General features: G+C 42.2%; 50 protein-coding genes and 1 pseudogene (1 of these 51 cut by a window edge). 16 read left to right on the top strand and 35 right to left on the bottom strand.

The annotated features are described in order from the left end of the window. On the bottom strand, window positions 1–1,532 hold a 1,532-nt coding region (locus C0J08_RS08385; RefSeq protein WP_212655695.1), incomplete at its 3' end, for a retention module-containing protein. Window positions 1,533–1,975: 443 nt separating this feature from the next. On the opposite strand from C0J08_RS08385, the gene C0J08_RS08380 reads away from it, so the two are divergent. From C0J08_RS08380 to arsJ, 5 genes are all read left to right on the top strand, one after another. Next, window positions 1,976–3,466 (top strand): SulP family inorganic anion transporter, encoded by a 1,491-nt coding sequence (locus C0J08_RS08380; RefSeq protein WP_212655694.1) that lies wholly within the window; start codon window positions 1,976–1,978, stop codon window positions 3,464–3,466. A gap of 168 nt (window positions 3,467–3,634) precedes the next feature. After that, a complete protein-coding gene (locus C0J08_RS08375; RefSeq protein WP_212655693.1) occupies window positions 3,635–4,486 on the top strand; it encodes a universal stress protein in 852 nt (283 codons plus the stop codon). A 210-nt stretch (window positions 4,487–4,696) separates the two neighbouring features. Next, window positions 4,697–5,041, top strand: coding sequence for a metalloregulator ArsR/SmtB family transcription factor (locus C0J08_RS08370; RefSeq protein ID WP_212655692.1), 345 nt, complete (start codon window positions 4,697–4,699; stop codon window positions 5,039–5,041). A 35-nt stretch (window positions 5,042–5,076) separates the two neighbouring features. Continuing rightward, window positions 5,077–6,084: an ArsJ-associated glyceraldehyde-3-phosphate dehydrogenase gene (locus C0J08_RS08365; protein WP_212655691.1), complete on the top strand. Its 1,008-nt coding sequence runs from the start codon at window positions 5,077–5,079 to the stop codon at window positions 6,082–6,084. Window positions 6,085–6,124: 40 nt separating this feature from the next. Then, window positions 6,125–7,348, top strand: coding sequence for an organoarsenical effux MFS transporter ArsJ (arsJ, locus tag C0J08_RS08360; protein ID WP_212655690.1), 1,224 nt, complete (start codon window positions 6,125–6,127; stop codon window positions 7,346–7,348). 79 nt (window positions 7,349–7,427) lie between these two features. Here the strand turns inward: arsJ and C0J08_RS08355 are convergent, their stop codons facing one another. Both C0J08_RS08355 and C0J08_RS08350 read right to left on the bottom strand, forming a co-directional pair. Further along, window positions 7,428–7,889, bottom strand: coding sequence for an NfeD family protein (locus C0J08_RS08355; protein ID WP_212655689.1), 462 nt, complete (start codon window positions 7,887–7,889; stop codon window positions 7,428–7,430). A gap of 2 nt (window positions 7,890–7,891) precedes the next feature. After that, window positions 7,892–8,830, bottom strand: a complete 939-nt coding sequence (locus tag C0J08_RS08350) for an SPFH domain-containing protein (protein WP_212655688.1) — start codon at window positions 8,828–8,830, stop codon at window positions 7,892–7,894. A 184-nt stretch (window positions 8,831–9,014) separates the two neighbouring features. On the opposite strand from C0J08_RS08350, the gene C0J08_RS08345 reads away from it, so the two are divergent. Then, on the top strand, window positions 9,015–9,836 hold the full coding sequence (locus tag C0J08_RS08345; RefSeq protein ID WP_212655687.1) for a helix-turn-helix transcriptional regulator: 822 nt from the start codon (window positions 9,015–9,017) through the stop codon (window positions 9,834–9,836). On the opposite strand, the gene C0J08_RS08340 is transcribed toward C0J08_RS08345, so the two are convergent. The 3 genes from C0J08_RS08340 to C0J08_RS08330 all read right to left on the bottom strand — a co-directional run bounded on the left by C0J08_RS08340 (window position 9,837) and on the right by C0J08_RS08330 (window position 12,912). Continuing rightward, window positions 9,837–10,913 (bottom strand): threonine aldolase family protein, encoded by a 1,077-nt coding sequence (locus C0J08_RS08340; protein ID WP_212655686.1) that lies wholly within the window; start codon window positions 10,911–10,913, stop codon window positions 9,837–9,839. A gap of 115 nt (window positions 10,914–11,028) precedes the next feature. Further along, the gene (locus C0J08_RS08335; RefSeq protein WP_212655685.1) at window positions 11,029–11,637 is read right to left on the bottom strand and encodes a GNAT family N-acetyltransferase; all 609 of its coding nucleotides are present in this window, start codon (window positions 11,635–11,637) and stop codon (window positions 11,029–11,031) included. A gap of 126 nt (window positions 11,638–11,763) precedes the next feature. Continuing rightward, window positions 11,764–12,912, bottom strand: coding sequence for a GNAT family N-acetyltransferase/peptidase C39 family protein (locus C0J08_RS08330; RefSeq protein ID WP_212655684.1), 1,149 nt, complete (start codon window positions 12,910–12,912; stop codon window positions 11,764–11,766). Between the two features lie 383 nt (window positions 12,913–13,295). On the opposite strand from C0J08_RS08330, the gene C0J08_RS08325 reads away from it, so the two are divergent. After that, window positions 13,296–14,777 carry a RimK family ATP-grasp domain-containing protein gene (locus C0J08_RS08325; RefSeq protein ID WP_212655683.1) on the top strand — a complete coding sequence of 494 codons (1,482 nt, stop codon included), beginning with the start codon at window positions 13,296–13,298 and terminating at the stop codon, window positions 14,775–14,777. 481 nt (window positions 14,778–15,258) lie between these two features. Here C0J08_RS08325 and C0J08_RS08320 read toward each other — a convergent pair whose 3' ends face one another. The 17 genes and pseudogenes from C0J08_RS08320 to C0J08_RS08240 all read right to left on the bottom strand — a co-directional run bounded on the left by C0J08_RS08320 (window position 15,259) and on the right by C0J08_RS08240 (window position 32,556). After that, the gene (locus C0J08_RS08320) at window positions 15,259–15,534 is read right to left on the bottom strand and encodes a hypothetical protein (protein WP_212655682.1); all 276 of its coding nucleotides are present in this window, start codon (window positions 15,532–15,534) and stop codon (window positions 15,259–15,261) included. 31 nt (window positions 15,535–15,565) lie between these two features. Continuing rightward, window positions 15,566–17,518 (bottom strand): UvrD-helicase domain-containing protein, encoded by a 1,953-nt coding sequence (locus C0J08_RS08315; protein ID WP_212655681.1) that lies wholly within the window; start codon window positions 17,516–17,518, stop codon window positions 15,566–15,568. Between the two features lie 9 nt (window positions 17,519–17,527). After that, window positions 17,528–19,669, bottom strand: coding sequence for an ATP-dependent nuclease (locus tag C0J08_RS08310; protein ID WP_212655680.1), 2,142 nt, complete (start codon window positions 19,667–19,669; stop codon window positions 17,528–17,530). A gap of 312 nt (window positions 19,670–19,981) precedes the next feature. Continuing rightward, entirely contained in the window at window positions 19,982–20,413 is a 432-nt protein-coding gene (locus C0J08_RS08305) for a hypothetical protein (RefSeq protein WP_212655679.1), read from the bottom strand. A 161-nt stretch (window positions 20,414–20,574) separates the two neighbouring features. Further along, window positions 20,575–20,916, bottom strand: coding sequence for a carboxymuconolactone decarboxylase family protein (locus C0J08_RS08300; protein WP_212655678.1), 342 nt, complete (start codon window positions 20,914–20,916; stop codon window positions 20,575–20,577). Between the two features lie 217 nt (window positions 20,917–21,133). Further along, window positions 21,134–21,364, bottom strand: a complete 231-nt coding sequence (locus C0J08_RS08295; RefSeq protein WP_212655677.1) for a thioredoxin family protein — start codon at window positions 21,362–21,364, stop codon at window positions 21,134–21,136. A gap of 27 nt (window positions 21,365–21,391) precedes the next feature. Next, a complete protein-coding gene (locus C0J08_RS08290) occupies window positions 21,392–22,378 on the bottom strand; it encodes a permease (protein ID WP_212655676.1) in 987 nt (328 codons plus the stop codon). Between the two features lie 146 nt (window positions 22,379–22,524). Further along, a pseudogene (locus C0J08_RS08285) lies at window positions 22,525–23,839 on the bottom strand (IS4 family transposase). A gap of 87 nt (window positions 23,840–23,926) precedes the next feature. Beyond that, window positions 23,927–25,321, bottom strand: coding sequence for a Si-specific NAD(P)(+) transhydrogenase (gene sthA, locus C0J08_RS08280; RefSeq protein ID WP_212655675.1), 1,395 nt, complete (start codon window positions 25,319–25,321; stop codon window positions 23,927–23,929). Window positions 25,322–25,341: 20 nt separating this feature from the next. Continuing rightward, the gene (nqrM, locus tag C0J08_RS08275; protein ID WP_212655674.1) at window positions 25,342–25,575 is read right to left on the bottom strand and encodes a (Na+)-NQR maturation NqrM; all 234 of its coding nucleotides are present in this window, start codon (window positions 25,573–25,575) and stop codon (window positions 25,342–25,344) included. Window positions 25,576–25,606: 31 nt separating this feature from the next. Next, window positions 25,607–26,620: an FAD:protein FMN transferase gene (locus tag C0J08_RS08270; protein ID WP_212655673.1), complete on the bottom strand. Its 1,014-nt coding sequence runs from the start codon at window positions 26,618–26,620 to the stop codon at window positions 25,607–25,609. Between the two features lie 64 nt (window positions 26,621–26,684). After that, on the bottom strand, window positions 26,685–27,911 hold the full coding sequence (nqrF, locus tag C0J08_RS08265) for an NADH:ubiquinone reductase (Na(+)-transporting) subunit F (protein WP_212655672.1): 1,227 nt from the start codon (window positions 27,909–27,911) through the stop codon (window positions 26,685–26,687). A 43-nt stretch (window positions 27,912–27,954) separates the two neighbouring features. Then, window positions 27,955–28,563: an NADH:ubiquinone reductase (Na(+)-transporting) subunit E gene (nqrE, locus tag C0J08_RS08260; protein WP_212655671.1), complete on the bottom strand. Its 609-nt coding sequence runs from the start codon at window positions 28,561–28,563 to the stop codon at window positions 27,955–27,957. Further along, complete coding sequence (locus C0J08_RS08255; protein ID WP_212655670.1) at window positions 28,564–29,226, bottom strand: NADH:ubiquinone reductase (Na(+)-transporting) subunit D; 663 nt, start codon at window positions 29,224–29,226, stop codon at window positions 28,564–28,566. It lies immediately after the preceding gene. Continuing rightward, the gene (locus C0J08_RS08250) at window positions 29,226–30,026 is read right to left on the bottom strand and encodes a Na(+)-translocating NADH-quinone reductase subunit C (protein ID WP_212655669.1); all 801 of its coding nucleotides are present in this window, start codon (window positions 30,024–30,026) and stop codon (window positions 29,226–29,228) included. The genes C0J08_RS08255 and C0J08_RS08250 overlap by 1 nt, the downstream gene beginning before the upstream one ends. After that, complete coding sequence (locus C0J08_RS08245; protein WP_212655668.1) at window positions 30,019–31,215, bottom strand: NADH:ubiquinone reductase (Na(+)-transporting) subunit B; 1,197 nt, start codon at window positions 31,213–31,215, stop codon at window positions 30,019–30,021. The genes C0J08_RS08250 and C0J08_RS08245 overlap by 8 nt, the downstream gene beginning before the upstream one ends. 3 nt (window positions 31,216–31,218) lie before the next feature. Beyond that, the gene (locus C0J08_RS08240) at window positions 31,219–32,556 is read right to left on the bottom strand and encodes a Na(+)-translocating NADH-quinone reductase subunit A (protein WP_212655667.1); all 1,338 of its coding nucleotides are present in this window, start codon (window positions 32,554–32,556) and stop codon (window positions 31,219–31,221) included. Between the two features lie 441 nt (window positions 32,557–32,997). Between C0J08_RS08240 and folX the strand changes: the two genes are divergently transcribed. The 3 genes from folX to C0J08_RS08225 are packed head-to-tail and all read left to right on the top strand — an operon-like array spanning window position 32,998 to window position 37,569. Continuing rightward, window positions 32,998–33,366 (top strand): dihydroneopterin triphosphate 2'-epimerase, encoded by a 369-nt coding sequence (gene folX / locus C0J08_RS08235; RefSeq protein ID WP_212655666.1) that lies wholly within the window; start codon window positions 32,998–33,000, stop codon window positions 33,364–33,366. Between the two features lie 7 nt (window positions 33,367–33,373). Next, the gene (gene mfd, locus C0J08_RS08230; protein WP_212655665.1) at window positions 33,374–36,787 is read left to right on the top strand and encodes a transcription-repair coupling factor; all 3,414 of its coding nucleotides are present in this window, start codon (window positions 33,374–33,376) and stop codon (window positions 36,785–36,787) included. A gap of 50 nt (window positions 36,788–36,837) precedes the next feature. Further along, entirely contained in the window at window positions 36,838–37,569 is a 732-nt protein-coding gene (locus C0J08_RS08225; RefSeq protein ID WP_249344590.1) for a hypothetical protein, read from the top strand. A gap of 57 nt (window positions 37,570–37,626) precedes the next feature. On the opposite strand, the gene sohB is transcribed toward C0J08_RS08225, so the two are convergent. After that, window positions 37,627–38,670 carry a protease SohB gene (gene sohB, locus C0J08_RS08220; protein ID WP_502711626.1) on the bottom strand — a complete coding sequence of 348 codons (1,044 nt, stop codon included), beginning with the start codon at window positions 38,668–38,670 and terminating at the stop codon, window positions 37,627–37,629. Between the two features lie 176 nt (window positions 38,671–38,846). Here sohB and nhaB point away from each other — a divergent pair, with 176 nt between their 5' ends. Next, complete coding sequence (gene nhaB, locus C0J08_RS08215) at window positions 38,847–40,349, top strand: sodium/proton antiporter NhaB (protein WP_212655663.1); 1,503 nt, start codon at window positions 38,847–38,849, stop codon at window positions 40,347–40,349. A 73-nt stretch (window positions 40,350–40,422) separates the two neighbouring features. On the opposite strand, the gene dnaQ is transcribed toward nhaB, so the two are convergent. The 3 genes from dnaQ to C0J08_RS08200 are packed head-to-tail and all read right to left on the bottom strand — an operon-like array spanning window position 40,423 to window position 42,313. Next, window positions 40,423–41,136: a DNA polymerase III subunit epsilon gene (dnaQ, locus tag C0J08_RS08210; protein ID WP_212655662.1), complete on the bottom strand. Its 714-nt coding sequence runs from the start codon at window positions 41,134–41,136 to the stop codon at window positions 40,423–40,425. Continuing rightward, window positions 41,133–41,576, bottom strand: coding sequence for a ribonuclease HI (rnhA, locus tag C0J08_RS08205; protein ID WP_249344588.1), 444 nt, complete (start codon window positions 41,574–41,576; stop codon window positions 41,133–41,135). The genes dnaQ and rnhA overlap by 4 nt, the downstream gene beginning before the upstream one ends. After that, window positions 41,573–42,313, bottom strand: a complete 741-nt coding sequence (locus C0J08_RS08200) for a class I SAM-dependent methyltransferase (protein ID WP_212655661.1) — start codon at window positions 42,311–42,313, stop codon at window positions 41,573–41,575. Before C0J08_RS08200 ends, rnhA begins: the two co-directional genes overlap by 4 nt. A gap of 94 nt (window positions 42,314–42,407) precedes the next feature. Between C0J08_RS08200 and gloB the strand changes: the two genes are divergently transcribed. Then, complete coding sequence (gene gloB / locus C0J08_RS08195) at window positions 42,408–43,181, top strand: hydroxyacylglutathione hydrolase (RefSeq protein WP_212655660.1); 774 nt, start codon at window positions 42,408–42,410, stop codon at window positions 43,179–43,181. 54 nt (window positions 43,182–43,235) lie between these two features. After that, window positions 43,236–44,888, top strand: coding sequence for a lytic transglycosylase (locus C0J08_RS08190; protein ID WP_212655659.1), 1,653 nt, complete (start codon window positions 43,236–43,238; stop codon window positions 44,886–44,888). An 84-nt stretch (window positions 44,889–44,972) separates the two neighbouring features. Here C0J08_RS08190 and ppnP read toward each other — a convergent pair whose 3' ends face one another. The 4 genes from ppnP to C0J08_RS08170 form a co-directional block, all read right to left on the bottom strand. Next, on the bottom strand, window positions 44,973–45,263 hold the full coding sequence (gene ppnP, locus C0J08_RS08185; RefSeq protein ID WP_212655658.1) for a pyrimidine/purine nucleoside phosphorylase: 291 nt from the start codon (window positions 45,261–45,263) through the stop codon (window positions 44,973–44,975). 54 nt (window positions 45,264–45,317) lie between these two features. Then, entirely contained in the window at window positions 45,318–46,268 is a 951-nt protein-coding gene (gene gcvA / locus C0J08_RS08180; RefSeq protein ID WP_502711625.1) for a transcriptional regulator GcvA, read from the bottom strand. A gap of 146 nt (window positions 46,269–46,414) precedes the next feature. Continuing rightward, complete coding sequence (locus tag C0J08_RS08175; protein ID WP_212655657.1) at window positions 46,415–47,761, bottom strand: DEAD/DEAH box helicase; 1,347 nt, start codon at window positions 47,759–47,761, stop codon at window positions 46,415–46,417. Between the two features lie 87 nt (window positions 47,762–47,848). Further along, the gene (locus C0J08_RS08170; protein WP_212655656.1) at window positions 47,849–48,394 is read right to left on the bottom strand and encodes a DUF1285 domain-containing protein; all 546 of its coding nucleotides are present in this window, start codon (window positions 48,392–48,394) and stop codon (window positions 47,849–47,851) included. A 167-nt stretch (window positions 48,395–48,561) separates the two neighbouring features. Between C0J08_RS08170 and C0J08_RS08165 the strand changes: the two genes are divergently transcribed. Further along, window positions 48,562–49,521, top strand: a complete 960-nt coding sequence (locus C0J08_RS08165) for a hypothetical protein (RefSeq protein ID WP_212655655.1) — start codon at window positions 48,562–48,564, stop codon at window positions 49,519–49,521. A 5-nt stretch (window positions 49,522–49,526) separates the two neighbouring features. Here C0J08_RS08165 and C0J08_RS08160 read toward each other — a convergent pair whose 3' ends face one another. Then, window positions 49,527–50,534, bottom strand: a complete 1,008-nt coding sequence (locus C0J08_RS08160; RefSeq protein WP_212655654.1) for a glycosyltransferase family 9 protein — start codon at window positions 50,532–50,534, stop codon at window positions 49,527–49,529. 106 nt (window positions 50,535–50,640) lie between these two features. Here C0J08_RS08160 and C0J08_RS08155 point away from each other — a divergent pair, with 106 nt between their 5' ends. Beyond that, complete coding sequence (locus C0J08_RS08155) at window positions 50,641–51,351, top strand: 3-deoxy-D-manno-octulosonic acid kinase (RefSeq protein WP_212655653.1); 711 nt, start codon at window positions 50,641–50,643, stop codon at window positions 51,349–51,351. Continuing rightward, complete coding sequence (locus tag C0J08_RS08150) at window positions 51,344–52,267, top strand: LpxL/LpxP family acyltransferase (protein WP_249344586.1); 924 nt, start codon at window positions 51,344–51,346, stop codon at window positions 52,265–52,267. Before C0J08_RS08155 ends, C0J08_RS08150 begins: the two co-directional genes overlap by 8 nt. Window positions 52,268–52,329: 62 nt before the next feature. Here the strand turns inward: C0J08_RS08150 and C0J08_RS08145 are convergent, their stop codons facing one another. The 3 genes from C0J08_RS08145 to C0J08_RS08135 form a co-directional block, all read right to left on the bottom strand. Continuing rightward, window positions 52,330–53,313 carry an LLM class flavin-dependent oxidoreductase gene (locus tag C0J08_RS08145; RefSeq protein ID WP_212655652.1) on the bottom strand — a complete coding sequence of 328 codons (984 nt, stop codon included), beginning with the start codon at window positions 53,311–53,313 and terminating at the stop codon, window positions 52,330–52,332. A 119-nt stretch (window positions 53,314–53,432) separates the two neighbouring features. Continuing rightward, the gene (locus C0J08_RS08140) at window positions 53,433–55,781 is read right to left on the bottom strand and encodes a fatty acid cis/trans isomerase (RefSeq protein WP_212655651.1); all 2,349 of its coding nucleotides are present in this window, start codon (window positions 55,779–55,781) and stop codon (window positions 53,433–53,435) included. A 219-nt stretch (window positions 55,782–56,000) separates the two neighbouring features. Further along, window positions 56,001–56,350, bottom strand: the 3' portion of a protein-coding gene (locus C0J08_RS08135) for a hypothetical protein (RefSeq protein WP_212655650.1). Its footprint extends 250 nt past the window's final position; 350 of the gene's 600 nt are visible here — the last part of the coding sequence; its start codon lies off the right edge, out of view; its stop codon occupies window positions 56,001–56,003.

Here is a 56,350-nt window from a genome sequence, read left to right as displayed (position 1 = left end):
GCATCGTCTGTACCTGTGATGGTGATCACGATGTCTTGGGTCGTGCCATCATCGGCTGTCAGTGTGATCGTGTCTGTCACTTGGTCCGCTGGCTGGCCATCTTTCGCACCATCCAAGTCTTGAACCTTGCTTTGATCCAAGGTGTACGTCCACGCACCGTCTACCAGAGTCAGGCTACCGTAAGTACCTTGCACTGGGCTTGTGGTGTCGGCGAACGCTGGGCTGTCATCCGCATCCACATCGCTGATGCTGATCGTGCCTGTCGCCGTCACGGCCGCATCACCTTCGTTACCTTCGGTCACCGCACCTGTGAACGTGCCTGCAACCTCTGGCGCATCGTCTGTACCTACAATATTAATTGTAAGCCTTGTGGTGTCGGTTGCTCCTTGATCATCGGTGACCGTTACGGGGATTTTAAGTGTTAGTCGCTCACCCGCAGCCAAATTACTATAGGCTTCATTAGAGGCATCAAATTGGTATGTGCCATTTTCATTAAAAGTTAAGCCTTTCACTTCTTCTGAAAGGGTAAATGTTAGAGAGGCATCAGCAGGAAGGTCTACATCTTCAGCGGTAACTGCACCACTGACAATAGAGCCTTCTCGCACAATTGCGGCGGAGGCCTGGGCAACAGGCGCATCATTTGTTCCAGTAACCGTAATGTTTAATTGACCTGTCCCTTGGCTTCCTTGATCATCAGTTGCAATAACGTTTATTGAGATTTCTTTTTTCTCGCCTACTGATAACTCATCATAGGAAGAAGCATCAAAACTATAGCTACCATCACTATTAAACGTTAACCCAGTTACAGTGGAAGTCGTTGTGAAAGTGAGTGTTTTGTCAGCAGGAAGGTCAAGGTCAGTGGCACTGATCGTTCCACTTATTGTTAAGTCTTCTGTTACAGATGCCTGCTGATTTTCCACTGTAGGAGCTTGGTTAACAGTTGAAGGATTAGGCGTAGATTCTCCTGATGACGTAATACTTGACCTAGTAGACGTAGAAGGAGCTTGATATGTCGATTCATTTTGCTGACCACGACCAAAACTATTTACATCCGTGTCATTGCCAAAAGTTGGTAGTGCATTGAAGGAATCAGCACCAAATGTAGGTTGGGCGCTATTATCGTTTCTATCAATATCGACATCAAAACGATCTTGTTCTGCTTGAGCATCGCCCGCGGCTGGAGCATCTTGAATTTGAGTAGGGTCTTGACCAGAAAGAATTGCTTGCTGTAGTGCATTAGGATCAGTTGAAGAGTCTGCAACCAACTCTTCGTTATCACCAGTGTTGTATACTTCGTTGGTTATTTCAACGACCGACTCTCTTCCAATCTCGACTTCAGTTCCATCCACAAAGGAAATAACCACACTAGCACTTGCACCAGTCAATACCGTCTCACCAAAGAAAACCGGATCGCCCACTTTCACCACTCGTTCCTGACCATCAATGGATTGAATGGTCACTGAACCTGTTATTTTGGAGATAAAACCGATCGCGCTGCCTTGTGTTGCAAATGATACTTGACTGTCGCTCATGATACGTTTCCTAAAAATGAAGACTAAAAGTAAGTCGTATTAGTTCTATAATTACTCTCAAGATAGGGCAGAAAAGCCAAGATGACTATTGTACCTTGGTACAATCATCTTATTTATGTTCTGCTTTTTACTCTTCTCGATGAATCGCAAGGCTCTTGCGTCCTATTAGGATTGCCATGCATAGGCCAACTCTTTATAATTTGCACACTTTCGGGCACAGATCTTAAACACTTAAGAATCCAACGCTGCGCGATGCCTATTTTCGGAGTCTCTTGACTCACTCAATGAGCCTTAATGGAAGCTTTTTATGTAGCTCCAAATCATGGCGTAACATTCCGAGCTTATTTTTTATAAAACAGGTTAACGAGATAAGAAGCCTATAGAGCAAACTGCTAACCAAATAGCACCTGCTTAATTGCTCCACTTTATTCAGAAGGTAATACATGATCGATACGATAAAACAAGACTGGTTCTCAAACATTAAAGGCGATTCTCTCGCCGGTACTGTGGTTGCACTTGCGTTGATACCTGAAGCTATCGCGTTTTCTATCATTGCTGGCGTTGATCCAAAAGTAGGTTTGTATGCCTCTTTTTGTATCGCTGTTGTCATTTCGTTCTTCGGCGGCCGTCCTGGCATGATTTCTGCAGCGACAGGGGCAATGGCTCTACTAATGGTTACTTTAGTCAAAGATCACGGTTTGCAGTATTTACTGGCAGCAACCCTGCTCACAGGTGTTTTCCAAATTATTGCTGGGTATTTAAAACTCGGGGCACTAATGAGATTTGTTTCGCGATCCGTCGTAACGGGGTTTGTAAATGCCTTGGCCATTTTGATTTTTATGGCTCAATTACCCGAACTAACCAATGTTACTTGGCATGTATACGCGATGACGGCGGCAGGCTTAGGAATCATCTATCTATTTCCATTACTTCCTGTTATCGGTAAAGCTTTCCCTTCTCCACTAATTTGTATCGTTGTACTAACTGCCTTTGCAATGGTTTATGGGTTAGACATTCGCACAGTGGGCGACATGGGCGAACTGCCCGATACACTGCCAATTTTCTTATGGCCAGATGTTCCACTTAACCTTGAAACACTATGGATTATTTTGCCTTATTCATTAGGTCTGGCGGTTGTCGGCTTATTAGAGTCTATGATGACGGCGACCATTGTGGATGAGTTTACTGATACCAGCAGTGATAAGAACCGTGAATGTAAAGGCCAGGGGGTAGCCAATATCGCATCGGGGCTTTTAGGTGGTATGGCGGGTTGCGCCATGATTGGCCAGTCCGTCATCAATGTGAAGTCCGGCGGTCGCGGTCGTCTTTCTACCTTTATTGCCGGCTTCTTACTATTGATCATGGTGGTTTTCTTAGACGACTTAATCGGTCAGATTCCGATGGCCGCTTTGGTCGCTGTCATGATTATGGTGTCTATTGGTACTTTCTCTTGGGAGTCCATTATCAACCTGAAAAAACATCCGCTATCAACTAATATTGTTATGTTAGCAACCGTGTCTATCGTCGTTGCCACACACAATTTGGCGATCGGTGTTTTTGTCGGAGTATTACTTGCTTCATTATTCTTTGCTCATAAGATTGGTCGCTTTATGGTCGTAAAAAGTGAACAAGGTGACAAAACAGGACATCGCACTTATAAAGTAGTCGGACAAGTGTTTTTTGCGTCGTCAGATCAATTTAATGCGTCTTTTGATTTTAAAGAAGCGGTTGAAAGCGTTACGATTGATCTTACTGAAGCACATTTTTGGGATATTACCGCCGTATCCGCACTGGATAAGGTTGTCATTAAATTCCGTCGCGAAGGCGCTGATGTTGAACTCGTTGGAATGAACGAAGCCAGCGCAACCGTTGTTGATAAATTTGGGGTGCACAATAACCCTGAAGAAGTTGAGAAAGTAATGGGCGGTCATTAATAGCCGCCGAATAATAATTAAGTTCTTTGCACAAGGTTACGAGCGAAGCCAAGACAATGCAAAAATAAACGAGAAAGCATAGCTGATAAGCTAACATTTTCAGTCTATTTTTTAACAAAGTAATGGCAGGCTCAGTCGTTGTGCAAAGACCTAAACAAGGAGTGCAATATGACTAATGTAATTGCCTGTATCGATGGTTCTTCTCTATCTGAGTGCGTCACCACAGCATCTGTCTGGGCGGCGAAACAATTGGGCTCGCCATTAACCTTAATGCACTCTCTCGAAAAAGAAACGGTAAGAACGGATGAGGACCTTTCTGGTTCAATTGGACTTGGCAGCCGAGAGCATCTATTAGAAGAGCTCGTTGCATTGGATGCAAAACGCGCCAAGCTTGCCTTAGAACACGGCAAACTCGTCTTAGAGAACGCCAAAGAATTTGCTCATAAGGCCGGCGCGAAGCAAATCGAATTACTTCAACGCCACGGTGACTTAGTCGAAAATCTTCTCGAACTCGAAGAAGAATCCCGCCTGATCGTACTTGGCCGTTGCGGCACTGATCACACTGAAAGCGCCCATACAATTGGCTCCCATATTGAGCGGGTAGCACGCACTTTACATCGTCCAATTCTAATTAGCGTTGGTCAGTTTAAGGCACCAACCAATTTTATGATCGCTTACGATGGTCGAGAAGCGGCCGACAATGCGATCGCACGTATTGCGCAAAGTCCATTATTGCTCGGCTTACCTTGCCACCTAGTCATGGCAGGAGAAGCAACGCGAGAAAAGCGTGAAAAACTCGAAGAGGCACACCGAATTCTTGAAGAGGAAGGCTTTGAAGTCACCGCCTCTATCATTCCAGGCAAGATCTACCCAGTACTGACTCAATACCGTGAAGACAATCAAATTGATCTAATGGCAATGGGAGCCTATGCCCATTCTAAAGTACGTCAATTTTTTGTTGGCAGTAACACCAGCAAAATGATAATCGAAAGCGACATTCCACTTTTGGTTCTGCGTTAAAAAAACCAATACCTTTCAAGGGCGATTTCCATGTAATTCGCCCTTTTTATTGCTATTTAATTTCAGACTTCACTCAACCATGTACTAAACTTTCACAACAAAGTGATAAATGAATTTTTTGTTAAATCTTAAACTAAATTCATATATGGTTTTGCATATATATGCATTTTCCGCATACACTTTGATCAACATTAACTGATGGCTTTTTCCATGACCCCGGAACATTTCTATAAAGCGCTTGCCGATGACACCCGTTTGCGAAGCTTATTGTTGATTACCCAATATCAGGAATTATGCGTTTGTGAACTCACCGAAGCTCTGAAGCAAACACAACCTAAGATCTCTCGTCACCTTGCCCAGTTACGCAAGAATGGCGTGCTAAGTGATCGACGACAAGGACAATGGGTGTTTTATCAGTTACATCCTGACTTACCTCATTGGGCTAGAAGTGTTTTACAGATCACATTAGACAATCAAATTTTGTGGTTAAAAGACAATGTAGACCAACTCGAAACCATGAATGGCAGACCCAAACGAACGGGTTCTTGCTGTTAATAAAACAATTTTCATCATTTATTTGAGACAACATAATGACTATTAAAGTAGGAATAAACGGCTTTGGTCGTATGGGACGACTTTCTTTCCGAGCAGCTTTTGACTGGGAAGATGTTGAATTTGTAAAAATAAACGATCTAAAAGGCGACGCAGCTACGCTAGCCCACTTACTTAACTTCGACTCAATTCATGGACGCTGGCACAATGAGGCAAGAGTTGAAGGCAACAATATTATAGTAAATGGCAAAAGCATCGCTTGTACTCAACACAGCGCAATAGCAGAAACAGACTGGTCACAATGCGATGTCGTCATTGAAGCCACTGGCGTAATGAAGTCCAAAGCGGCTTTACAAGCCTATTTAGACCAAGGTGTTAAACGCATTGTCGTCACAGCACCAGTCAAAGAAGACGGTGTCATAAACATTGTTATGGGTGTAAATGACAAGGACTACATTCCCAGCCTACACTCAATCGTCACTGCCGCCTCATGCACCACTAACTCACTTGCACCAGTCGTCAAAGTGCTACAAGAAAACATTGGCATTAAGCATGGTTCTATGACCACCATTCATGACATCACCAATACGCAAACTATCATAGACGCCCCACACAAAGACTTACGTCGCGCTCGCGCTTGTGGCAGTAGTTTGATTCCCACCACCACAGGTTCAGCAACCGCCATTACACATATATTTCCAGAACTGATGGGTAAACTAAATGGCCATGCGGTCCGAGTACCTTTGACCAATGCTTCTTTAACTGACTGCGTATTCGAAATGAAACGCCCAACATCAAAAGAAGAGATCAATCAATTACTACAAACTGCCAGTGAAGGAGAACTAAAGGGGATTCTGGGCTATGAAATACGCCCGCTGGTATCCATTGATTACCGTACAGATCCTCGTTCTTGCATCATTGACGCCCCTAGCACTTTGGTCATTAACGACACCCAAGTCAAACTCTACGTGTGGTATGACAACGAATGGGGCTATGCTAACCGCACAGCAGAGCTGATGTACAAAGTTGGCCAACTCGATAAATAGCCTGTTAGCAAAAACAAAGTAAGAGCGAAGTAAACAATCCATGCTGTCAAAATTACCCACCAATGTTCGTCAGTATCTTATCATCACCGGTAACTACTGGAGTTTCACGTTAACTGACGGCGCTTTGCGCATGCTGGTCGTGCTGTATTTCTACCAGCTCGGTTATGGTGCTTTAGACATAGCTTTGCTCTTCTTGTTTTACGAGTTTTTCGGTGTTATCACCAACCTCTTTGGCGGTTGGCTTGGAGCCAAATGGGGGCTTAATCGCACTATGAATATTGGGCTTGCTCTGCAAATCATCGCTCTTTCTATGCTGCTACTTCCGAACCAATATTTAACAGTACCATGGGTCATGGCCGCGCAAGCCTTGTCCGGCATAGCCAAAGACCTCAACAAAATGAGTGCAAAAAGCGCCATAAAAACCCTCGTGCCTAAAAATGCTAGCGGCACTTTGTACAAATGGGTTGCCCTACTCACTGGATCAAAAAATGCGCTCAAAGGCGTCGGCTTTTTCTTAGGCGGACTGTTATTGAGCACGATAGGTTTTCATCATGGCATTTTAGTGATGGCTCTCACATTAACGCTTGTCTGGCTTAGCAGTCTATACCTACTGCAGGGCGATTTGGGTAAATCTAAAAACAAAGCTAAATTCTCAGAAATACTGTCTAAAAGCCGTGAAATCAACCTACTTTCAGCCGCTCGACTTTTCTTATTTGGTGCTAGGGATGTATGGTTTGTCATTGCTGTACCCGTTTATTTGTCTAGCCAATTTGGTTGGGATCACTGGCGGGTGGGAAGTTTTCTTGCCTTGTGGGTTATCGGCTATGGCCTAGTGCAAAGCCTTGCCCCCCATGTCACAGGCAAAGCAAAACAGCAGAACCCAACTGGCGCACAGGCCAAATTCTGGGCAATACTGCTAACCGCCATTCCCGCCTCTATAGCCATTGGCTTACAGAGCGTCGATGACACTTTAGCGGTTTTGCTCATTGGGCTTATCCTGTTTGGGGTGGTATTTGCGGTTAATTCATCTCTACACAGTTATTTGATCGTGCATTATGCCAGCGAAGATGGCGTGTCTTTGGATGTGGGCTTTTATTATATGGCGAATGCCATGGGTAGACTCATAGGTACGATTTTGTCTGGCTGGATATATCAAGACTTCGGTTTGATTGCTTGCCTCTGGGTATCATGTGGTTTTCTTTTTCTCACCAGTGTTATTTCATTTTGGTTACCACAAAAAGCCTGCCACAAATCTTCGCCTTGATTTAAATAAAAAAAACGCCAAGCCTATTCGGTTATCAACCGATACACTTGACGCTTCTTCCAATAAGAACTAACGGTAACTAATGAGAACCTATCGCTTTGATATGCAGCTTACCCACTTCGGCTTCTGTCACCTCTACTTTCGTCCCAGCCTCAATAAAATCTTCGCTTATTAAAGACCATTCGATACCGGAGTAGTGATATTTAGGCGACAAAGTCGGTGACACAGGCTCTTTGAGAATAAACTGATGATCGGTAAACTCGCTTTTCGCTTTCTTTGTGCTTACTTCCGACTGCAAACGCTTCAACGGCTGCCATAATATTAAAGCGGCAACCGCTGTAATCACGCCGGTGCTTAAAGAAGCACTCAATACACTATTCGGCAACACACCAAAGTACACTAAAGCGCCTGTGGCCATTGCAGCTAAGCCAACGAAAAAAAGCACAAAGGTCGAAAAGCCTAACACGGTGACTTCAATGACCAGCAGAATCAAACCAACAATAAACAAGCTTTGCGCCAGATTATTGGCAATGATATCCATAGCTAGCTCCCTTTTGTCATTTTCTGAATAATGGTCATCGCCTGAGCCACCACAGCAGAGGCTTCTGTTGCGCCATCGGGCAATAGCACCACAGACGACTCTTTGGCAATGGCTTGCTTGGCTTCAATGGCTTTCGTAGCAAGATCAAGCTGAATCGCTTTTTGCCCTTCCTCAGTCGCGGCCGCTTCACCCACTTGACGAAGCGCTTCGGCCTGAGCCGACGCAACCGCCACAATAGCCTTAGCCTCACCTTCAGCACGCAGCACCTGCTCTTCTTTCTCGGCTTCAGCCGCTAGGACGACAGACGCTTTTTCACCTTCAGCACGGTTGATAGCTGCCTGACGATCCCCTTCGGATTCCAAGATCTGCGCTCGCTTCACACGTTCCGCCTTCATTTGGGCTTCCATTGCCTCCATGACAGATTGCGGAGGTACGATGTCTTTTATCTCATAACGCAACACCTGAATTCCCCACGGGCCTGCTGCATCATTAATAGAAGACACAATATTGGTATTTAGCAAGTCACGCTCTTCAAATGTTTTGTCCAGTTCCATTTTACCTAGCTCAGAACGCATCGTTGTTTGCGCCAATTGAGTCACAGCAAAAACATAATTATCAACGCCATAGGTCGCTTTGTAAGGGTCTAATACGCGGAAATACAATACGCCATCGACATGCAAGGATATATTATCCTTGGTAATGGCACTTTGTTCAGGCACATCAACCGCCTGCTCTTTTAACGTACGATCTGCGGAAATACGATCAATAAAAGGAAAGATAAAGTTCAATCCCGCTTCCTTTGTGGATTGATACTTACCAAAACGCTCAATCACATAGGCTTGATTCTGTGGCACAAACTTAATCGAAGTTTTTAGCAACAAAACCACCAGTACAAGTACCAGAGTTTGAACGCTTAATAGATAGCCCAATAACTCTTCCATAACAATGAATCCTTAATTATCAATAACATATACGGCTTATAATTTTCTACGTTGCTCTGAATTACCGCGCACAAAAATACAAGCAGAACGACAAATTTATCGCTACCATAAGTAAGCCCTGTTATGGGGCAAAAGTCATCAACTAAACCAGACTAAATAGAACAATTGACGAGATCTTTGCACTATGACAAGCACCGAGTCCTTCCGCTATCAACATATTCTTGAATATCCAGGTACGGTTATTTGTGAAGCGACGCTAGGTGAATTCCATTTTCAGCCCCATTACCACTTAGACTACCACATTGGTCTCGTTACCCATGGCTCCCAACACCAGACCGTAAACCATAACACCCTAGACCTTTTACCGGGACAAATTTGCTTAATGCCACCAGGTGAAGTACATGATGGATCTGGACGAGACAATACCAAACGCCATTTGAAAACCGTGCGAGTTCCTATTGAACTCATGCAAACGATTCGTCTGGATAGCCAGGATAAGGACTCACCATTCGAACTTGCTCCTGCCGTGATCGACAACCCAAGTCACAATCAAGCCTTTATCCAGCTCATTAGAGCATTTGCCCCGAGTCAGCACGCCAGCCAGCTTCAAAAAGAGAGTTTATGGACCTCAGCTCTTTCAAATCTAATACTGGCATCAGAGAAAAAAGCACAAATCCAAGAGATGCCAGCTCTAACTGAACAACAAATTCGAACCGTTCGAGACTATTGCGAAGCCAATATATCCAGCAAAATTTCACTCAACAATCTTGCTAAACTTTGTGGGTTAACACGGTTTCAATTTATTCGACGCTTTCAAAAGCAAACAGGGCTGGCCCCACATGCTTGGTTAATGCGCTTAAGATTGGAAAAAGCGTGTGCGCAATTAGCCAAACCGAATGCGGTAATCACCGACATCGCTGCCGATGTCGGCTTTTACGATCAAAGCCATTTCAATCGCGCGTTTAAACAAGCTTTTGGCGTTGCACCGTCAAGCTATCGCTCTTAATCATGCTTTTTCTTGGGCTGCAAACGCCTTTGCTGAAGCGATAAAAGCCTCAACACCTTCTTTGGGGGTTCTAAAAGAGGTTACCAGCCTGATCACGCCTTCTTCCCAGCGGCCGCCATAAAAACCAAAACCTTCAGCTTGAAGGTGTTCAATCATGTCGGTAGGCAAGGTACAGAACAGCATATTGGCTTGCGCTGGCGTGTTAATTTTCACCCCAGGAATGGTTTTTAGGCCGTCTTGTAACAAAGCCATCATTTCATTGGCATGTGTGGCATTTTTGCGCCACAACTCATTGGTTAAATAGGCGATCATTTGTGAAGAAAGCAAACGCATTTTCGAATGCAAATGCCCACCACGTTTGCGGCGATAACCCAGCTCTTTTGCCACTGTTTCACTCGAAATGCCTTTCGCTTCCAAAGTCTGTTTGAACACGACAATGGCTTCTGCGGCCATGACGCCATTTTTCGTAGCCCCAAAGGACACAATGTCCACACCTGCCTTCCAAGTCATTTCCGCTGGCGTACAACCTAAAGCCAGCAAAGCATTAGCAAAACGTGCACCATCCATGTGAACAGGCAACCCCGCCTCTTTCGCCACATCGGTAATGGCTTGAATCTCTTCTAACGAGTACACGCTGCCCACTTCGGTCACTTGTGACAAACTGATCACCGATGGCTGACAAGAATGCACATCACCAATTTTTTGACTGACTAATTTCGTAAGCTGAGCAGGATCCATCTTCGCATCAGAACCTCCAACCCCAACAAAGCGCGCCCCATTGGTATAAAACTCTGGAGCCGTACATTCATCGTTTAATAAGTGACTTTCTGTGTGACACAGTACGCTGCCCCATGGTGGCGTTAACGCACTAATACTTAAAACATTCGCGGCGGTTCCCGTAGAAACCAAAAAGACATCCACGTCGCATTCAAAAAGCTCCGACAACATACGGGTAACTTGCGCCGTGCCATCATCATTACCGTAGGGCATGGCATCGCCTTGTGACGCTTCCATCATAGCTTGGAAAACAAACTCTGAAGCACCGGCAATATTGTCACTGGTAAACGCAACCTTCATTGAACCACTCCTTTAATAAGATTATTCCAGATCAGTGAGTAATATCATGACAGCGTTTAAAAATGATCGCTTGGATTTTTGTGCAGAATAGTCATTCGGACGAAATTATTTGAACCTAGTGGTTTCGTTGTAGCCACTCTTTTTTAAGAATGGCATATTGGAAGGTATTCTCATATTTGGGCGTGCCATCAGGATGATTAACAAAGGTCACAAACTCCATAAAGCACCCTTCTTGACGCATCCCGAGCTTCTTACATAAAGCTTGAGAACGAACATTATCATCCTCCACATAGGCATAAATGCGTCGAACACCTTTCTGCATAAATAAGTAATCGAGCAATGCCATTGCACTTTCGCTGGCGTAACCTTTGCCTTCATACTTGGCATTGAAGTTCCAACCGACCGAATAGGTATCGGCAGACCAGGTTTTCTCCTCTAATTTCGATGAGGCTTGAGATTCACCACTTTTAGAAGGGTCGCCATGCATATCATCTTCATGCAGAAATAGGTCGCCAATCACTTCACCCGTTTCTTGCAAACAAACCGCGAGACATGAATCGTCCTGACTGCGCTTTTCAGCCTCAACGATGGCCTGCTCCATCGTTGACACTTTGCCATCGATAAAACAATTCACTCTGGGGTTAGATAAGTAGTCAAATAAATCAGCCGCATCCGACACGGTGAAACGTCTTAGCTGTAAACGAGGGGTAAAAATATCTTGCATCATAAAGCCCAAAATGGATTGACCTAAATGGTCTTTAGGTCAATCACTTAGAAATAAAATCTAGCATAGATCAAGAGTGTAACGTGGGACTGAGCAAAAGCCAATAATGAGAATCGATCTCATAAATCAAACCCTTAACACCACTGTAGCCTGCAAACGGCTTTGCCCAAAGCGTGACATCTTTTCAAACTCATCACGGGCAATGGGCACAAACTGACAATCCAGTGGGCTTGGCGGATCATCAGGCAATTGTTTGTCATCATCTAGATCTGGATCATGCACCAAAATACAATGTTCATCGTAACCAGACATGACAACCCAATGGGGCGATTTTTTACCGTCCATACGAAAAGTGCTGATCAAGATAATTGCTAAGGCGCCCTTATCAAAGGCTTCAATCAATTGTTCCAATGGCATTGCAGCATAATGCAGAGGAACACCAACTTCCTCACATTGCTGAGCAAAGCTTTCATGCACACGAGTGATGACACTTTTCTTTAATTCGTTACGGACACTATCAACAAATAACGGACCAGCCTCACTTAACCAAACATCCGCTGACAAGCCACGTTTCTTCGCGGCCAAAGCCAATCCCATAGGATGACAACCACCATGACCAGATGTCATAAAAATAGTCGTCGCTTCACGCCAAATTTCCAGCTCATCGTGTGGTGTCGCTTGATAATCTGGATGCATTGAAGACAACACCATTTGCAAGGACGCCGGGCCACAGGTGAAAGGTGTGCCCTGAGCTAGCCAAGGAATCGCACGAGTATTTTGCTCACCACCAGCGTAGCGAAGACGTTTCTGCATACGAATCGCATCAGTTTGATCTTCATAGTAAGCATCATAGTGGCCAAATTCTTTGTAGCCCATCTTTTGATACAAGGCGATCGCATTATGATTCACATCACTGACTTCCAAACGCAGCAACATCTTGCCTTTTTTGAGAGCCTTTTCTTCACAGGCTTGCACCAATAACTTCGCAATACCAAGACCACGCGCATTAGGCGATACAGCCAGCGAATATAAACGCGCCAAATGAGTACCCTGTCGCAGGTGTAATAAGGCATAGCCGAGTAAATCACCACTTTCCCCCTTTGCAATAAAGAGCGCAGAGCCATTACTGGTGATCGCGTTACGAAAACTGCGGCGACTCAAACGATCCCCTTTAAAAGCGCTCTCTTCTATCGCTAATAAAGCCTTAAGATCATTTAAATGGGCCAAACCAATATCTATGTTAGACAAAGTTGAAATAGCGGTAGGTGTATTCATGGCATCGCCTCGAAAGGGCAAAAGGTCGCAAGGATCGTCAAATACGCGGTTAGACATCAAAGACGAAAAGCCACCATCAGACGATGTAAATTTTTGCGAATTCTAGGGCTAAATTTCTCTAAAAGATAGTTTATTTATTCATCAAGAAAACAATTTATTTTTTCATACAAAAACGCACTTTTGATGTCACGAAAAAAGTGAAAGAGAGCCCATTTTTAACCAAAAAATATCAAGCGCAATCGTCGTAAAAAGATCTTTTAGCCTATTGTTAAATTCATAAATTAAGCGCAATATCCGCACAAATTGAGGACATTTTTTAAACACCTTTTTAAGGTGCTTTTGCTCATTTCGAGCCCATTTCAATAGAAGGAAAAACAGAACTAATGTCGCAGACATACATTGTTGTTGATCAGGCCAAAGATTGGTCGGCGTTTCTTCCCAGTGATCGAGTGATCACCTTTACTCAATACCTAAACTTGGCTTCAACCAAAAGCCAAGGACGCACTCGGATCATCAACTTATGTAAAAGCAGTAAATATCTGTCTGACGGCTATTATTGCTCCTTGTTGGCAGAAAGTCGTGGTCACCACGTTATGCCTTCTGTGCGTGTGCTCAACGACTTAAGCAAAAAAGACCTATATGAGTTAGAAATTTCTCAATGGCTACCATTATTGGCCAAAAAACTCGCCAAACCAGAAACAACAACAGAGCTAAAGTTTCACTGTGTATTTGGTAAAACGATTCATCCAGAGATGAAGGAATTCGCGCGTAAACTGTTCGAGAGTTTTCCGAGCCCTGTATTGGAAGTTACGCTAAAGTATCGTAAAGAATGGCAAGTTACCGCGTTGCAATCCACCTCCCAAAGTAAACTGAACGATGAGGAAGAAACCTTATTCGCAGAATCCCTTGAAGCATTTAGTAACAAGGTATGGAGCAAGGGTCGTACACAACGTACTGCAAAATTCGATATGGCAATTTTGGTAAACCCTGAAGAAAAGCTACCACCAAGCGATGAACAAGCCATTAAAAAGTTTATTCAAGCCGGCAAGCAATTGGGAATTCACGTGGATACCATTGGACCTAAAGACATCATGCGTCTGCCGGAATACGATGGCTTGTTTATTCGTGAAACAACCAACATCGACCACCACACCTACCGCTTTGCCAAAAAGGCAGAAGGCTTAGGCTTGGTCGTTATGGACGACCCACAATCCATCATGCGCTGTACCAATAAAGTTTATTTAGCCGACTTGTTCAACACTCACAAAGTGCCGTGTCCAAAAACACGCATCGTACACAAGGGTGAAAGCAACGTGGAAGACGCATTGGAAGCCGTGATCAGCTATCCAATGGTGGTAAAAATTCCCGATGGCGCTTTTTCAAAAGGCGTGATCAAAGCGGAAAATCGTGACGCTTTAACCGAAAGCTTAAACACCTTGTTCAAAAAGTCTTCTTTGTTATTAGTACAAGAATACCTTTACACTGAATTCGATTGGCGTATCGGTGTCCTGAATAACAAGCCGATTTTTGCCTGCCGTTACTACATGGTGAAAGATCACTGGCAGATCTACCAACACAGTGACAGTGCCAGCGAAAGTGGTGGTTTCGATACCTTACCAACGTTTGAAGTGCCTCGTCGCGTGTTACAAGCTGCCATTGCTGCAACCAAACCTATTGGCGATGGTCTTTATGGTGTAGACGTAAAAGAAATTAATGGCCGCGGTTACGTGATCGAAGTAAACGACAACCCAAGTATCGACCGAGGTGTGGAAGACAAATATCTGGGCAACGAACTTTACATGCACATCATGTCAGAGTTCTTGCGCCGTATGCAGGTCAAGCGTGGCGACCAACCCGCTTACTAGAAAAACGCTAAAGGCGACTCGAAGTCGCCTTTTTTTGTTTTTCGATTACGCAAGTACGTTTGTTTCCTCTCAGTCGATTTTTACTCATGACCTTTATTCCGCCCTGCTGGGCGTGTAACTTTTGCCAATCGATGCAAAAGTAACCAAAAGATCTTTTTATCGGGCTTTCAGCCCAAACGTCTCATTTACTCTGTTTGAAATTTGGTTTAGCAAGACGAAATAAATTGCAAGGCATAAATTATTTTTGATGTGATTAGAAAGGATATTTTGAACTGACGCTGAAACTCCATAAGGTCGCGCAATCGGGATTGCGTCGAACTGATTTCTTCGGAGTTTCAGAGATAGAAAGACAAAGACAGCAGCCAGCTGAAAAGTACGACCACTTTTCTGTAATTTTAGTGTAAGTCGCGCCTTTAGGTCGACAAGAAACTTAAGATCAATAACAGTGCTTTAAATTCATGATTTTTAAAAAGAATACCTGTCATTTTAAAAGCACAAACATCGTAAAAACAGTCACCAAAATAACAAGCATGCAAAGCGCTCTTAATAAAAAGCGCTTAATCAAAGTTCGTACCTCTTTCAGGAAAAACGTATCTACTAAAAAGAAGCCTAAAGCACTCAAAATGCCGACTGGAATACCAAAATACACCGCAATAACTGGCCAGCCGGTATACCAGTAAGCAATGGCCATTCCTAAAATGATGGCAATCGTTAACCAAGCGATGTGTTGAGCACTGATGGACAAGGTGACTTTCAAAATATTACCTTTTAAAAAAATAGAAGCCCTTCTAGCTCATACGAAACTGTGTTTGAAACTCAATAATCTCATTCTCTCTCGCATACCTTCTTTCTATGAGGTTTTCCTTTACCTTGGCTACATCGGATGTATAAATCACATGAGCAAGACTATTCTTAGCCCGTGTGGATGTGACATAGAACAATCGTCGAGTACGGTCTCGACCTGTTTCAGCACCGGCTTTTACTTTTTGTTGACTCGCTATAGAAGGCTCCTTCACGCCAAAATACTGCTCGTAAGAAAACATGAATCCACCAGCTTCATCGTCATCCATAATAGCCATAACACGTTCGAATTCATTACCTTTTACACCTTGATGAGTTCGATACATTGTATTTTCATCGATGTAGTCTTTATAGTTTCGAATTTGAAAGAAATTAGTCTCTAAGGCTTCCGCCCAAGCAGCAATCTCGCTTCTATCCTTTTCCTCTGACTCTAAGTCTGCGGACTCCGTTTGGGTTGTTTCTGATTGATAAGTTTCTATCTCAGTTTCAACGTCTTCATAAACCGACACAAACGACTTCAACTTATCTGGAATTTTAAGCAGCTTGTACTCAGCAAGCACCTCAAGAACTTCACGAAAGCTAACATTTTCATTTGAAATTACTTGTCTAAATGCATGTTCCGCAGTTCTGGCAGCCTTTAGCGGATCGTCCTTATCAGCTTCTAACTCTTCAGCTTCAAGCAACGGTGAATTACTTTGTCTCAAAATAGACATCAAGTCTGCTCGTCTTTCCTCCAAACTCGCTTCAGCTAAGGGAGACACAATATCTGAGAAAAACATCAGCTCAGTAATACTACCTTCAGTAATCCGATACTTCATTTTTTCTGAGTTTGAGAGTGCATCCCAAAGATTATCAAAGCCAAGCCGTCGACCAGCCATTTTATGCTCCAGAAGTAAGATTGCTGTTTCTTCAGATTTAGTATCTATCCAATTTGCATCATCGGTGATTTCTGCCATAGCCTGTCGTATTTTCGCTTCGACTTGGTCTTTATTTGTAACACCATGAGGTAATAAAAAAAATCGAACATGACCTTCAAAAGCCCCATCTCGGGCGAACTGTTTACGCCCATCATCTTCGCTACGAATATGATTGCCCAAGCCAACAATACGTCTTCTAGAGCGATGATTCATTTCCTTGTTAAAAGCAGTCCAGTCAGTCGGTTTTGACTTACCAAGCTGCGGCTCTCCCCCACCAAAAATACGCTGCATTCTATCTCCAAATAAACCGATGACAACTTCATCAGTTTTAGCCTTTTGAAGATCAAAAAAAGCATTAACTACATCGTTGTTAGTATCTTGACTTTCATCGATAAATATAAAAGGAAACTTGTTTACAATAACTTCGGCCATCATCGGTTTGACCGTCAAAAAGTGAGAGAAAATCTTCAAGACATCCGCATGCGATAATGCTTCGGGAGAAGAATTTACGCCATTTGGATCATAAACAAATGTACGAGGCTCAGCTAACCAAATCATTTTTTCCTTTAAACGGACAATAGTTCTCTTTCGCGCATCCGATGCCTTTCCTGCTCTACCACGCTTTTGCAGGTCTTCGACCTCCGCAAGCTCTGACGGAATCGTATCTAAGTACCACCTACGAATGTCTTCATTAAAACCTGTAATAGCCAACCAACAAAAACTATGAATTGTCGAAACAGAAAAAATTGGATTTTGCTCGATTCGATCAACAATTTCCTCTGCTGCATTGTTAGTAAAGGTTACAACCGCAATTTGCTTTCCCTGACGAGTGAAAGCATCAGAATATTGATCACTCAAAAATTCAAGCGCCTTTTTTAAAGAATAAGTTTTACCTGATCCCGCCCCTGCAAAAGTGATGAAACTTTTTCCTGATCCAATTTGAAGACACCCTTGGATAGCCCTATCAACACTATCATCATGATTTACAGGTCTAACTTCCGCCAAATAAAAGTCTTCTGACATAATGTCCTCCTAAACCTTTGGTGAAAGTTGCGCTTGCAACCACGCCAGCCCATCACTTATATATTCAGGGGGATTAAAATCTTGAGTGTCTTTACCTGAGAGGTGAAAGAGACAATCGAAGGCAAAGTCGCCTTTTTTTAAGCCTTGCACATAGTTATAAAGAGACTCTTCCAAGTATTTATCCTTCGTTTCAAAGCTATCTTTTGCCTCTTTGATTTTGTCTTTTCCCTGAAAATATTCATTTTCAAAATTCGCCAAAATTAACGCATCTTCAAACGTTCGAGATAAAACTTCTTGCTCAGAAATCTTCGTTGGTTTTTGATAAGCAACGTAGACCGATATGCCTTGACCAGTTACTGCACTTTGAGAAGAGTCCAATAACTCATCTATTGAGTCTTTTCTGGGGTGCCATAGCCTCAATGTGTCATTATTAGTCTTCTGACCACTTGCTCTTTTTGGGTAGCAAGACTTTCCTTCATCATTAACTGAATCAAGATCTGTCAAAACTAAAGTCACGATCCCAAGCTTCTCAACCAATTCCCGATATTTATGAGAATGAGCGCCACTCACCTCAAGCATAGAAATATACCTTTTTGTTAGCTCTGGAAATCTTTTAGAAATAAACTCAGGCACTAGCAGGCGCTCTGCTTGACCTTCAACAAAAATAACGCCATCAGCAAAGAAAATATCACAATGAGTTAATTTCAAATGCTTCCTAACAAACAGAAGCTCATTTTTAGCCTTATCAAAAAGCTCCGACATATTAGCAATTAAAGTATGATCCATATTTAAAGAGGCATCAGCATCATTACGACGGAAGTAGCGTAAATCCTTAAAGTCAATATCATCAATGATGTGAGTGGAGTGGGTACTAATCACCATCTGTGTATTGTATGCAGGGTTCTCCTTTCCTCGTAAATCGGGATGATTCCTCAACGTATCATAAGCTTTCGAAACGAATACACGCTGAACCTGCGCATGAAGATTTACTTCTGGCTCTTCTACTAAAACTAAATGAATTGGCTCAATCTGTTCTCTGACATTCTCCCCTGAAGAAACTGATTTCCCGACACGCATCCACTTATCACGGAATTCTAAAAGCCTAAAGGTCAAATATATGAGATTCTGGTAACCAAGCCCAAGATAACTTTCAGGAAGAAACTCTTCTTCATTTTTATCAAAGCGATATTGAACTGATGATGATTTTTGTAAAGCATCCATTCCACTAATTTTGGCAGCAATTTCGACAGTTGGATTACCGCCAATTCCCGGATAACCCATATTTGTTAACTCTCTAAAAGGAGCTTCAAACTGTTCATTCAGTCGATCCGTAAAGCCCTTTTCTAAAGTCTGCTGCTGCCCCAAAAATTCAAGATCTTTTTTCTCAGGAAAATCTTCAGGGTTCAAAATACGGTCATAATAATCGCGAAGTAATTTATTTAATCGCTGCTTCTCTGAATATGGTCCCCTCTGATCAGCGCTGTCTTCTGCACCTAATCCACGCTGTTCGGATATGACGTCTACTCGAATTAACTTTTTTAACGATTCAGGTTTCAGGGGCTGTAAAGCATCGTGAACCGTTGGCTCTGTTTCTTTGCTTAGAATAAAATGTCCTTGAACAAAATACCTCGCTAGATTTTTCCCCTTCTCTAAAAAATCACAAAGGTCTTTAGGCCAAAGGCTTACATGATCATGCTCAGCAACAACGGCCCTTGCGTCCGCAAACTCTCGACACAGTTGAGAAAGATCACGTACTTTGTAAATCATACGAACATGTAGAGCGCCACCACACCATTCCAAATGAGGGAGAATATCTCTAACCTTATACGCCTCACTCGCTTCCGCAGTGATCTCAATGTCTAAACTTGGTAATAAGTTAACTAAAGTTGACGATATTTCGTCCATTCTCTCGGTAGAAGGGAAGCCGTGTTCGAGTTGAATCCCCAGTTCTCGGATTTTCTTCCAATTACATTTAGATATATCTCTGATCTTTAGATTCTCAGGACTTTTCAGAAATGTGTGTAGCGCCCCTATACAAGAGGTTTTACCACTATTATTTGCACCAACTAGAACCGTTTTCTTATCACCCAAAACAAGAGTTACATCAGAGAGTCGACGGTAATTTTTCAAAGCAAAAGAAGTAATTTTCATATTAAAAACCTTAAAAAAGTAAAGTTAATCAGCTTGGAAAGACAACTAAGGTTGTTTAATAAAAATACGTATTCACTTAAATCAATCCCTGACAATAATACGACACTACATTGAAAGCTCATCCAAAACCACAAAATACTTGTGTGTTTTTATTGAACAATTACAGCGAATTAAGATGGCTTCGGCACTTTCGTACAGATTACGCTCGTGACTCTCTCGTGCAGCCTAACGGTGAACATTAGGTGAATGAAGATTAATGAAATATCGATATTGAGTGATCTCAAGCACCGCTCAATTCAACAAGTAATGTGGTTACAACAATGAGAAAGAAAGAACACTACTAGTCAGAGCTAACAAGTGATAACCCCATACAAAACGAGCAAGCGGTTCATGCCGTAATAACTTGCCCTCAACGTACTTTTCTACCTTACCAACCCCTATTAATATCAAAGCCCCAAAACCTAAGCCAAGCGCAAAAGGAGCCAGCTCACTTTCAATTTGTAAATGAGAAAGTATTACAATAGGGGCAGAAAATCCGAATGGAAGCCACACGGCAAAAGACAAAGGGCATTTTGCCCAATCAGATTGAATGAAATACACGTGCGCAATTTTACGCTTTATTTTGTAGAATCGCTTTGACCTAGCTTCGCTCTGCACTTCCGCTCGCTCAGCGTTGCTTTGACTACTCTTATGTCGATACTTTCTAGGTTGCCTAGCCGATGTAGTCGACTCCTCCTCTGACATTCTCTTCATCCTCCATTTGATCCATATTGGTAAAAAGCAATAATTATAAACAACCTCACCTAAGATAGGACAGGCTTGTATTTTCCAATATGAAAAACTGTCTGATGAGAAATAGGAAGGAAATGAAGCCAATATATGGTTACATTTCCTTCAATAAGATCTTACCCGGCCAAAAACTCATCGACCGCAGCGAGTGCTTGTGTACCATAAATAACTGCAGGGCCTCCCCCCATCATAATTGCAACGTTAATGGTTTCAATAAGCTCCTCCCGTGTTGCGCCAGCACGAAGTGCCGCTTTGGCGTGGGAGGCGATGCAGCCATCACAACGTGAAGCAATGCCAATGCTTAGTGCCATCATTTCTTTTACTTTAACTGCCAGTGCTCCCTCTTCCATGGCAGCTTTATGCATCGCCATAAATCCATCCAATATTTCAGGAGAAGATTTACGGTATTCACGTGCGAAGGCATTTTGGTCTTTGTTGATTTCTTTATAACTTTTCATGGTTCACCTTAATAAGACTTAATATTAGATAAAACTAATTTAAAGCGAATAACCAAAAGAAGATAGCACTTTTTTAGCAAAACATGACTCTGGACAAGATATAAGCAGGCACGCTTCCCTCAAACATAGCAATCGCACTTTTTACACGCTGTTCTTCAGGAAGATAAAGGATTGCTGGTGTGATGAAGGAATAATGGTAAATTAAGAAATTCATCGGTTAAAACCAGCTTTGTATTTTTTTCTTATCAGGAATAGAGCCGTAATGCACAACAACCTCGTTTATCACTACGGCAGGCGTACTCATCACACCATAACTCATGATGACTTCGGCGCTGGTTTCTTTCTCTACATTCACTGGCACTTCGTTTTCCGCTGCGACCGCTTTGATAAGTTCAGCCGTTTTCACACATTTACTACACCCACTACCTAACACTTTGACTTGTTTCATTTGATTATTCCTTTTTTGATTAGCTTTTCAGTTAACAAGGTTCAAAATCCACCCCACTAAAGTGAAGGAGAAAAGTAGCATCACCAGAATGATGGCAAGCAGTTTCCACGTCATCACCTGTTTAAGCAAAATAAACTCTGGAAAGCTGGCTGCAACGGTGCTCATGCAAAACGCCATAGTGGTACCAATTGGCAGACCTTTAGTGATCAAACTTTCCATAATAGGAATCACGCCCGTGGCATTTGAATAAAGCGGAATACCAAGCAGCACAGCCAAAGGCACAGACCACCATTGGCCATCACCAAGATTACCTTCCAGCCAAGAGACTGGTACATAACCATGCAAGGCCGCACCTAATCCAACGCCGATAAAAACCCACTTCCATACTCGTGAGAAAATATCCCATAGCTCATTCTTAGCAAAGTTGTGTCGCTCACGAAAAGACAATGTTGGCTTTGCGACAGAAGCACTACCCGAGTCAGCGATAGGTGTCGCCGATTGATAAGCTTTTAAAGCAAAAGGTTGTAGCATTTTTTCAGCGCGAATAAGGTCAAGAAATACACCACCCAAGACACCAACCGCCATACCAACCAAAACGTACATCAAGGTGATTTGCCAGCCAACCAAACTCAGCAGCAACAAAACAGCCACTTCGTTAATCAACGGTGAGGTCAATAAAAACGACATGGTAATGCCAACAGGAATGCCTGCAGAGGTGAAACCAAGAAATACAGGAATGCTTGAGCAGGAACAAAATGGCGTGATGGCGCCGAACACAGATCCGGTTAAATAGCCAACAAAGCGATTTTTCTTGGCAAGATAATCCCGAACTCGTTCAATATTGAGCGACGCTCGCAACAGCGCAATAAAGTAGATCATGATGACCAAGAGGAAAAAAATCTTGGTTGTGTCTTCGATAAAGAAATGTACCGCATCACCCAATTTCGAATTCGGTGACAAGCCAAATAATATGAAAGTGAGCCAATCTGCTAAATCAGTAAAAATAGCCAGCATAGTATTTCTCGTATTTGACCGTTACTTTATAGTGAACTCACAATGGTTACCTTTCACCCTACTCCGATGCTCACGACAAGACTATGAATGCTTTGTCATTAGCTGACCGAAATCAAATAAAAAAGCGACCCGTAGGTTAATGCTGTTCACTTAAGCGGAACAGTATTACGAGATACAGGATATCTCGTCTTTGATTGCTTTATCATGCGAGGTCTACTAAGCCTCGCTTTCTCTCTAAAAACCAATTACACACCCCAGACCTTAACTCCTTAAGCCGCATTCCTGTCTTCGATTCTGGCTTAGCGGCGGCCATTATGATTAAATTCAAAGCAATAAACGTAAATGCCATTTTAAAACGCACATCGCTCGCTCGTTGACCATGTGATACTGCAGCATGACTCGCCTCTCGACGTACGATGTTGTAGGCCAGTAACATCCCCCACACTTCTTGGTAGATTAAATCGATTTTCTTACTGCGTAACGTAATGGCGTTGTTGAGCATCGAGGATTTGATGTCCCGAAACCCTAGTTCAATTTCCCAGCGCTGATGGTACAGCTGAGCAATTTTATCCGCTTGGTAATCACTACGAGGAAGAGAAGTCAGTATTTTCCTTGAACGTCATAAGCAACAACTCGCACATCCCAGTACAGAGGTAACTAAGGGTTCTTTTTACGCGCTTGAGGTGAAACGGTCATACGCCATAAAGCATCACCATCCCCATACTCTTCAACGACGTCATAGACAGCATTACTGCGCTTAGGTATCAACCAATGTCGCTCATTACCTCCACTCATCAATGTATGCATTAGATTGGCACTCCAGAAGTTCCTATCCAGCAAGGTGATGCTGCGATCAGGAATCTTGTCTAACTTGGCTTCTGCCAAAGGTGTTTCCGCTGTTCGATAATCGCCAACTTAAGCATCTAAAATAACATGAGAGTGAGTATTCATCAGCGCGACACAACGTAACAGCGGATAAGCACTTTGCTTTATGGTTGCATTGCTGGCACTACCAAAATGTGTTTGTAAATCAAGGGTGTCAGGCGTACGGAAAATAACCCCATCCATAGCGAACACTTGTAGCCCTTGCCAATCATCTTTAGCAAATCGCTTATTAGCCCAGTGTTAACCGGTACGCTGAAAGAGCCATTGCATAGGATTAGCTCCAAGGCGTTGCCTTACTTGGGATATTCCGCTTTTAGCAATCAATTGCTCAGAAGAGAGTCCTTCAGAACAAATATTTAATCGTCTTGCCACTTTCTCAATCGACTCATCTCGAAAAAGAGCCATACCTAGAACCAGCCAAAGAACTTGATCTTCAGGTAAGCGGCGACGCCTAATAGTCGCTTTTGAAGCGAGTGTTAATGCGGGCTCAATCCATTCGACAGGTATGTTTTGAGTGAAAGTTGAATGATTCGAGAAGGAATGAAATTCATCAATACTGAGTAAGAGCTGTTGAATAGACACAAAAATTTATGGTCCGCCTCGTTATCGAAATATCATTTGCAATAACGAGGCGGACCATACATTTTTATAACAAAATGAAACTTAAAAAACTCGGTTAAAACCATTCAACGCAGCAACGCGGTAAGCTTCTGCCATAGTTGGGTAGTTAAAGGTCGTATTCAAGAAGTATTTCAAGGTATTCTGCTCACCAGGCTGCTTCATGATCGCCTGGCCTATGTGAACAATTTCGGATGCCTGGTCCCCAAAACAATGAATTCCAAGCAATTCCAACGACTCACGGTGGAACAAAATTTTAAGCATACCAACCGCTTCGCCTGTAATTTGTGCACGCGCTGTATTTTTAAAGAAAGCACGGCCTACTTCATAAGGCACTTTTTCTGCGGTTAATTCTGCTTCGGTCTTACCAACAGAACTAATCTCAGGAATGGTATAAATCCCGGTAGGGACTTCACTAATAAATTCACCACCTGGCGCCCCAAACATATTCGCTGCGGCAGCACGACCTTGATCATAAGCTGCACTTGCCAAGCTCGGCCAGCCGATAACATCACCAGCAGCATACACATTTTCAACTGCGGTTTGATATGTATCATTTACCGCTAACTGACCTCGACCATTAACTTCTAAGTTAATTGACTCAAGACCTAAATTATCCGTATTACCTGAGCGACCATTACAGAACAATAACGCATCGGCACGCAACTTCTTACCAGAAGCCATATGCATAACTACACCACGCTCAGTGGTTTCGACAGAATCGTACGTTTCATTATGACGAATCAGTACGCCACCATCACGTAAGTGATAACTCAACGCATCAGTAATTTCGTCATCAAGAAAACTTAATAGCTTCTTAGCAGGGTTGATCAACTCAACACGTACGCCCAATCCACAGAAAATGGACGCATACTCACAGCCGATAACACCAGCACCATAAATGATCAAAGAGCGAGGCGTGTGACTCAAGCTTAAAATAGTATCAGAGCAATAAATACGTGGATGCGAAAAGTCGATATTAGCGGGACGATATGGACGAGAGCCTGTAGCAATTACCACTTTTTTGGCAACTAGAAGCTCAGGTCCTTTCTCATAAGTATTTACTTCTATTGTATTTGCATCTTTGAATTTACCTCGACCGAAGTAGATATCAATACGGTTACGAGCATAATACTCAGTGCGCCCCATAACTTGCTTATCAATAACTCGATTCGCACGATCCAAAACTTTTGGGAATGAAAACCAACGAGGCTCACCAATATCACGGAACATTGGATTAGTGTTAAAAGCAATAATTTCCTTTACAGCGTGACGCAACGCTTTTGATGGGATAGTTCCTAAATGTGTACAGCTACCACCAACCTGTGAACTTGCCTCAATAACAGCCACTCTTTTGCCAGCCTTTGCTGCGCTCATTGCAGCGCCCTCTCCGGCAGGTCCCGTGCCTAATACAACCACATCATAATGTCTCGTTGTCATAATACCCTCTTTACTATCAATTATTTAGATGCGTCATAAAACGTGTCATCAGAAACCGTTGCAGCCATACCTTTTTTTGTTTCTTTTTCGCACTTCCCTTTGTCGCCACCACAAATATCACAAGCCACTTCCATGCCCAAAGCACTCATACCACCACAAGATCCAGAAATAGGTTTTCTACCCATTAACACACCAACAGCCATAGCGGCAACCAACATCAGCATTAGGCCAAATGCCAAAACAATCGTTAACATATGATTTCTCCTAAAAATATATTTTGAGAATCTAATTCAAGTAAGCTTTAAAGGCATCAGACGGATGTTCTTCAAAACCAAAATCTGTTTTCACCAATAGATAAGCCGCGATACCATTTTTTTGCGCGAACTCAAAACCTTTATCTGGACCAAGCACTGTAATTGCAGTCGCAAGCCCATCAGCCATTGTTGTTGTTTTCTCTACTACAGTAACAGAAACTAATTTGTGCGTAATTGGTCGACCTGTAATTGGATTAATCGTATGAGAGTAACGTACACCATTTTTTTCAAAGTAATTTCGATAATCTCCAGAAGTCGCAACCGCCACATCTGTCACAGATATAACACGCTCAGCCATAGAATGCCCACCAGCTGGGCTCTCTATGGCGATTCTCCAAGGCGTTCCATCAGACTTCACCCCTTTGGAGATAATTTCTCCCCCAACCTCTATCAGGTAGCTATCTATACCTTTATCTTGTAGAACTTTTGCCACCACATCAACGCCATACCCTTTAGCGATAGAGGACAAATCCACATAAATATCTTTTTCTTTCGTCAAACGACGGCCATCAAGATTTAAATACTGATAGCCAACTCGTGCTTTTGCCTTATCAATTAAGTCCTGACTTGGCACCTTATCTTCACGCTTACCAGGACCAAATCCCCATAAATTTACCAAAGGACCAACAGTCACATCGTATTCACCGCCACTCATTTGACTGATGAGCAAAGCCTTATCGATTACATAGGCAAGATCTTCACTAACACCAACCGACTGACCAGCAGACAACTTATTAAATTTAGAAAGCTCTGAATTGGGATCATAAGTCGACATAAGCGCATTCACACGAACCAATGCGGCATCTACGTCCCCCTTCAAGTCCCAAGAACCATCAACCTCTTTCGTTGTATAAAACTTCACCGTATAAGTTGTGCCCATAGTCGGGCCTGAGAAGCTTACTAATTCAGGGGTAAAAACAGAAAGGCGATAAACAACCGCAATAGCGATAAGCAGGAAAACTGGAAATAATATTTTTTTACGCATATAAAATCTTTTTTAACCGCTAATAAAATAAAGACCCACCAAAAGGTGGGTCTTTATTCAGGCGCTAGCCACCGAAATCATCAAGTAAGATGTTTTCTTTTTCTACACCTAGATCTTCCAGCATCTTAATAACAGATGCGTTCATCATTGGAGGCCCACACATGTAGAACTCACAATCTTCTGGTGCCGGATGGTCTTTCAAGTAGCTCTCATAAAGAACATTATGAATGAAACCAGTTTTACCTTCCCAGTTATCCTCTGGCTGAGGATCAGAAAGCGCCAAATGCCATTCGAAGTTTTCGTTTTCTTCTTGAAGCTTATCGTATTCTTCAGTATAGAAAGCTTCGCGGACACTACGTGCACCGTACCAGAAAGAAATCTTACGCTTAGAATTCAAACGCTTAAGCTGATCAAAGATATGTGAACGCATTGGCGCCATACCTGCACCACCACCAACAAATACCATTTCAGCATCTGTATCTTTAGCAAAGAACTCACCAAATGGGCCGTACACTTTAATCTTATCGCCTGGCTTAAGGCTAAACACGTAAGAAGACATCTGACCTGGAGGTAAATCATCTTTACCTGGAGGTGGAGAAGCAATACGAATATTGAACTTCACAATGCCTTTCTCTTCTGGGTAGTTCGCCATTGAGTATGCACGGATAACGGTTTCATCTACTTTAGAAACAAATTTCCAAAGATTAAATTTATCCCAATCACCGCGATATTCTTCTTCAATATCAAAATCTTTGTAGTGAACTGTATGAGCAGGTGCCTCAAGCTGAACATAACCACCAGCACGGAAATCAACGTTTTCACCTTCAGGTAATTTCAACGTTAATTCTTTAATGAAGGTCGCCACATTAGGGTTGGAATCAACCGTACAATCCCACGCTTTAACACCAAACACCTCTTCAGGCACTTCTACATCCATATCTTGCTTCACGGAAACTTGGCAAGATAAGCGATAGCCCTCTTTTTCTTCACGGCGAGTAAAGTGAGACTGCTCAGTAGATAGCATAGAGCCGCCACCACTAGTCACCTTACACTTACACTGGGCACAAGTACCACCGCCACCACAAGCAGACGATAGAAAGATACCACTGTTCGCCAAAGTTTGAAGCAACTTACCGCCAGCTGGCGCAGTTACTTCTTTTTCACCGTTGATGCGAATTGTAACGTCCCCAGAACTTACCAAGCGAGCACGAGCAGCAAGTATAATTGCCACCAATGCAAGCACGATCGCTGTGAACATCACCACACCTAGAATAATCTCTAAGTTGACCATGTTAGTTAAACCTTATTCTTGGTTGCCTGATATGTGCAGCCAATTAAAGCTGCACACCAGAAAATGACATAAAACCTAAGCTCATTAGACCAACAGTAATAAACGTGATACCAAGACCACGAAGACCTGCAGGAACATCTGAATACTTTAGTTTCTCCCGAATACCAGCTAGCGCAGCAATAGCTAACGCCCAACCAACACCAGCACCCACACCATAAACAACACTCTCACCGAAATCATAGTCACGCTCAACCATGAACAAAGAGGCACCCATGATGGCACAGTTTACTGTGATAAGCGGCAAGAACACACCAAGCGCGTTGTATAACGCTGGCATATATTTGTCCAAAGTCATTTCCAGTATTTGAACGACAGCAGCAATAACACCAATGTAGCTCAACAGACCCAAGAAGCTAAGATCAACTCCAGGCAAACCCGCCCATTCAAGAGCACCATCTGCTAAAAGGTTTTTATACAATAAATTGTTAAGAGGAACCGTGATTGCCAAAACAACAACAACCGCTATCCCTAGACCTATTGCAGTTTCAACCTTTTTAGATAAGGCCAAGAAGGTACACATACCTAGGAAGAAAGCTAACGCCATATTTTCAACAAATACAGCCTTAACAAATAGACTTATTAAATGTTCCATTTATAGCGCCTCCTGAGAACGAGAATTTGCTGCAATCTTAAATTCAGGCTCTTCAACTTGCTCTTTCTTATATGCGCGCAACGCCCAAATAACCAAGCCAATAACAAAGAATGCACTCGGCGGAAGCAGCATCAAGCCATTAGGCTGGTACCAACCACCGTTCTGAACAGTCGCAAAAATCTCGACACCAAACAACTTACCAGCACCAAGCAACTCACGGAAAAAGGCAACAACAATCAGCATTGCGCTGTAACCAAGACCGTTACCGATACCATCAACAAAACTCATTGCTGGACCGTTTTTCATAGCAAAGGCTTCTGCACGTCCCATTACAATACAGTTTGTAATGATAAGACCAACGAAAACAGAAAGCTGCTTACTGATCTCATAAGCAAAGGCTTTTAAGACCTGATCCACCACAATTACCAAAGAAGCAATGATAATCATCTGAACAATGATACGAATGCTATTCGGAATATGGTTACGGATAATCGCAATAAAAAAGTTTGAGAAAGCCGTTACCATGGTCAAGGCTATCGCCATAACCAAACTTACTTTCAGACTACTTGTAACAGCCAAGGCAGAACAAATACCCAAAATTTGCAAAGCAATCGGGTTATTAGCAAGAATTGGCCCAAAGAGGACTTTTTTTACATCAGACATTATTTAACTCCTTCGCTACGTAGTCGCGACAAGAATGGCCCAAAGCCTTCCTGACCCAACCAGTATTGAACAAGATGAGTAACACCACGACTTGTCAGTGTAGCACCAGATAAACCATCTACTTTATAAGCTGCTTTTGGATCAGAGCTATCTACACCACCTTTAACAAGATGGATAACAGCCTCACCTTGGTCATTGTAAATCTCTTTACCTTTCCATAGCGCTTTCCAGTTAGGGTTATCAACTTCACCACCCAATCCAGGTGTTTCAGCTTGGTCATAAAAACCAAAACCAATCACCGTATTAAAGTCATCCTCTAGAGCCATAAAACCATACATGGTTGACCATAAGCCATAACCATGAACCGGCAGGATAATTCGCTCAATTTTATCACCATTCATCACAAGATAAACGGCAGAGAAATTGGAACGGCGTTTAATACCAGCTGGATCGTTTTCGCCTTTAAGAGCAATCGACAACTTAGGGTCTTTAGAAGCGGCTTTCTGATCAAACGTTTCAGGTTTGATACCCGCTTCTTTTAACTCTTCTTGCGTAGCAAACTTACCAGTTTGCAAATTCACAATACGAGTTTCAACTGACTCAAAAATTTCATCAACAGACTTACCTTTCTCAAGCATGCCAGCAGCCGATAAAATATTGCGTTTACGGTCTAAATCTTTGTTAGTGTTCTGAATAGGCTTGAGGCCAACAGCTGCTGCCGCAACAAAAATAGAACACACTAAACACAAAGATAAAGCGACTATAATGGTCTTTTTAATACTATCGTTACCGCTAGCCATTGCGTGCAATCCTCCGTTTAATGTTCGCCTGAACAACAAAATGGTCAATAAATGGCGCAAACAAGTTCGCAAACAGAATTGCCAACATCATACCTTCTGGGTAGGCAGGGTTAACAACACGAATCAATACAACCATCAAACCAATCAGGGCACCATAAAAGAACTTACCACGATTTGTCATTGAAGCAGATACTGGGTCAGTCGCCATGTACATCATACCGAATGCAAAGCCACCTAAAACAAGGTGCCAGTACCAAGGCGTAGCGAACATTGGGTTAGAGTCTGAACCAATTGCATTAAACAAGGCTGACGTCAATATCATACCCAGCAAGACACCAGCAACGATTCGCCAAGAAGCAATACGCATAATCAGCAGCGCACCACCACCTATTAAAATCGCCAACGTAGATGTTTCACCCATTGAACCTTGAATGAAGCCAAAGAAGGCATCAGACCAAGCAACGGATAAACCAGCAACACCGTCAGCAGCAAGTTGACTCAGAGCTGTCGCACCAGAAAAACCGTCTACCGCCGTCCAGACAGCATCACCAGACATTGACGCTGGATAAGCGAAAAATAGGAATGCACGACCAGCCAAAGCAGGGTTAAGGAAGTTTTTACCTGTACCACCAAACACCTCTTTCGCCAAGACAACACCAAAGGTGATACCTAACGCTACTTGCCATAAAGGCACAGTGGCGGGTAAAGAAAGAGAAAAAAGAATAGAGGTAACAAAGAAGCCTTCATTTACTTCGTGCTTACGTACAGAAGCAAATAGCACTTCCCAGAAGCCACCAACTACAAAAGTGACAAGATATACAGGCAAAAAGTACATTGCACCGTAAATCATGTTATCCCAAATGCTTGCGGCATTATAATTAGTTAAGCCACCAATAATGGCATGACGCCAAGTGTCAGCAGGAGCAACACCCATTGCGTCCATTGCCGTATTGGCTTGAAGACCAATATTGTACATACCAAAAAACATAGCTGGGAATGTACACATCCATACCAAAATCATGATGCGTTTCATATCGACTGCATCACGAACGTGAGAGCCATTTTTGGTCACAGAACTTGGGCGATAAAAAATAGTATCCACTGCTTCATATAGCGCATACCACTTTTCGTATTTACCACCTGAGTGAAACTCAGGTTCCATTTTGTCGAGTACTTTTCTAAGCCCCATGAATTAACCCTCTTTCTCTATTAGAGTTAGACAATCCCGAAGGATCGGGCCATATTCGAACTTACCTGAGCAACTGTAAGTACACAAAGCCAAATCTTCTTCATCCAACTCAAGCGCACCCAATTTTTGAGCCTGCTCGGTATCATTCACAACCAACGCACGCAGCAATTGTGTTGGTAAAATATCAAGCGGCATAATGCGCTCAAAATTACCAAGCGGCAGCATGGTACGATCACTACCATTAGTCGTTGTTGTCATATCGAATGATGTTTTACCAGTAAGCTTAGATAAAAATACATTCATAATAGAATGTTTCTCAACACCGGCACGAAGGTAATGCATCATTTGACGCTCACGGCCTTCAAGTAAAACAGATACTTGATTATGGTAACGACCCAAGTAGGCAAAAGGCCCAAAAGCATTACGACCAGAAAGAACAGAACCGGAGACGATACGATTGTCACCTTCGCTCAATTCACCCGTCAACAAGCCATCTAAGCTTGCACCGAGTTGAGTACGAACTAAGCGTGGTTTCTTGACTTGAGGGCCAGCGATAGAAATAACACGCTCAACACTCAACTCACCAGTTACAAAAAGCTTTCCAACAGCTACAACATCTTGGTAATTAATAGACCAAACCGTCTTCTTATCGCTTACTGGATCCAAAAAATGAATATGCGTTCCAGCTAACCCAGCAGGATGAACACCTGAGAACTCTTCAACAGTCACATCAGATGTTGTCGGAATTTTTGTGCCAGCGGCTTTACACAAGAACACCTTACCTTCTGTCAAACGGCTTATTACCGTAAGACCGTCAGCAAAGGCCTCAGCTTGATCAGCAAGAACAATTTCTGGAGACGCAGCAAGAGGATTCGTATCGATTGCCGTTACAAAAATAGAATTCGGCACTGAATCAATTTCAGGAACTTTTGAGAATGGGCGCGTACGAAATGCTGTCCATAGACCGGAATCGACAAGATTATCAACAACCTTACTACGTTCTAAAGACTTTAATTCAGAGCCAGAATAAGCTGAAAATGTTTCAGATTCGTCACCTTCAACATCAATTACGACGGATTGAAGAACTCTTTTTTCACCGCGATTAATCGCTGATATAGTACCTGAGGCGGGCGCGGTATACTTAACACCTTCCGTTTTCTTATCTGTAAAGATAACCTGCCCTTTTTTGACCTTGTCCCCTTCCTTTACCAGCATGGTAGGTTTCATGCCATGGTAATCAGGACCAATAACAGCAACCGCCTTAGCAGCAATTGTCGCATCAATCACTTGATTGGGAGCACCAGAGATCGGTAGATCTAGGCCTTTTGAGATTTTAAACATATGTTCTGCCCAACAATAAATTGAACACAAAAAGCGTAATGCGAAATGTCCACACCCCCCTCCGGGAAAACATGCATGAACAAACAATTAATCTTAAGATAATTGTAAAACGCAAACTCACTTCACCAAAAAACCGACGTATTATAAAGCTCATTCCCCCCCTTGACCAGCATATGAGACGGTCTTTAAGCATCAACTTTTACCTAAAACTACGACTTTATCCTTAATTTTGGACTTGCAAATTATAAAAGACCCTTTTTTTGTGCTTTTATAACCACATTGCATTTAACTTATCTAACAAAACACCGCATACAAATTAAAAAACTGGCAATGTAATCCAAAACAATGCATTGCCGCGTATTTTAGTGAGTTGCCATACCCGAATGAAAACGACACAATATCGCCCATTAAATGAATAAGCTCAAAACACGGAAGCACGCCATGATAAAGCCAGAAGCTCAAATTCATATAAAAAACTTACGTTTACGAACCTATATTGGATTCAATGAATCGGAGAAACAAAATAAACAAGATGTTGTCATTAATGCTTGGATTCACTATCCAGCCTCGCAGGCTTATGACACTGATGATGTTGAAAACGCAGTGAACTATCGAACCATTTGCAAAAAAATGATAGCTCACACAGAAAATAATCGTTTTCTTTTATTAGAAAAACTCACTGCGGACTTACTTGAACTTTGTATGACTCCTAACAACGTCACTTTTGCAAAAGTTGAAGTAGCAAAACCCCATGCCCTTCGTTTTGCTGACTCTGTATCACTAACACTGTCTGCCACTAGAGAACACTGATCCCAACATGCCAGAAACTGTATCGCTCACTATAAAGCCCGGCTTCAAAAACTTAATCTCAGGATTAGATGGTAGCCGCAAAGCCCTACAACTGCTTTCCTTAGCCTCTCAACACCCACACCCCATCATATATATGGCCAACACGGTTGGAGAGCTAAACGAACTTGAGGATGAAATACAGTTCTTAAACCACAGTAAACGGGAAATACTGAGATTCAGCGATTGGGAAACCCTACCATATGATGCATTCTCTCCACACCAAGACATCATTTCTCAACGCCTAGAAACTTTAGCAAAGCTTACCGAAACCAAGACCCCTATCGTCTTGACAACAGTAGCCTCCTGCATAACTCGTCTGTGCCCAAAACAACACTTAGAAGCTCAACGCTTTCATTTAAAAGAAGGGCAGGAACTTCCTCTCGAAGACTTGTCTCGCAAACTAACAAATGCAGGCTATTTAAATGTGGAGAATGTTCATGAACATGGTGAATATGCGATTCGCGGCGCTCTAATGGATGTTTACCCTATGGGGGCCGAAAACCCAATTAGAATTGATTGGTTTGATAATGAAATTGATTCGATTCGCTGGTTTGACTCTGAAACTCAGCGCAGCATTAATAAAGTGCCAGAAATAAAAATGCTGCCAGCAAAAGAATTCCCCACCACAGCACAAGGCATTCAACAATTCCGCCAAGCCTTTCGAGAGCGCTTTGAGACTAACCCACTTTCCAGTCCTATCTACCAAGATATTTCTAGCGGAATCATCCCAGCTGGCATTGAATATTATCTACCTTTATTTTTCGAACAAACAGCCAGTGTATTTGACTACCTGCCAGACAATACACTAATCATCAGATCCGATAATTTTAATGAGCAATTTGCGAGCATTCAACTAGATTTCCGCAGCCGCCACGAATCGCTGAGTTACAACATTGAAAGACCAATACTTAAACCAGACGAAATCTGCTTAAGAGAAGACGAAATTTTTGCCAAGCTCAATCATTATACAAACATAATTTTTTCTTCCGCTGGAGAGCATCTTAATTATCAAGCGCCCAAAAATGTCAAAATCGATTCAAAAGCCGCTCAACCACTTGAAAAACTACAAACATTTCTAGCAGACACAACGACTAGAGTATTAATTGTGGCGGAATCCGCAGGACGGCGAGAAGCATTACTTGAACTACTCAAAAAACACAATATAAAACCCAAGCAAGTAGATAGCTGGGAAGCCTTTACCAAATCAACAAAATCACTCGCTATTACAGAGGGCAACATTAGTCGCGGCTTCATTATTAATGATGAATTAGCTCTTATTCCTGAGAGTGAAATATTAGGCGAACGGGTTTCTCAGCACCGCCGTCGAAACAAACAAAACAACATTAATGAAGATGCCATTATTCGTAACCTCACTGAGTTACGCTTAAACGCCCCCGTTGTTCACATAGATCATGGAGTGGGTCGGTACTTGGGACTTACCAATTTAGAGATAGATGGACAAGAAACAGAACTACTAACTCTTGGCTACGCCAATGACGCCAAACTGTATGTTCCAGTTTCATCATTACAATTAATTTCTCGCTATACAGGCGCCGACGAGGACACAGCCCCTCTTCATAAACTGGGCACTGACAAATGGAGCACCGCAAAACAAAAAGCCGCAGAAAAAGCCCGTGACACAGCCGCAGAACTGCTTGAAATCTATGCTCAACGCGAAGCTCGCGTTGGTTATGCCTTTGCTAAACCCGATGATCAATACGAGCTATTTGCGGCAGGCTTTCCGTTTGAAGAAACACCAGACCAGCAAATGGCCATTGATGCCGTCGTAAAAGACATGTCATCGAAAAAGCCTATGGATCGTTTGGTCTGTGGCGATGTCGGCTTCGGCAAAACAGAAGTCGCTATGCGAGCGGCCTTTCTAGCAGTTCAAGACGGTAAACAGGTGGCAGTCCTTGTGCCAACAACCCTCCTCGCTCAACAACATTACGAAAACTTCTGCGATCGCTTTGCGGATTGGCCAGTGGAAGTCGAGCTTTTATCTCGCTTTCGTTCAGGAAAGCAATCTAACACATCTATTGATCGCTTAGAATCAGGCAAAGCAGACATAGTTGTTGGCACTCACAAGCTTATTCAAAGTGGTATTAAATTCGCCAACCTCGGGCTTGTAATCATCGACGAAGAACACCGTTTTGGAGTTAAACAAAAAGAACAATTTAAAGCCTTGCGGGCGGAAGTGGATATCTTAACACTCACAGCAACCCCTATCCCTCGTACCTTAAATATGTCTTTATCGGGTATTCGAGACCTGTCTATTATTGCGACGCCGCCAGCTAAACGCCTATCTGTTAAAACTTTCGTAAAACAAAAAGATGAGCACCAAATTAAAGAGGCCATTCTGCGCGAGCTCCACCGTGGCGGCCAAGTGTATTACTTACACAATGAAGTACAAACCATCCAAAAAGCCGCCGAAGAGCTGGAGGAACTCATCCCAGAAGCGCGAGTCATTGTTGGTCATGGGCAGATGCGCGAAAGAGAGCTTGAGCAAGTCATGTCAGACTTTTATCACAAAAGAGCCAATGTACTGGTCTGCTCAACGATTATTGAAACAGGCATAGACATACCCAATGCCAACACCATTATTATTGAACGCGCTGATAAATTTGGTTTAGCCCAACTCCACCAATTGCGTGGTCGTGTTGGCCGATCCCACCACCAAGCTTACGCCTATTTGCTCACTCCTAATGATCGTAAAGTCACAGGTGATGCAGAAAAACGCTTAGAAGCCATTACTTTAGCCGATACATTAGGCGCAGGCTTCACATTAGCTACCCATGATTTAGAAATTCGAGGCACAGGTGAATTACTCGGTGACGGACAAAGCGGTCACATTGAACACGTTGGATTCTCCCTATTCATGGATATGCTAGACAGAGCCGTAAAATCCCTGAAAAATGGTGAGTCACCAGATATCGATATCACCTCGCCAACCCAAACCGATATCAATTTGCGTGTTCCAGCCTTAATTCCAGAAGACTATTTAGGCGATGTACATTCACGCTTAATTCTGTATAAACGCATTGCCAGCGCCCACACCAGCGAAGAACTGAAAGACCTGCAAGTAGAGATGATTGATCGTTTTGGACTGCTGCCGGACGCCACTAAAAACCTATTCCGTCAGACAGAATTAAAACTAAAAGCCGAAAGCCTTGGAATTAATAAAATTGAAGCTAATGCAAAAGAGGGTAAAATCTTTTTCAATAGCAAAACGCCTGTTGACCCAATGAAGCTGATTAAATTGATTCAAACAAAACCAAATACGTACAAACTGGCTGGCTCTGACACTTTAAAATTTCTTGCCACAATGAACAGTGCAGAAGAACGCTTCCAACAAACAACAATGACTTTGGAATTATTACATTGAAAACCCTAATAGCCATATTCTCAACACTCACCCTACTCAGCACCTACACAATGGCTGATGAAGGAGAGATTAATCCGGATACTGCTAGAGCCTATGAAGGCTATCTTGTCACATTTCAGTGGCCTGACGGTCAATCAACAGAGCAAGTGGATTATAAAAACATACTGTCCACAGAAAATCTGCTTCGTCTATCAACAACCGAAGAACTAACAACCAAACCGGAAAATAATATAGATCCATCAACCCCTTTCGGGAACATTGAAGCAAGACTGGGCACACATGTAAAAGTTTTAGCAAACCAAGAGTGGACGCTGATTTTCAAGTTCCCAGGAGATACCATTAAAAAGTCCTTTTACAGCACTCAAGAAAAAGACGGTTACCCAGAATTGACCGGTGACATTGCCATAAAACTTGGACGATATTTGGAATCTGACATTGAATATAAACATTATCTATTTGATAGTTTTACTCAACCTGAGACAGCAAATACCAATTCAGCCCCAGAAAATATTTTTTCACGGCCAACTCTGGAACCTGAAAACCAGCCAGAAATTAAACAGTTTGAACCAGCTTTGGTATTAAAACTTAATCTGAAAAATAAAACCGCGAGCAAAAAAATTAACTACTTAGACCACCCTATTATCGGAACATTGCTATATTTTGAACCAATAGAACTAGATGATGCTCTAGAAAAAATAGCAGCTCAATCAGTCACTCCGGAGACAGGTTCAAGCCTAAACTACGACGAGCTACAAAGTACTAACGAACTTTCAGGCCAATAAATAAAAATGGGGGGCTACTAAGAGCAGCCCCCCATTTTAAAACAGACAATTTACTAATTAATAACCTCGAGATTGAGTAAGTTTCCCAACCCAAGACACCGCTTTTTGCTCTAAAGCAGAAAAGAAAGACAAACCAAGACGCTCAGCCATACCTTTTGGTTGCTTATAAGCTATCTGAATAACTTCTGCGTTTTCGTAATTTGAAACCAAATAAGCATCACTGGTCATCACAACATCGATCAACTTATTCTCAATTGCTTCGGAACCATACCAAGTATCTCCTGTAGCAATCTCCTCGATATCTAACTGTGGACGCTGACTTGAAACAAACCGCTTAAACAGTCCATGAGTGTCTTCTAGATCCTGCTTAAACTTTTCACGCCCTTCATCTGTATTCTCACCCAGCATAGTGAGAGTTCGCTTGTATCGTCCTGCAGTATGCAACTCAACATCAATCAAACTCTTATCCAACAATCTATGCACGTTAGGTATTTGTGCCACCACTCCAATTGAGCCGAGAATAGCAAATGGTGCTGCAATAATTTTATCTGCCACACACGCCATCATGTAACCGCCACTAGCAGCCACTTTATCAACACAAATAGTTAAAGGTATATTTGCTTCCCGAATACGCTGCAATTGAGAAGCCGCCAACCCATAGCCATGCACGACACCGCCACCACTCTCCAAGCGAACAACTACTTCATCTTGTGGCTTAGCAACACTCAGGACAGCGGTAATTTCCTCACGCATGGTCGCTACTGCAGAGGCTTTAATGTCACCCTCAAAATCCAACACATAAAGACGCTTTTTAGCCACTTCCTCAGCTTCTTTAGGCGCTTTTTTCAGCGCTTTCTTTTCGAGTTTTTCTTTTTTCTTTTTTTCTTTCGCCAAGTTTTTAAGGTCTTTTTTATCTAACAGCTGATTATCCAACTGAGCTTTCATCGCATCATAACTTTCGTTCAGTTTCGTCACAGACAAACTACCAGGCTGAGACTTACGTTTCCCATTAGATAAAGCAGCCAAAAGAAAGCCAATAACCAAAGCGACACTTATCAACTTCAGCAAAAAACCTGCATAATCAGTTAAAAATTCCAACATTTATTCCTCTAATTAATTATAACTTCTTGAGATAGTGGGGCTATTTAAAAAAATAGCAATATCTAAAAGTCATTAAACACTATAGATACTGCTTTCTTTATCCCTTATTATCAACACACTAAAAAACATAATAATATCTTGAAAAACAGCTAATGCCTTCCCCAAAGGAGCAATAAATGAAGACAACTTTGTCACATGCGCTTGGCAACAACTTTTTAGGGGCCTCTCCCCTATGGTACAAGCAAGCCGTGATCGCTTTTTTAATCATCAACCCTATTGCCGTAATCACTTTAGGCCCTTTCATTACAGGTTGGTTCTTCATCATCGAATTTATTTTCACCCTTGCTATGGCGCTAAAATGCTACCCATTACAACCTGGGGGATTGATTGCAATAGAAGCGATTTTATTAGGCTTAACAACCTCAGATGGTGTTTATCATGAAGTTATAAAAAATTTCGATGTTATTCTTTTGCTCATGTTCATGGTCGCCGGCATTTACTTTATGCAAAGTATGTTGCTTTTTATTTTCAATAAATTACTGGTCAATATTCGATCAAAAACAATTATCTCGTTAGTTTTTAGTTTTACTGCCGCAATACTCTCAGCCTTTTTAGATGCATTAACCGTAACTGCAGTTTTGATTAGTGTGAGTGTTGGGTTTTATTCGGTTTATCACAAAGTCGCCTCCGACCAGCCATCTAGTGGCAATTACAATCACAGTAACGACGATCAAATTCTTCCTATTAACCAAATCGATCTTGCTGCATTCCGTGCTTTTTTGCGCAGCTTATTGATGCATGGCGCCATTGGGACAGCATTAGGCGGTGTTGCTACCTTAGTCGGTGAACCACAAAATCTTCTGATCGCCAAAGTAGCTGACTGGGACTTCATTGAGTTCTTTATCCGTGTTGCCCCAGTATCAATGCCAGTACTCGCCTGTGGTCTCTTGACTGTGATTATTTTAGAAAAAACAAGATTGTTTGATTACGGTGCAGAGCTACCGGAAAATGTACGCAACATTCTGAAAAACTTCGAAAAGGAAGAATCCAACAAAAGCACAAGTAAGCATAAGGCACAACTCATAGTACAAGGCATCGTTGCCGTAGTACTGATTCTTTCATTAGCTTTCCATGTCGCTGAAGTTGGCTTAGTGGGCTTAATGGTCATTGTATTACTCACTGCTTTTAATGGCATTACAGAAGAACACCAAATTGGCCATGCATTTGAGGAGGCGCTACCATTTACCGCTCTTTTAGTCGTGTTTTTCACTATCGTTTCAGTAATACATGAGCAACATTTGTTTCAGCCTATTATTGACTTTGTTTTACATATGCCGCCACACGCTCAGCCGATTATGTTTTTTATTGCCAATGGCATTTTATCTGCGATCAGTGATAACGTTTTTGTGGCAACCGTTTACATTAGTGAAGTAAAAGCAGCCCTCGATGCTGGTGCAATTTCTCAAGAGCACTTCAACACTTTGGCTGTCGCAATCAATACAGGCACAAACCTTCCAAGTGTAGCTACGCCAAATGGACAAGCAGCCTTTCTGTTTTTGTTGACCTCAGCAATTGCACCATTATTAAGGCTTTCTTATGGAAAAATGGTATGGATGGCATTGCCTTATACCATTGTACTCAGCGTTGTTGGTGGACTTAGCGTTGCGTATTTACTCTAAATCAAAAGCTAAAAAAGACGCCCTCGTTTAAGAGGGCGTCTTTCATTATTCGATATATAAATATTCTTAATAATTAGTGCTGTATCCGCCAAAGCGACTGACCAGACTTTTTATCTATCAAATCCAAACGCTCTTCGTGTAACTTCAGCTCACTTTCACTTGCTTTAATAACTTTCAGAGCAGGTCGATCTGCGGAAAATCGGCGAATGGCTTCTACTTCACCCTCTCCTTTAGAATCCGAATCCGAGTTATTTGCCAAGCCTAGGCTGGTTTGCCCGCCAGTCATTAGCAAATACACATCAGCCAGAATTTCCGAGTCTAATAACGCCCCATGCAATTCACGGTGCGAATTATCAATACCATAACGACGGCAAAGAATATCAAGGTTATTTTTTTGTCCAGGGTGCTTTTTACGGGCATAAACCAAACTATCAAAAATGCCGCACACTTCTGCTGTTTTCGGATAGCCTCCAACAAGGGAAAACTCATGATCCATAAAACCAACATCAAACGGCGCATTATGAATAATGAGCTCAGCCCCTTTAATGAAGTCAAAAAACTCTTGAGCAATTTCGTGAAAACGTGGTTTATCGGCGAGAAATTCATTACTAATACCATGAACACGAAATGCTTCTTCTTCCACCTCGCGACCTGGATTAATGTAAACATGGAAATGGCGGTTCGTTAACTTACGACCGATCATTTCAACACAACCAATCTCAATAATTCTATGACCTTGCTTAGGATCGATACCTGTAGTCTCTGTATCCAATACCACCTGTCTCATGATGTCGCCCTCAACTCTTCAATGCCAAGATTAGCAAGCTGATCCGCAATTTCATTACCTTCTATTCCTGCGTGACCCTTTACCCACTTCCAAGTTACTTCATGATGTAAACACTGCTCATCTAAAGCTTGCCAAAGATCTTTGTTTTTGACTGGCTGCTTTGAAGCGGTCACCCAACCTTTACGCTTCCAGCCAGCTAGCCATTCTGTAATGCCTTTCTGCACATAAGAAGAGTCAGTATAAAGCGTTACGGCGCATTTTTCTTTCAAGGCACGTAAACCCTCAATGGCCCCCATTAACTCCATCCGATTATTTGTTGTATTATGCTCACCGCCACAAAGTCGTTTTTCGTGCTCACCAAAAGTTAACCAAGCCCCCCAACCACCAATACCTGGATTGCCTTTACATGCGCCATCTGTGTACATTATTACCTTTTTCACTCTTTCATCTCTTTTGCTGTCGGTTTTGTTAAAGGAGGCACTCGAACCCGAGCGCCTGACCAACGAGGTTTGATAGGAATACAACGCCTTACTTGTTTTGTTGCCGTCATCACATATACACCACTAAAAGGCAGTTTTAACGGTTTCAAAATTTTATCTAGCCAAGCAAAGCGATAACGCCACTTACTACTCTGTATAGGGGGTTCATAATGTATAAAACGCTTACTTTCTAAAGTGAGGCCTGCCACCTTTAACCAGTCTTCTAGACGCTGATGAGCAATAAAGTGTCCGCACCAAGGCGCTTTCACTTTCTTGGAAAATATACGCCGACACCCCCATAAACTCCAAGGATTAAAGCCGACAATAACCAACTTACCACTTGGCAATAAAGTCCTTGCCGCCTCCCTTAGATCATCATGAGGCGTTGCAGAAATATCTAGGGTGTGATGAAAAACATGTACATCGATACCATCAGCTTCAAATGGCAATTCACTTGCTCTGGCTACCACTGTTGAACTAGGCGCTCCAAACTCCAGCTCAGGTGCGATTAAGATACTTTCACGTAACCTGTGATTTTTAAGCGAAAAATCTTTTAAAGGAGACTGACTCACTAAATAGTAACCCACAGCAGAATCAAGCTCGGAAGCGATTTCAGTAAGCTCCAATTGTAACAAGCTTTTACCTAAGTTACTTTTATACCAATTTTGAAAAAATTGTCTTGATTGATCATCCAACATACAATGAATTCTCTATTTAAAACGGTATGGCGTTATCTGAATTATTTTTGGCACGCCATAGGAAACACAACAACCTATTAACAGTAGACAACTTATGACTATCTTTCCGCTTCCCGCCTTCGATGACAATTATATCTGGATAATCCAAGATAAAGATAGTTCAAGCATTTGGGCCGTCGACCCAGGCATGGCCAATGTAGTGTTAGATTACTGCCATAAACATGAGAAAAAATTAGTAGGCATCTTAATTACTCACCACCATAAAGATCATACTGGTGGCGTTGCTGAATTAAAACAACACACAAATTGCCACGTATATGGTCCAAAGCACCTTACTGAGCTGGTCACCCATAGTGTTGAAGACAAAGATCTAGTAAAGGTTTTTTCCCGAAATTTTAATGTTCTCGCCACACCTGGACACACACTTGATCATTTGTGTTATTTTTCAGAGCAGGATGAACCCATTTTATTTTCAGGCGATACCTTATTCAAAGGAGGTTGCGGACGCATAATGGAAGGAACGCCAGAGCAAATGCTGGAGGCAATGCAAAAGATATCTGATTTACCTGACCACACTCTCATCTATGGTACTCACGAGTACACCTTAGCCAATTACCGATTTGCACTTTCCCTAGAGCCCGACAACCTTTCTCTGGTGAATAGCAATCTAGAATGCCAAGAACTAAGATCAAAAAACCTCCCTACATTGCCAACTAAATTAAATTTAGAGAAAAAAACCAATCCCTTTTTACGAAGCCATATTGAGCCTCTTAAAATTCAAGCAGCACAACAACTTAACGAAAAACCGGCGAAAAATCCTATCGATTCTTTCAGCCAAGTTCGTCGAGCAAAAGACAGTTTTAGTTGACCTCTTCCTCCACACCTTTAAAATGGCGAAACTTTACTCAAATTTGTGACCTACATGATATATAAATTTTTATGGATTTGCCTTTTAAGCCTAGTGCTTAGTGCATGTCAAACCGCCTCAAAAATAGAAAGGCAGAACACGTCCAGTGATCTAGTTGAATCATCAGACGATACCGATATCGTAGAAGCCGATACGGAACAACTTGGCTTTATTGATACTGTCCCTCCTGTCGATTCTTCTGCAGAAGAAGTAGAAGATGACAAAACAACAGAACCTGTTATCGCAATTAGCAAGCCTAGACCGCCTAAAGATATATGGGAACGAATTCGTGCAGGCTATCAGCTTAATTTAGATATAGACCGCCCTCGACTCTCTTCACAACTTCGTTGGTTTAGCTCTCACCCATCTTATTTAGATAGAGTGTCAAAGCGTGGTGAGCGTTACCTTTATTATATCGTCAGCGAGTTAGAGAAAGCAGGAATTCCGACTGAAATCGCGCTTCTTCCAATTGTAGAAAGCGGTTTTGATCCCTTTGGCTACAGCCATGGACGAGCTTCTGGCCCCTGGCAATTCATTCCATCTACAGGCCAAATGTATGGATTAGATCAAACTTGGTGGTATGACGGTCGCCGCGACATTATAAGCTCCACTCAAGCGGCTATCGCTTATTTGACACGCCTACATAAAATGTTCAAAGGTGATTGGCTTCATGCCCTTGCTTCCTATAATTCGGGAGAAGGCACTGTATTAAGAGCCATCAGAAAGAACCGGAAACTTGGGAAACCTACTGATTTTTGGTCTTTAGACCTACCAAGAGAAACCCGTGCGTATGTACCAAAACTCATCGCGTTAGCAAAAATCATTAAAAACCCAGAAAAATATAATTATTCAACGTACTTTATCCCAAACAAACCATATTTTGATGTCGTCAATATTGGCGGTCAACTTGATTTAGCTCAGGCAGCGGATATGGCAGACGTAAGTATTGATGAAGTGTATTTACTCAACCCTGGTTTTAATCAATGGGCCACCTCGCCAGAAGGACCACATCGCCTTCTTATGCCCGTTTCCAAGGCCAAGCAATTTAGAACGAAGTTAGCCGAGATCCCAAGTAAAGACCGAGTCACCTGGGTTCGCTACACTGTTAAAGCTGGTGACAACCTTCTGTTGGTCGCTAAGCATCACAATACAACCGTTAACGTACTGCAAAACGTTAACAAAATTTCTTCTACCATGATTCGTGTTGGACAGGAGCTAATGATCCCAGTCGCAGGGAATGATATAGAAAGTTACACACTCAGCTCTCATCAGCGACTACTTGCGAAACAGTCTCGTGCGCCGAACCGTAACCGTATAAAAATAAACTATACAGTTAACCCTGGTGATAGTTTATGGCTGATATCCAATAAATATGGTACAGATAGCAAAACCTTAGCCCGATGGAACAATATGGGCCTTGCCGATCCGCTTATGCCAGGAAAAAAATTAGTTGTTTGGCTAGAACCTAAAAAATCAGAAAAGACAACCCGCAGTGTAATGAAAAAAGTCATTTACACTATTCGATCGGGAGATTCTTTAGCGGTTGTTGCCAATAAGTTTAAGGTTTCTGTCAATGACATTCGTGATTGGAACCCTAAAGTCGGCAGTAAAAAATACGTGCAACCTGGCGATAAAGTCACGCTACTTGTGAATGTGGTTGGTGGGTAAGACGGTTTTCAGACATAAAAAAAGGGCTGTTTTCAGCCCTTTTTTATACCAAAGCACCACCACTGTGACGCTTAAAATAACAGATTATTCATAACGACAAAGATAAGCTGTCGTCTCAGACACCTTCACCTGAAATTTTTGGTTTGCTTCAACAATAAAGGTCTCTCCCTTATTGAATGTCTTCCAATCCTCTTCAGTAGGCAATTTCACCGTTAAAACCCCTGAAACAACCGTCATATATTCTCGCTGACTGGTTCCAAACTCATATTCACCAACCGCCATAACACCAACTGTTGATACGCCTTCCGCATTATTCAATGCAATAGACTTAACTTGATCATTAAAATAACTGTTTACTGTTAACGCTGTACTCATATACAAGATCTCATTTACGTTTTAGAAATACGCTTTCATCAGGGCAAAATACATTTATGTCGTCTTATTGCCAACCATTTCTTCAATTATCCATTCTTTGAATGCCGACATAGCCGAGGTAACAGAACGTCGCTTTTCATAAACGAGATAAAAAGACCTTGCTGTCACCAAAGGCTGATCAAAAAGTACTTTTAATGTACCAGCTTCAATTTCAGGCATTACCAAGTCCACATTGGATAAAGAAATACCTAAGCCTTGTGCCGCCGCCCCAGCCGTTAAAGAACCACTGGAAAACATCAAACCGCGACGAAATACCTTAGGATCCAAGCCATTTTGCTTCAGCCAATCATGCCATTCATCTTTGCGTTTGGCGACATGAAGCAAAGGATAAAAACGCATATCCTCCGGCGTATTAATTGGCTGATCAGGACGAATCAATTTGGGGTTACACACGGGTGACAGTTTGGCTGGAGTTAAAAAATGAGATTCTACGTCATCCCAATCGCCGTAACCAAAATACACAGCCATATCGATATCGCCAGCCGCAAAATCAACCAAGCCAGTAGAAGAACTTATTTCAATTTCAATATCTGGATATTGGCGCTGGAAACTCTCCATTCTTGGCATTAACCAACGAGTCAAAAAAGCTGGCGCTACAGCTAGCCTTAATGAGCCTGATTTTTGCTTACTTTTCAGCTCAGCCGTCGCATTTTCCAGTTGCTCAAAAATGCTTCTTATTGGCTTTAGGTAGGATTCCCCAGCTTCGGTTAAGATCACTTTACGCTTAGTACGGCGAAATAGCTCAATACCAAGAAAGCTTTCTAAACCTTTGATTTGATGGCTAATCGCAGAAGGTGTTACAGACAATTCCTTAGCTGCTTTATTGAAACTGCCGTGACGCGCCGCAGATTCAAAACACTTCAATGAGTTTAAAGGGGGTAAACGATTAATAGGCCTATCTCCAATAGATAAGAAAGTAAGTAAAAGTACACTCCTTCTGAGCAAGAATGAATGTAGCTATTCCTTCCTTTCAAACTCACTCAGGTTTTACAGGTTAAATTGCATATTACTTAACCAATATCGTGAATACAGCTCATCTGTCAATTAATAAAATCTAACTCATTGTATAAATTAACAAAAAATAACGAACACTACTCATCTTCATCGCCGACATTGTTTGTCGACGCAAACCGTTTAGGAGGTAATTTAAATGCCTCAAAGCCATCTTGTTGATTATCATGGAAACGCGCTTTGCGTGCGGGCTTTTTACTTGTCTTTTTCGATGTCTTAGTCTGAACCTTAGCACCACCTTTTTTAGACTCTGTGCAAGCAGGCTTAGGAGGCTGTAATCCTTTAAACTTAGGCTCCAGTCCTTCTATAGATTCTGTCGTGAAGGTTTTTTGCAAGAAAGCCTCTATGGCTTTGAAATTTACCCAATCTTTTGGACCAACCAAAGAATAGGCATCGCCTTTAAAACCAGCACGGCCAGTACGCCCAGTTCGGTGAACAAACTCTTCCGCTTGCTTAGGCAAATCAAAGTTGAAGACATGGGAAACACTAGCAATATCCAAACCACGCGAAGCCACATCAGTACTTACCAGTACATCAAATTGCCCTTTTGCAAAGCTTTCCATTACTTTATTTCGGGCACTTTGGGATAAGTTACCATTCAAAGCTTGAGTCGTTAGCCCCCAATCAGCAATCATTTCAGACAAACGCACAGTGTCATTTTTAGTGGCGGTAAAAACAATCGCTTGTTTGATTGTTTGCCCAACCAATAAGTGCTTTAACAAAGCCTCTTTGTGATCCAAATGATCGCAAAGCAAAACATGCTGGGAAATGTCAGTGTGCTCATCAAACCCTTGCCCAATGGCAACTCGAGACGGCTCTCGCAACAGTTCGCCTGCAATCTCACTGACTTCGGTATTATCTAATGTTGCAGAAAAAAATAAGGTCTGACGTTGGCGATGATTCGCAGCGTCATTGATGGCACGCATAGCATCAGCAAAGCCTAGATCTAGCATTCGGTCTGCTTCATCCAAAATCAGCAACTCAAGCCCTTCTAGAAAGACATGGCGCTGCTTTAAATGATCGACCAATCGTCCAGGTGTAGCGACAATAAAATGAGGGTCTTTCTGTAAGGATTTATGCTGATCGTTAAAATTCTCACCACCTTGAATCAAAATGGAAGTGAGACGACTTCCGGCTAACAAAAGTCTTAATTGACCAAACACTTGCTTTGCCAACTCGCGAGTCGGCACGAGAACAACAACCCTAGGGTCACGTTTGGACAAGGCTTTTTTCTTATAAACCCGATGCAGAGCAGGCAAAAGATAGGCAAGTGTTTTTCCCGAACCTGTTTTTGACGACGCCAATAAATCACGGCCAGCCATCGCTTCTGGAATAGCGCGAGTCTGAATTTCAGTGGCCTCATCAAATCCCAAATGGCTAATGGACTTCAAAATGCGATTATCAAAACCAAATTCTTCGAATAACAAAAAAACACCCCTTTCAAAACAAAAATATTACGCAACTTAAGCATCACGCCGACTACGAGCATTATAACCTAGACAAGCGTAAATTCGTTATTCCTCTTGCATTAAAAGATAGCTTTTACCTGCACTTATTAAGCCCATTCCCTCACCTTTCGCGGTAACAACCCTTTCAAGGCTCTCAACTAGACCATAAAACACATTACGTCCTACCAAAGCCTTCATTCCATAGCGCATAGAAACATAGGGGCGTTCTTCATTTTTGAACGAGTCCATCCAAATATCACAATCGACACCTAACACCAAAACATCATCCGTTTGAGTCCTAAGCTCTATAGCACGACCCGATTCTGTACTGACCCATTGCCAAGTAGTAACAAGAAAAGGCGCATCTTCAACCTGTATACGCACCTTCTCTACAGGCGTCACCAAAAAGTGCTCACCTTTTTCAAACCATAATATTCGACTAAACACGGTCACCATGGCAGAGCGCTTAATTTTTCCACCTTCATGAAACCACTCTCCATTGGCTTTAATCACCATATCCATATCACCACAAAAAGGGGGATTCCAATCATGAACAGGTGGCAAACTAGAGGATGTTGCTTCTGAAAACCCTTTTAATTCAATATTTGCCATAATTTCTCACCATAAGATTAGCGAACCTCACTTTATCTACAATTTTATTCAGCTTCTAAGCAAAGCCTTGAATTCATTTCACTGTTAGAATATCAACAACAAACATAACGAAACGCAGAACAAAAACTTTCACCATTTTCTGCTTTGTTTATATAGAGTGTGACATTATGAAATCGGAAATCGCAACAAAGCTCCAAGACCCTAGTAGAGGGGTTTACTTTATTGGAACAACCCCACCCAAGTCTTCTTTTGACGAAAAGCAGCTAGAGGAAGTCAGTCAGAAACTGCTCGCTCGCCTTGATAATATCGACGTCGATGGTTTAATCGTTTATGACATTCAAGACGAAACCAGCCGAATTGACAAGCCAAGACCCTTTCCATTTATGGAGACCCATGACCCTAGAGCATGGTCAAAGCGCCTTCATCAACAATCAGATAAGCCTGTAATTACGTATAAATCTGTATCATCTCGCAGTTCAGAAGAATTCTCAGGCTGGTTATCAGAAGCTTGGGAGCAGTATGGTATTCGTGATTTGGTCTTAGTGGGTTCTCCCTCTTCAGATAGCGACATCAAGCTGCCATTACCGCAAGCTTATGAGACATTAAAATCCTCACCACATAACTTTAATTTGGGCGGGGTGACTATTGCCGAGCGTCATGAGAAAAAAGGTGACGAGCATTTACGATTACTAAAAAAATCGGCATCAGGCTGTGAGTTTTTTATCTCACAAGCGGTGTACAACCACCAAGCGACAGCGGATCTTATTAGTCGCTACGCAAGAACTTGCAAAGAAAAAGGCGAAACGCCCAAGCGCATCATTTTAACCTTCACTCCCTGTGGCAGCGCAAAAACACTTGAGTTCATGGAATGGCTTGGTATCTCGGTTCCAGAAGCTACTAAGCATCGTATTTTAGATGCTACAGCACCATTAGAAGAGTCCATCAAAATCTGCCGAAATGCCTTAGAGCAAATTATTGAAACCGCCCTACCGCTGGGGGTTCCACTTGGCTTAAATATCGAAAGTTTAACCAATAGAAAAGAAGAAATTGATGCCTCTATTCAGCTATATAAGCTACTAAAGGCAACATTAGATCTTAAACTAGCGGAGCAATCTCTAACTCAATAATTCTGCTAAACAAGCGTGTCTAGCACAGCCAAAACTTGATCAATACGAATATGCTGCATGGCCTTAGGGTCATGCACCGTTGTCGCCCAAGGCAAATCAGCAACAGGTTTATTGTATTCCTTTTCAGCAAGCTCTTCATATACACTCACCACGTTATCTAAATCTTGATAAGGCCCCGTACGCTTTGGATTTGATAAAGCATATAATCCCAAAACAGGCGTCCCAACTAAAGTGGCAATATGCGCTGGGCCAGTATCAGGACTAACAACAAGTAAAGCGTCTTTTATTAGAGCACACATGGACTCAACCGAAGTTTTACCGACTAAATTCACCACGCCTTTTATGCCCGACTCAATCTCCTGAGCAAAATTCACTTCTAGCGCTGACGGCCCACCAGTTAGAATAGGCGTAAACCCCTTCTCTAAAATACGATTGATCACAGCTCGATTTCCCTCCAAGGTCCAATTCTTTTCGATTTTAGAGCCACAAGGATTGACAACCACATAGGGGCTAGAGAGTTTAAGAGGATTATCAGGCAAATCTAACTCACACGGAAAACTCACATCTTTGACACCTAAAACACTCGCTATCGACAAAAATGAATCCAATACATGATAGCCTCTTGGCTCTGGAGCCAGTTCATTCACAAACCAATTCTGTTTTTCCCGTGATCGAGACAATGAAAAACCAATACGCCTTTTTACTTTGAGCATACGTGTCAGCACACTGGATCTTGATGACCACTGCAGGTGCAATAAGGCATCAAAGCGAATATGTTTGAGCTGCTTTCTCAACTCAAACATTCCAGAAAAACCTGTTTTCTTATCGTATTCAATTACTTCAACGCCTTTTAACAGACGAACCAGATTAGCCTCCAAAGGTGAAGTAATCCAAGTGATTTTTGCCGCTGGGTACACTTTCATCAGGGCCTGAACAACCGCTACGGCATGACAAACATCCCCCAATGCAGACAAACGAACCACGGCAATTTGTTGAATATTCTCTTGTTGCATGTCTTCCTCTTAGGGCTGCTTAAATTCGGCAAGTATTATAGAATACTCAACCTTGAATGTGTCCAAGTTTATAAACATCAAGTAACACCTAATTAAAGCGAGCAATATGCCACAAACCATTAAAATATCGCCAAATACGACTTTATTAAAAAGCAATTTAACTTTGCCTATTTCAACATCATGGTTTGACCCTTCATTCTGGCAGTCACAACACGCACTTACTGGCACAGGAAATGGTCGTGGTGCAGTGTGGTTTATTAATAGTGAATTTGGCCAATTCGTCATACGCCGTTATCGACGTGGTGGATTTATCGCAAAATTCAATAAAAGTCGCTTTCTTTTCGTAGATTGTAAAAAAACACGACCTTGGCTAGAGCTCAATTTGTTAGAAAAAATGAACGAACTATCCCTTCCTGTTCCCAAGCCTATTGGTGGACTTTTCACCGTTCAATTTGGCTTTTATCAGGCCTCATTACTTACCGAAACCATTCCTAACGCACGTGATTTATTCGACATAATAAAAGAGAACCAAAGCAAGGATGTAGATTGGAGCAACATAGGACGCGTGATAAAACAGTTCCATAACAATGGCATTTATCACTCAGATCTAAATTGCCACAACATCATGATTGATAACCAACAAAAAACCTGGGTTATCGATTTCGATAAATGTGAACAAAGATCCCCCAATAAAGATTGGATGCAATCCAACATCAACCGCTTAAAACGCTCGATTGATAAAGAATCCAATAAACACGCAAATTTTTATGTTTCTGAAGAACAGTGGCAGACTTTTTTGGAGGGGTATCGTGGCTAAAAGCACATTAAACAAAAGTATCAAAAACTTTATAGGCCCGAAGCATTGGCTAACTTGGCTAAGTATGGGCATTATTTTTATTGTTAGTTTTTTACCTTGGCCTATCCAAAATTTTTTAGGAACCAATTTAGGCAGATTGATCTATTTCTTAAGTGCCAACAGAAGACGTATTTGCAATATTAACTTACGCCTATGTTTTCCTGAGATGCCAACATCAGAAAGAAAATCACTAGCAAAAGCGCATTTTGCTAGTATGGGCGTAGGTATTTTTGAAATGTTTAACTCTTGGTTTCAAGACAGAGACAAAACAATACCTAAAGTCAGCTTCAGTGATCAGGATGTTATAGAAAAAGCACTTGCAAAAGGAAAAGGCTGCATTGTGATCGGTGCGCACTTTTCATCTATCGATCTCTGTGGCACACATTTGGCTCGTTTTATAGATATACATCCCATTTATAAACTACAAAGAAACCCTGTTATGAACTGGGTAATGGAACGCCAACGCAAGCACATTTACAGCAAAACAATTGACAGCAAAAATGTTCGTGACGTTATCAAGTCACTTAAAGACAATAAAGCGGTCTGGTATGCAGTTGACCAAGATTATGGCCGTCGCAACTCCGTATTCGCGCCATTTTTTGGCCACCAATGCGCTACCCTAAGCCATATAAGCCGACTAGCAAAAAACTCTCAAGCAACGGTATTACTTTATGATTATGGTCGCACAAAAGACGGCTATTTTCTCTCTCTAAAAGAATTAAAAGATTACCCTACTGGGGATGAAGTCGTAGACGCCACTACGGTCAATAAGTTGATTGAAGCACAGATATTACCGAAAAAAGAACAATACTTTTGGTCTCATCGTCGTTTTAAAACTCCTGTTATCCCTGGAGCACCAACACCATACGACAAATAAAAATACCCCCCTGAAAGTGAAGAGACTCTCTCAGGGGGTTATTTTGTTAACAAGAGGACAAATTAAAAACTGTCCCTCACTTCCGCCATTAAGCGCAAAGACTTCAAACGAGCTTCCGCATCGTGAATGGGCATGGAAATAATCAGCTCATCAACATTAGTTGTATCGACAAAGCTCTTTAGCTTAAAAGCAACCGACTCTTTCGAACCAACAATCGCATATTGCAACATATGCTCTACCATATGCTTTTCACTTGGTGACCAAATTTCATCCATTTTCTCTACAGGTCGAGCAAAAGGTAGATTTCGACTGCGACGCAAATTAACAAATTGCTGTTGGGCAGAGGTAAATAAGTATTTTGCCTCTTCATCTGTATCAGCAACCACAGCCATAACACCCGCCATCGTATGTGGTTTTGAAAGTTGCTCAGATGGCTTGAAGTTCCTGCGATAAACCGTAAGCGCCTGTATCAACTGGTCAGGGGCAAAGTGGGAAGCAAAAGAATAAGGCAGACCAAACTCAGCAGCCACCTGAGAACTATATAGACTGGAACCTAGCATCCATAAAGGAACATGGGTATTTCGACCAGGAACCGCCATAATCCCCTGATCACCATCACCTAATAAGCCTTGCAATTCTAAAACGTCATCAGGATAGCTATCTACAGAAGCATCCATGTTACGACGAAGCGCTCTTGCGGTTTGCATGTCCGTTCCAGGAGCCCTTCCCAACCCCAAATCAATACGACCAGGGTATAATTCAGCCAAAGTTCCAAACTGTTCTGCAATCACCAAAGGCGAATGATTGGGAAGCATCACGCCACCAGAACCGATACGAATTGTTGAAGTTGCCGCACCAAGGTGAGACAAAACAACAGAGGTTGCAGAACTAGCTACACCCGCCATACCATGATGTTCGGCTAGCCAAAAGCGTTGATAATTGTGTTCTTCTGCCGCAATGATCATACGTCGGCTCATTGCCAATGAATCCGCAACAGAACTTCCTTCCGCAATGGGCGCAAGATCAAGTATTGAAAATGGAACCATAATATTCATCCAAGAAAACTAATATGCCTTCTATTTAAGACTCATCAGCAGAAGTTACAAGGACTCAATCATGCACTAAATGCAGAAACGAAAACCAAAGCACATTTAGAGCCATTAGCTTATCTATTCTCCAAGCGGTTATAGTCTAAAATCCCACTTTCTCTAGGACGATCAATCTTGTTCAAATTACCAATGGCATCACTAACAAACCAGAAGTTAGGATGAGTTCTGCGGATGCCAAAACTGTCCACAAGCTCCGCATAATCTTCTTCTGTTTTAAGGCTTCCAACTTGTTCCGCCCAATCAATTAGCTCACTTTCTTCCACCTGCATCAGAACATTAGGGTAATCCCCTAACACGCCCTTAGCTAAGGTTACACCATCTTCATCCGGTAAACGCGCCGCTTCCTCATCCAGTAGACTGGAAATATTGGCGTGGGCTTTATTATGAATCAGACTAAGGACCTCCATTGGTTCACCTTGCTTCGTCACCAAGATAGTGGCAACGTTAGGCAAATGCACCAACCCGCCGCCACGCACTGACTGTAACTTATATAAGGCTTTAAGCTGATTAGCATTGAGTTTGCTTTGCTCTAAGTCATAGCCATGGTCTAGCACTGTGGACAATTTATCACGCAGCATTTCATACAATTCAGATTGGTGATCATCCGTCTCAAAATCAATCTGAGTCTGACGATCTACTTTGATATAATCACTGAATATATAGTCTTTAATGGTTTGATTAGCCTCTCGGTACCAGTACTGGCGAATCGACTCTCGGTCTTCTTTAGGCAGCAAAAGTAAGAAGTTCATCTCACCCTCCATCCTCAAAAAGTCCATATACAAACGCGTTTCTAGCTGATGCCCAACATTACCATAAACATCAAATCCAGCCACAAGCAGATAGTGAATTCTCTCTAATAAAGGATAATCAATGACCCACGCGGTTTTTGGCTGTTGCCCAACCATCCCTTTGACCACAGAAGCATTATCAAAATGACGAAATACAGTTAATGCAGCATTTTGATTATAACCTTCACCATCCCAAATCAAACTTAGATCCAAAGGAATCTTACTGCCCAACTCATTTTCAACAAGCTTTGCTTTTGCTGACAAATAAGATTTTTGCTGGTCCGAAAAAGTAATCCATGATGATAACGCCAAGGTATTACTCGACCCAATTGCAGGTAAATCTAAGTTCTGCACCTTATCTTCTAAGTAATCCGCAGACCCTTTGTTATAAACCACTTCTGGATCAATAAAAAACACCCAAAACTGCTCATTAATTACATTCACTGCCACCTGTCCGCGACAAACAGGCCCTTTAATAAAAGACATAATGGTTTTTTGGGAGTGATCTAAGAGAAAGCGATAACGTGCATACGCTGGTATCTCACGAAAAGTTTTAAAGGGATTAGTCGCTACTTCCGGATCATAGCCAGGATCCTTAGTAACCTGATAACTATCATCATAGAGATAAGACTGCCAACGCTTATATCTCTCCTCACTTAATTGCATGGGAATATGGTTTTTTTGGACTTTAACTTCGGGATCAGTCCACAAACGATAATAAACACGATCAACACCCGGTGGATCATATGGGCGTCGGGTCGCAATTCTATCAATCGGCTCGCCAGGTGGCGTTTTAGAACGAACTAATTGAAAACGGTATTTCTCCCCATCATCCAAGTACAAACTATATAAATAAAGATGCTCATAGATATAACGAGAAATTAGCTGGCTTTTCAAATCATCGCCATTTAAACGTGACTCCCATAACGCAACTTGCTTCTGCATGTCCGCAGATAAAGGTTCAGGCTTAGGCATTTTCCCACCTTTCGCCAGCCAACGAGTTAACACATCATATTCATCATCATTTAGCTCAGGAAGCCCATAAGGCATACCCCATTTCGGATAATCTTTCTCGAATTGATCATAATTCTCAATGCTCACGCACTGCTGATCACGAGCAAGAGAGAAGTCATAATCATCAGATAGAACTGGTTGAGTAAAATCTCCCTGTTTTTTACGTAACGCTATCGCTCGATACAACAAGCTACCTTGTAGATTTGCTGATGGTGACTGCTCACGTTCATTTAAAACAGGATGGAACCCTTTTGCGCGCCACTCATCGGTTGTTTTCGCATCAATAAATAAGCGTGTTGGAGACGAAGCCAGTAAGCGTGTGCCATCATAAACCAACTCTTTAGAACCGCCACGCTCTATCCCACCAGCAGCCGTAAATTTCAGTTGGCAAGGTGCGTCGTAACAAGCATGACAGGAAACACAACGACTATCTAAAATAGGCTTAACTTGCTCATTATAAAATGCACTGTCTTCTTTACTAACATCCGCAATGCGATTTGCAGGATCGGCTGATCCAAATACATTGTCAAATTGATGTGTCGCATAAGCCGCACAGCCCGAAACGAGCAGCAGTGAGCAAAGAAGGGTCAGCCACCGTGACATAAATTATGTTCCTTTTATTCTCATTCGTATTAATTTGTGAAGTCATTCACTGTATATCATTACTCAAGACACACTTATCTACAGATCCAACAAAACACCTTTAAAAATAACCAGTGAGCGAAATAATTGACTTATACACTACACATAAAAAAGCGCCGATAACGGCGCTTTTATCAAATTTGCCATCAAGGCACTCTCTACGCGCCTTATCAAAAAGAACTATTCGTCGTCAGCAACTTCAACATCAGAGAAATCATCCGATATTTCATAAGCGTCATCACCCATATCATCATTGGCCAACAACAAAGCCTCTTCATAGGCGCCGCCAAACTCTATACGGGTGATATCGTATAAATCATATTCAAACGTATCATCAAACCATCGAGCATCTGAGCCAATTTCTTCTAGCTCATAAGTAACAGCATCCGCTCGGATTACACGACCTATTTCACAACTGTCCGGTTCAATCTCTTCACGATGAAGCGTTACTAAACCAAACTCTTCACTGATATCCATTAGCAACACGGCTAAATCATCAAGTTCGACTTCAGGATCAACAACCTCTTCAC

Source organism: Marinomonas sp. CT5 (assembly GCF_018336975.1).
Lineage (GTDB): Bacteria > Pseudomonadota > Gammaproteobacteria > Pseudomonadales > Marinomonadaceae > Marinomonas.
This window is presented reverse-complemented; position numbering and strand designations above follow the sequence as displayed.

Bases quoted from the DNA above. Each gene is read 5' to 3' on its own strand.
- C0J08_RS08155 (WP_212655653.1), top strand. From the start codon at position 50,641: ATGCCACAAACCATTAAAATATCGCCAAATACGACTTTATTAAAAAGC.
- mfd (WP_212655665.1), top strand. From the start codon at position 33,374: ATGCCAGAAACTGTATCGCTCACTATAAAGCCCGGCTTCAAAAACTTA.
- C0J08_RS08145 (WP_212655652.1), bottom strand. From the start codon at position 53,313: ATGGTTCCATTTTCAATACTTGATCTTGCGCCCATTGCGGAAGGAAGT.
- nqrE (WP_212655671.1), bottom strand. From the start codon at position 28,563: ATGGAACATTTAATAAGTCTATTTGTTAAGGCTGTATTTGTTGAAAAT.
- C0J08_RS08255 (WP_212655670.1), bottom strand. From the start codon at position 29,226: ATGTCTGATGTAAAAAAAGTCCTCTTTGGGCCAATTCTTGCTAATAAC.
- C0J08_RS08340 (WP_212655686.1), bottom strand. From the start codon at position 10,913: ATGAAGGTTGCGTTTACCAGTGACAATATTGCCGGTGCTTCAGAGTTT.
- dnaQ (WP_212655662.1), bottom strand. From the start codon at position 41,136: ATGAGACAGGTGGTATTGGATACAGAGACTACAGGTATCGATCCTAAG.
- nqrF (WP_212655672.1), bottom strand. From the start codon at position 27,911: ATGGTCAACTTAGAGATTATTCTAGGTGTGGTGATGTTCACAGCGATC.
- C0J08_RS08225 (WP_249344590.1), top strand. From the start codon at position 36,838: ATGGCTGATGAAGGAGAGATTAATCCGGATACTGCTAGAGCCTATGAA.
- C0J08_RS08315 (WP_212655681.1), bottom strand. From the start codon at position 17,518: ATGTCAGAAGACTTTTATTTGGCGGAAGTTAGACCTGTAAATCATGAT.
- nhaB (WP_212655663.1), top strand. From the start codon at position 38,847: ATGAAGACAACTTTGTCACATGCGCTTGGCAACAACTTTTTAGGGGCC.
- C0J08_RS08325 (WP_212655683.1), top strand. From the start codon at position 13,296: ATGTCGCAGACATACATTGTTGTTGATCAGGCCAAAGATTGGTCGGCG.
- C0J08_RS08305 (WP_212655679.1), bottom strand. From the start codon at position 20,413: ATGTCAGAGGAGGAGTCGACTACATCGGCTAGGCAACCTAGAAAGTAT.
- C0J08_RS08290 (WP_212655676.1), bottom strand. From the start codon at position 22,378: ATGCTGGCTATTTTTACTGATTTAGCAGATTGGCTCACTTTCATATTA.
- C0J08_RS08250 (WP_212655669.1), bottom strand. From the start codon at position 30,026: ATGGCTAGCGGTAACGATAGTATTAAAAAGACCATTATAGTCGCTTTA.
- C0J08_RS08300 (WP_212655678.1), bottom strand. From the start codon at position 20,916: ATGAAAAGTTATAAAGAAATCAACAAAGACCAAAATGCCTTCGCACGT.
- C0J08_RS08245 (WP_212655668.1), bottom strand. From the start codon at position 31,215: ATGGGGCTTAGAAAAGTACTCGACAAAATGGAACCTGAGTTTCACTCA.
- C0J08_RS08365 (WP_212655691.1), top strand. From the start codon at position 5,077: ATGACTATTAAAGTAGGAATAAACGGCTTTGGTCGTATGGGACGACTT.
- C0J08_RS08200 (WP_212655661.1), bottom strand. From the start codon at position 42,313: ATGTTGGATGATCAATCAAGACAATTTTTTCAAAATTGGTATAAAAGT.
- C0J08_RS08375 (WP_212655693.1), top strand. From the start codon at position 3,635: ATGACTAATGTAATTGCCTGTATCGATGGTTCTTCTCTATCTGAGTGC.
- C0J08_RS08165 (WP_212655655.1), top strand. From the start codon at position 48,562: ATGAAATCGGAAATCGCAACAAAGCTCCAAGACCCTAGTAGAGGGGTT.
- sthA (WP_212655675.1), bottom strand. From the start codon at position 25,321: ATGACAACGAGACATTATGATGTGGTTGTATTAGGCACGGGACCTGCC.
- C0J08_RS08330 (WP_212655684.1), bottom strand. From the start codon at position 12,912: ATGAATACACCTACCGCTATTTCAACTTTGTCTAACATAGATATTGGT.
- gloB (WP_212655660.1), top strand. From the start codon at position 42,408: ATGACTATCTTTCCGCTTCCCGCCTTCGATGACAATTATATCTGGATA.
- C0J08_RS08350 (WP_212655688.1), bottom strand. From the start codon at position 8,830: ATGGAAGAGTTATTGGGCTATCTATTAAGCGTTCAAACTCTGGTACTT.
- nqrM (WP_212655674.1), bottom strand. From the start codon at position 25,575: ATGTTAACGATTGTTTTGGCATTTGGCCTAATGCTGATGTTGGTTGCC.
- C0J08_RS08355 (WP_212655689.1), bottom strand. From the start codon at position 7,889: ATGGATATCATTGCCAATAATCTGGCGCAAAGCTTGTTTATTGTTGGT.
- ppnP (WP_212655658.1), bottom strand. From the start codon at position 45,263: ATGAGTACAGCGTTAACAGTAAACAGTTATTTTAATGATCAAGTTAAG.
- C0J08_RS08160 (WP_212655654.1), bottom strand. From the start codon at position 50,534: ATGCAACAAGAGAATATTCAACAAATTGCCGTGGTTCGTTTGTCTGCA.
- C0J08_RS08335 (WP_212655685.1), bottom strand. From the start codon at position 11,637: ATGCAAGATATTTTTACCCCTCGTTTACAGCTAAGACGTTTCACCGTG.
- C0J08_RS08240 (WP_212655667.1), bottom strand. From the start codon at position 32,556: ATGTTTAAAATCTCAAAAGGCCTAGATCTACCGATCTCTGGTGCTCCC.
- C0J08_RS08380 (WP_212655694.1), top strand. From the start codon at position 1,976: ATGATCGATACGATAAAACAAGACTGGTTCTCAAACATTAAAGGCGAT.
- C0J08_RS08345 (WP_212655687.1), top strand. From the start codon at position 9,015: ATGACAAGCACCGAGTCCTTCCGCTATCAACATATTCTTGAATATCCA.
- C0J08_RS08170 (WP_212655656.1), bottom strand. From the start codon at position 48,394: ATGGCAAATATTGAATTAAAAGGGTTTTCAGAAGCAACATCCTCTAGT.
- C0J08_RS08295 (WP_212655677.1), bottom strand. From the start codon at position 21,364: ATGAAACAAGTCAAAGTGTTAGGTAGTGGGTGTAGTAAATGTGTGAAA.
- sohB (WP_502711626.1), bottom strand. From the start codon at position 38,670: ATGTTGGAATTTTTAACTGATTATGCAGGTTTTTTGCTGAAGTTGATA.
- folX (WP_212655666.1), top strand. From the start codon at position 32,998: ATGATAAAGCCAGAAGCTCAAATTCATATAAAAAACTTACGTTTACGA.
- C0J08_RS08310 (WP_212655680.1), bottom strand. From the start codon at position 19,669: ATGAAAATTACTTCTTTTGCTTTGAAAAATTACCGTCGACTCTCTGAT.
- C0J08_RS08370 (WP_212655692.1), top strand. From the start codon at position 4,697: ATGACCCCGGAACATTTCTATAAAGCGCTTGCCGATGACACCCGTTTG.
- C0J08_RS08190 (WP_212655659.1), top strand. From the start codon at position 43,236: ATGATATATAAATTTTTATGGATTTGCCTTTTAAGCCTAGTGCTTAGT.
- C0J08_RS08270 (WP_212655673.1), bottom strand. From the start codon at position 26,620: ATGCGTAAAAAAATATTATTTCCAGTTTTCCTGCTTATCGCTATTGCG.
- C0J08_RS08140 (WP_212655651.1), bottom strand. From the start codon at position 55,781: ATGTCACGGTGGCTGACCCTTCTTTGCTCACTGCTGCTCGTTTCGGGC.
- arsJ (WP_212655690.1), top strand. From the start codon at position 6,125: ATGCTGTCAAAATTACCCACCAATGTTCGTCAGTATCTTATCATCACC.